Below are 57,671 nucleotides of genomic sequence, written 5' to 3'. Positions count from 1 at the left end.
TTCGTACGATACGCACGATCTCGCGCTGCCATGGTTCAAGTAATGGCGCGTGTTTTTCTATAAAGTACAAAACATTTTCTTGTGGTTCAGTGGGGAAGGTGGGCTGTAACTCTTCAGGCGCTGCTGTTTGACTTAATGGCACCGTGCGCCAAAGATCATTCACTTGGCTTTGTAGATACTCTTCTCGTTGTTTTTGGCGAACCTTTTCTTCTTTAAATGATATTTCGCTAGGGCGTTTATAACGGTCAACCCCGTAATTCATCAAGGCATGGCAAGAATCGATAATTAGCTCAACTTGCTCGGTACCATGGCGCTCTTCACAATCACTGATATAGTTTTTAGCAAATACGAGGTAGTCGATAATAGAACTGGCGTCGGTCCAGGTTTTAAATAGGTAGTTATTTTTAAAAAAGCTGTTGTGGCCAAAAGAGGCGTGGGCCATCACTAATGCCTGCATCGTGATGGTGTTTTCTTCCATTAAATAAGCGATGCAAGGGTCAGAGTTGATAACAATTTCATAGGCTAAGCCCATTTGCCCGCGCTTGTAACCTTGTTCTGTTTCAATAAACTTTTTGCCAAATGACCAATGGGTATAACCAATGGGCATCCCAATTCCAGCATAGGCATCCATCATCTGCTCAGCAGTGATCACTTCAATTTGATTCGGGTAAGCATCAAGCTTGTAGTGATTGGCTACTCGCTCAATTTCCCCTAAATATTGTTGTAATAGCTCGAATGTCCAATCTGGACCGTCACTTAATGGCTGTTTTTTAGGACTTTCCATAGCGCCTCCTACTAGACCGATTGCTTTTTAAATAGCTCCCTAAACACAGGGTAAATATCTTCGGCTTGTTTTATGTGTTGTACGGCAATATTGTCGTAGGCACTTTGTAAAGCTTCATACTCTCGCCACAAGGTTTGATGCGCCCGGTTGGTGATTTCGATATAGCTAAAGTAGCGAACTACTGGTAGTAACTGTTTTTGCAGTAATTGGCGACACGCAGGAGAATCATCGGCCCAGTTATCTCCATCGGAGGCCTGCGCAGCGTATATGTTCCATTCGCTCTCTGGATAACGTTTTTGTTGGATCTCATGCATTAATTTCAACGCACTTGAGACTATGGTGCCACCGGTTTCTTGAGAGTAGAAAAATTCGTGTTCATCGACTTCTTTAGCCTGAGTGTGATGACGAATGTAGACCACTTCTAAATTTTTGTACGTCCGGGTCAGGAAAAGGTACAGCAAAATGTAAAAACGTTTCGCCATATCTTTAGTCGCTTGATCCATCGAACCAGACACATCCATTAAACAAAACATCACTGCTTGACTAGAAGGGACCTCCTTTTTAGCAAAGTTGTTGTACCTAAGGTCAAAGGTATCAATAAATGGCACTTTGGCGATGCGCTCTTTAAGCTGCAATATCTCTGCTTTAGTCGCCAAAATCTCATCACTGCTGGAACCTGGGGTGTTTTCCAAGTCCGCTAGTGTCTCCTCAAGTGCAGCAAGTTGTTTGCGTTTATTACTGGTCATCGCCGTTCGTCTAGCTAATGAAGATCGTAGTGAACGTACAATATTGATGTTGGCCGGTACGCCGTCATTGGTAAATCCAGCGCGATAGGTTTGATACTCAACCAGTTTATTGAGGCGGTTGTTTTGCAGGTTTGGCAGCTCTAAGTCTTCAAATAACAGCTCCAAATATTCGTCTTTTGAAATTTGAAACACAAAATCATCTTGTCCTTCACCGGAATCTGATGCTTCGCCTTGCCCGGCGCCTTGCCCACCGCCTTGAGGTGGTCTTTCTATTTGATCTCCTTTGGTAAATTGGTCATTACCGGGGTGAACTCGTTCTCTGACACCACCTTGTCCTTGATGAAAAGTTGGCTCGCTAATATCGCGAGTTGGAATACTGATCTTCTCACCTTTATCAACGTCAGTAACACTACGACGAGTGACGGCGTCACTGACAGCTTTTTTGATTTGCTTCTTATAACGATTAATAAAGCGCTGTCGATTTACGGTGCTTTTTCCTTTGGCATTAAGCCTGCGGTCTATGAAATTGGCCATATACACCTCGCTAGTCAAGCGGGGAGTTGCCTCCCCATGACAAAGTTTAAGACGACTTTCTCACTCGTAAATACCACTCAGATAGCAATCTTACTTGCTTTTTGGTGTAGCCTTTTTCCATCATTCTGTTGACGAAATCATCGTGTTTTCGCTGATCATCCGTCGATGTTTTTGCGTTGAATGAAATAACCGGTAATAGGTCTTCCGTGTTGGAGAACATTTTCTTCTCTATCACCGTCCTGAGTTTTTCGTAGCTAGTCCATAATGGGTTAGTACCTTCGTTGTTGGCGCGGGCACGCAGTACAAAATTTACAATCTCATTGCGGAAATCTTTGGGATTGCTAATGCCTGCGGGCTTCTCTATTTTCTCCAGTTCGGCGTTCAATGCCGATCTATCGAATAATTGTCCGGTTTCAGGATCGCGGTATTCTTGATCTTGAATCCAAAAATCGGCATAGGTGACATACCTATCAAAGATGTTTTGCCCGTATTCAGAATAAGACTCTAAATACGCAGTTTGGATTTCTTTGCCGATGAACTCCACATATTTGGGGATTAAGTAGCCTTTTAAAAACTCCAAGTAACGCTCGGCCATCTCCGATGGGAACTGCTCTTGTTCTATTTGCCTTTCTAAAACATAAAACAGGTGAACGGGATTCGCTGCGATTTCACTGTGGTCGAAATTAAACACTTTTGACAAAATCTTAAACGCAAATCGGGTAGATAACCCCTCCATCCCTTCATCTACACCAGCGTAGTCACGGTATTCTTGATAGGACTTAGCTTTAGGGTCGGTGTCTTTGAGGCTTTCACCATCATACACACGCATTTTGGAGTAAACAGAGGAGTTTTCCGGTGTTTTTATGCGAGATAACACGCTAAATTGCGCTAATGTTTCCAGCGTTCCTGGCGCACAAGGAGCGGTACTGAGCTCAGAATGAGCCAGCAATTTGTCATATATTTGGATCTCTTCAGATACCCGGAGACAGTAGGGGACTTTAACAATGTAAACACGATCTAAGAAAGCCTCGTTGGTTTTGTTGTTTCTAAATGTCGTCCATTCCGATTCATTAGAATGTGCCAAGATGATGCCGCTATAGGGAATAGCAGATAATCCCTCAGTGCCATTAAAGTTACCCTCTTGAGTGGCTGTAAGCAGCGGATGTAACACCTTTATCGGCGCCTTAAACATCTCCACAAACTCCATTAAACCTTGGTTAGCGCGGCATAGTGCGCCTGAATAGGAGTAGGCATCAGCATCATGCTGGGCAAAATGTTCCAGCTGCCTAATATCCACCTTGCCGACCAATGAGGAGATGTCTTGGTTATTTTCGTCCCCTGGTTCTGTTTTTGCTATTGCCATCTGGTCGAGGATTGATGGATAGACTTTAACAACGCGGAACTTAGAAATATCGCCGCCATATTCATGCAAGCGTTTCACCGCCCACGGCGACATAATGCATTTGATATAGCGCTCTGGGATACCATATTCGCTTTTTAATAACTCGCCATCTTCTTCTGGGTCAAATAGGCTAAAAGGGTGATCGTTAACTGGACTTCTCACCCCGTCGGCGCTCAGCACATAAATAGGCACATGCTGCATAAGTGCTTTGAGCTTCTCTGCTAAAGAGGATTTACCGCCACCCACAGGACCCAACAAATAGAGGATCTGCTTGGACTCTTCCAGCCCTTGAGCAGAATGCTTCAAATAGGCGACAATTTGCTCGATGGCTTCTTCCATGCCATAGAAGTCTTTGAATGCGGGATAGCGTGAAATGAGTCTATTGGAAAAAATTCGGCTTAATATCGGATCTTTTGAGGTATCGACAACTTCAGGCTCACCGATTGCAATCAAAAGCCGCTCTGCTGCCGAGTCATAAGCGATGCGATCTTCCTTACAAATCTGCAGAAATTCTTGCAATGAATACTCTTCATCTAGCTTTTTTTCGTAGCGCTGTTGGTAATGCTCAAATATACCCATTTTCCACCCCCTGAGACGCTCAAATAAGATAAATTGGGGTGACTAAACCAAGCCACCTATATTTAAATATAGTTGGCTTTTAAAAACTTGCAGAGAAAAAGTCTAATAAAAACAATAAGAAAACGTTGCAATTGCAACAGTTGCAATTAGTGGCGTGTTAAAGGTTGAGTGAAAAAACCATAAAAAAAGGAGCCTTAAGGCTCCTTTTGAACTTGTGGCATAGTTTAGCCAGCGAAGTTTTGGTTAACGAATTCCCAGTTAACTAGTTCCCAGAAGTGAGCTAGATAGTCAGGGCGAACGTTACGGTAATCGATGTAGTATGCGTGCTCCCAAACATCAACAGTCATTAAAGGTGTAACACCTTCATCTGTTAACGGGGTTGCTGCATTGCTAGTGTTAACAATTGCTACGCTACCGTCAGCATTTTTAACTAGCCAAGTCCAAGCACTACCGAAGTTGTTTACAGCTGCATCGGTAAATTTAGCCTTAAACTCATCAAAAGAACCGAACGCTGCATCGATTGCTGCAGCGATATCACCGGTTGCTGCACCGCCACCATTTGGTGATAGGCAGTTCCAATAGAAAGTGTGGTTCCAAATTTGGGCTGCGTTATTAAAGATACCACCAGTAGAGGTCTTAATAATCTCTTCTAGGCTCTTTTCTGCAAGTTCAGTACCTTCAACTAAACCGTTAAGCTTTACTACGTAGGTGTTGTGATGCTTGCCGTAGTGAAACTCAATAGTTTCTTGAGAAATATGGGGCTCAAGTGCGTTCTTAGCATAAGGTAATGCGGGTAATTCAAAAGCCATTTGTATTCTCCATTGACATTCAATTGTCTTTATTAGTTTTGCTCACTGCGCCACATTCTACCTGATAATAACGTGATGTGAATCATTGTTTTTGGCATTTTATAGATTATTTTAATCGGTTTTTACCTTGTAGCTAAAGCCCCTAAAAAAAGTAGGTTTTAGTTATGCCCCTTCCTGACGTACAATAGCCTAAACCAACGATTACCTTATGATGTGAGTATTAGGAATTTATATGGAAACCAATGAAACAGTAGAAAAGATTAAGCAGCAAATCGCAGAAAACCCAATCATTCTTTACATGAAGGGTTCACCTAAATTACCAAGCTGTGGTTTCTCTTCTCAGGTAGGCCAAATTATGATCAACTGTGGCGCTCAGTTTGCTTATGTTGATATTCTGCAGCACCCTGATATTCGTTCTGAGTTACCAAAATACGCTAATTGGCCGACATTCCCACAATTATGGGTAGAGGGTGAATTGGTTGGTGGCTGTGATATTTTGGTTGAAATGTATCAAAAAGGTGAGCTACAGACGCTGATTGCTGAAACTGCGGCTAAATACCCAGCGCAAGAAAGCTAATTACAGCCTAAATATTACTTAAAAAAGCCCGCTTTCGCGGGCTTTTTTATTTACACTTGCGCTGGTTTTTCAGGCAAAGGAAGTAGCAAGTTCATTGTAATGGCGACAATGCCACACAAGCTAATTCCCGTTAGGCTGAAAGAGCCGATACCAAATGCCATGCCGCCTATGCCAAACACCAATGTCACGCCAACAATACATAAGTTTCTTGGCTCGCTTAAATCGACTTGATTCTTAATCAGTGCATTTAAACCAACTGCAGCAATAGAGCCAAATAACAAGCACATAATGCCGCCCATAACGGGCACTGGAATGGTTTGCATTAACGCACCGAGTTTACCGACAAAGGCCAACACGATGGCTGTGATGGCTGTCCAGGTCATGATGACTGGATTGAAATTCTTGGTTAAGGTTACCGCACCGGTGACTTCTGAGTAGGTGGTATTAGGTGGCCCACCAAATGCTGACGCTGCAATTGTCGCGACACCATCACCGGCTAAAGTACGATGTAAACCAGGTTTTTTCATATAGTCCTTACCGGTAACATTGGAGATCGCTAAAATATCTCCTATATGCTCTACAGCAGGGGCGATTGCGACAGGGATCATAAAGGCGATTGCATGCCAGTTAAACTCAGGTGCGACAAAGTTTGGCATTGCCAACCAGGCGGCTTGCTCGACAACAGAAAAATCTACAATTCCATAAAGCAGACTCAAACTGTAGCCGACAATAATACCCGCTAAAATGGGCATTAATTTTAATAAGCCTTTAGCAAATATCGCTACGGTAATTGTGGTGAGTAACGAAGCTAAAGAGATGATTATTGCCGTGTTATAGTCGACTAATACCGCGCTGCCATCTCCCGTTTTACCTAGCGCCATATTGACCGCAACAGGCGCAAGTCCGAGGCCAATAACGATAATAACGGGCCCAACAACAACGGGAGGCAATAGACGTTTAATAAAGCCATCTCCTCGTACTTTTACCAGCGACGCCAAACAGATATAAACTAAACCAGCTGCCATTAACCCGCCCATGGTTGAGGGGATCCCCCAAGTTTGAACCCCGTACATGATGGGGGCGATGAAAGCAAAAGAGGAGGCCAAAAAAATGGGTATTTGACGTTTAGTGATTAACTGAAAGAGTAGGGTACCGATACCAGCGGTGAACAAGGCAACGTTAGTGTCAAGGCCGGTTAACAATGGCATCAGTACGAGCGCACCAAAAGCCACAAATAACATCTGCGCACCTTGAAGTGGCAAAGCTAAATTTTTCATTGTTATTCTCATTTTTGGATAAACTTAACAATAGTAACCACCATTGGATACTTTTTCATTATCTTTGCTCACATATCCCTCTTTTTTATGAATAAAGAACCAGCAAAAGGCTGTTTCTATAGGACTGAATGTGCATCGCTAACAGATTAATGTGTTACACTCTTTTCATTATTCATCGAGATAGATTTTGATACGGATGTTTATACGCCTAATTACTGCATCACTAGTCATATTCAGCAGCTTATTCATTACATCACCCCTACTTGCTGCTGTGAGCAGTGCTTTAGATGAGAGCACTGTTGCTGTTGAAGACCGTTCTCGTACACTACGTAGCAAGGCACTTAAGACTGCATTGCAGGATGTGATTTTAAAGAACTCTGGCAGTGAAGCCGCTTTATCTCACCCCGTTATCCTCGAGAGCCTCAAGAACCCCAGTAGTCTGACGACACAGTTTGGTTACCAAGAAGCCGATGGCGAGTTGCTGCTTAATGTCAGTTTTGATCACAGCAAAATTATTGCGCTGTTACGTCAAGCACAACTACCCGTTTGGGGTAAACAGCGGCCAACAACGTTATTTTGGCTGGCGCAGTCAGATATGACTGACAGAATGATTATCAGTGACTCTTCTGATAGCGAGTTAAGACAAGTTTTTAATGACTTCACCCAAGCAAGGGCTATCCCGTCAGTTTTTCCTTTAATGGATCTTGATGATTCGATGAACATTTCGGTCAATGACGTCCGAGGATTGTTTGTCGAGCCAGTGGCCTTAGCCAGTGCTAGATACCAACCTGATTATTTTGTCTTGGCTTCTATCGATACGGTGAATGAGCAAACCCGTTATGCTTTTTCGCTTTACCAAACTCAGACTGATGATGCACTCTTAACGCCGTTAGTATCCAAACGTGCTGAGGTTACCAGTGCCGATGACGCTGCGGCACAAATTCTTTCTGCTGTTAGCGAATATTATGCGGGCCGCTATGCGATTGCAGATAGTGGTGAAGCGAACACCACTAATATACGCTTTGTCGATATCGCCAATCGCAAACAGTTGGTCGATATTGAAAAGTACTTGCTACAACTCAGTGCGGTGAGCGCCGTGAGGTTGGTCTCACTTAATGGCTTATCGGTAGAGTATCAGCTTAACTTATTTGGTACCGAAGAAGATTTACATCGGTTAATGAAATTAGAGTCAAGAATTGATGAATTGCCACAATTGGAACTCGAGCTTGATCAACAAAGTTTGAGCGTTCCTGAGTACATTTGGCAGGGCTAGTTTGCTCATCCATTTGTAAATATATAAATAGATAGAGATTTTATTGAGTGAATTTTAACTCACCAAGACAATTGTCGCTGCCGGTTCACTTACCGGATGATGAGACATTTAGTAGTTATTACCCCGCTGCAGGCAATGATCAATTGATCCAAAGCTTGCAGGCATGTGCCCTTGGCACTTCAGAAAGTTCGGTTTACCTATGGGGACCCATTAAATCGGGCCGCACCCATCTGATGCACGCAACCTGTGCACAAGCCAATGAAGCAGGAAAAAGTAGTTTTTATTTGCCGTTGGGCATCCATGCTAGTATTTCTACCGAGCTGTTAGAAGGCCTTGAGCAACTTGATCTAGTGTGCATCGACGATATCGATGCCATCGCAGGGCACCCGTTATGGGAAGAAGCTTTGTTTGATTTGTATAATCGAATGGCAGAGCAGCATGGCAACACCTTAGTGGTGAGTGCCAGCAGTGCCGCCACTGAAGCTGGTTTCACTTTGCCTGATTTAGTATCCAGAATGCAATGGGGGCTCACTTATCAGTTACAACCTATGGCTGATGAAGAAAAGCTTGCAGCACTGCAGCGCCGAGCAGCAATGCGAGGCTTACAACTCCCTGAAGATGTCGGGCGTTTTCTACTTAATCGACTGGCGAGGGATCTAAGGACATTGTTTGATGTGCTTGATCGTCTTGATAAAGATTCATTGGTCCATCAGCGTAAGCTAACAATCCCATTTGTAAAAGAGATGCTTAGGCTATAGCCTAAGCATCTTGGTTTCTCACATCATATTTAGTGGCGATTGCCACTTAACTGCAGCGGCGGCTCCATTTGAGCGCTCACAGCTGGTGTCCGCTGATAACTTTGTACTCCTGCTTGCTGCGGATTGATTAAAACTAAATTATCAGCCCAGCTTTTTCCTGCTTCCATAGCAATTGGCGCGGGCAGTGAGCTAACTAAGGCATTGCCATCTAATTCTGGCATCATTTGGTTTATGACCAATGCCGAGCGGTTTTCTAGTGCTGCTTCACCAATTCTGCCTCTTTGGCCCCAATCGACGATGATATTATATTTGTTTGGGTTTTCGGGGCTATCAGTGACACCCACATCACGCAAAATGCCATAGCGGTAGCTCATCATGGCTTCTTCAAACAACATTGCGGCATCTTCCCGCGGTGTTGAATAGGCATAGGAATCAGACGCTCTATCGGCGCTAAAGAAGCCAGTAATGTCGGCTGGGGTATAGCCTTTTTGGGTTTCCGTGGCACTTTTGCCTCTAAAGAGTACATCGGCTAAGTCAAACAGTTCTTGGCTGTTGAGTGGGTATTGTGATGTCAACATATCTGAAATGAGCGCTTTATCATTATTGCGCCTGACGTAATCGTCGTACAGCGTCGGCCCGGTAAGCTCGCCATGGATACTTCGAGGAAAGAAGTCATTAGCGTGGGCTAGCTCATGGTATAACAAAGAGGCAAGATCGCCAGACAATTGCTGCATATCGCGGCTATTTCGCTGCGTAATGTCATCAATATAAGAGACATATTTATTATCTTTCACATAGCGCCAGGGCATTAAAAAAGGCTAACTCATTGCTAAAACCAGAACGATAATCTGGCGCCTCGTTGATACTATCTCGTTGCTCTGGCGTTAGCCATAAATCATTGGGGTCAAGATAGATGGCACCGGTTACCACCCAGTAAAAAGAGGGGCGTACGTCATAACTGATCACTATCGCTGTGACCGATTGTAATAAGGTAGCAAAATCACTATGGGGATCGAGCTCTGTTAGGAAACGTTCAAAATTCTCTCCCATCCATTGATGAGAAACCAACAATCTATCCATGATTGCCTGTTTATCAATCCGGCTACTTTGTTGACCAATTAGTGGCAAGGTTGCGATATTACAGGGCTCATTAAGTTGATTGGAGTATACGCACGTATCAAGTACTGCTGCGTAGGGTGAGTTTGGTTTATAAGCAAAGGTTGTCGCGACGGGCTCATCGAAGTAAGGGGAGGTAATCGCTGGTTGTTGGGTGACCAACACATTGACATCGTCGCTGTAGTTTACTCCTGCAATAGTGCCGCTGGCTCTTAACGTGATAATAGTATCGTCATTGACTTGCGGGGCAGTGAATAGTGGTCTTTCAGGATTAGATAAATCCAAACCAACTGTCGGCCCTTGAGCAATACACCAAGACAAATCGTTAATGACTTGTCCTGCAATTCTTTGGGCTCTGATACTGACCCCATTACCTGATACGACTTGATGATCGGCGTTAACTTTAAGTGCCGAGCCTGACTGGCCAACATCGATAGTAACCAGCTCGGTTAGGCTGGTATTTTGACTATTAATTGTGACGCTAAATTGATAACTGCCATTTTGCGGAGCTTCAAAATTTAGTACCGGAGAGCGCACGCTGGTAAGGCTTAATGGTGCGCCGGTGATCTGTTGCCATTGATAGCTTAACTGGTAGCTTGGCGTATTGGCTAACTGTGCAATGATACTAGCCGGTTGGCCTTGATAGTAGTTTTGTTCGGTCAAAAAGCTGATATCTGAGTCGGTATCAAGCAGCAACAATTCAGTCGATGTGTCGCAGCGGCTAAGATCGGGTAGCGGCGGCGTGGTGGGTTCACCCGAATCGCCACTGTCACTGCCACCACCGCATGCGGTCATGGTGAGTGCCATAGTTAGCGTAAGTAGGCTAAGCTTGCGCATGTAAACCTCCATCAAATATCAGCTCAATCAGCATGATATTGGTGTTAAATTTGCTATTTATAGTTATACGTTTTTAAAGCGTTACACGATCGAAAAGTTAGATTTAGCGTGTATGAGTGTGCTTTGTTTGGTTGTGAACACATTACACGCTCGTTATAAAAATGTCATCACAATCAGGCACAAGGCTGGACTTTCAGGTGGCAGGACTTTCCGGTAGGGGCGACAGATAAAAAAAGCGCTATTAAGCGCTTTTGTTTTTGTTCTTTTTCAACCCTAAGCCCAATTCGCGGCCGCGTAACCGTGCATAAAAGGGGAATCCCAGCATTAATAAGCCTAGTAACAGTACTTCGGCAATGGCGAACAATAGGTGTGTTTCTGTTACCCAAAGTAAGGTTAGGCCATGCAACATGTACAAACATAATATGAAACTGGCCCAAGCGTAGGTATAGGGTTTACCCTGTAACACGCCTTTTAAAGGTGCTAACAAGGGTAGTACCCACAGTAAGCTAAATGCCATGGAGTATTGACCGCTTAAGCCCTTATTGATAAACCATCCGCTTAGCAGCAGCACCAAGATGATGTAGCCTGCGCGGCACCACTGAAATAAGGCTGATGTTGTCATGGTTAACTCTTTATATAATTGATAAAACGTTTTCTGGAGGACGACCAATTGCTGCTTTACCGTTAGCCAGTACTATCGGGCGTTCAATCAGCTTAGGTGTGCTGGCCATCGCGCTGATAAGTGCTTGCTCATCGGTGACATTGGCGAGACCTAACTCTTTGTATTCAGTTTCTTTGGTGCGCATTAGCTGGCGTGCATCAATGGCTAGCTTGGCTAATATGTCTTTGATTTCAGTGACGCTTAGCGGATTTTTTAAGTATTCTATTGTGGTGATCTCACAATTGTTTTCTTCAAGCAAGGCCAATGTTTGACGGCTTTTTGAACAGCGAGGGTTGTGAATAATACTAACTTGAGTCATTGAGTTATTCTCGATAGAAACGATGTGACTATAATACTTGAAAAGTTGAGCGGAGTCACAAAACTACCGCTCACTATTCACGCTATTGAAGCGCCTCAATAGCGCGCTTGGATTGTTTAAACTGCCTTATTCTGGCTTCAATCCTAGCAAGTTGTAATGGATTCTTCTCTGACAGGCGATAGGCAAAGTTTAATTGATCTATTGCACCGCTATAATCAGCCCCGAGTGCCATGGTCTCGGCCTTAACAAAGTGCTCCATGGCTTTATCACCAGTCTTTTTGTAGGCGTCGCTAAGTAGGTACAAGGGCAGCTGGTTTTGTCTATCCAGAAAAATCATCTCTTCTAATAAAGGAATCGCTTTGCTGGCTTTGCCGCTTTCGATATAGGCATGTGCAAGGTTTGTGTTGATCACAGCAGAAGTGGGTTTTAAGCGTCTATGGCGCTCGAGCAGCGCAAGTGCGCCTTCATAGTCCTCTTTCTCAATCAGCAGATCTGTTTTGGTATCAATGTAGAAAAGGTTATTTTTGTCGTTGGCCAATAGGTCATCAATAATTTTTTCTGCGTTGACAAAATCCTTGGTTCTAAACAATGCCAGTGCTTTACCATAAAGAGCTGCTTCTCTGAACTCATAAGTGCGGCGCTGCAATTGTCTATCGAACAACATGATAGCGGCTTCATCACTAAAACTACTGAAACGTACTTGAATACGAGCTTTAGCCAACTGGAAGTCTAAGTTATCGGGAATGTAGCGGTGCGGGTATTGTGCAGCGCGGTTGCGAGCCTCAGTAATACGCGATTCTGGCAATGGGTGAGTCAGCAACATTTGCGGCGGCTTGCTGGTAAAGCGATAGCGAGTGGCTAACTTTGCGAAAAAGTCTGCAGCGCCATTAGGGTCAAATCCGGCATCAACCAAGATTTGCATGCCAATACGGTCAGCTTCTTTTTCATGTAGACGTGTGTAGTTAATTTGTGCCTGGGTTGCCAATGCTTGGGTGGTGGCCAAAGCTGCCATGCCCGCTTGTGGCGCGGCAATGGTAAGTAAGATAGCACCTAGCATACCGGCGATAGTTGCCGTCGAGCTTTTTTGTTGTGCTTCGATTGAGCGTGCTAGATGGCGTTGGGTAACGTGGGTAATTTCGTGACCGAGTACCGAAGCTAACTGACTTTCGTTATCGGCATTGAGAAACAGCCCGGTATGAACCCCGACATGGCCACCAAAAAATGCGAATGCGTTGATTTCATCATTGCGCAGCAAGAAAAAATAAAACGGGGTCTTAACGCCGGTGGCATGGGCGACAAGTTTATTGCCTAACTCAGTTAGATATTGATTTAAAACCGGGTCATTGACCATAGGTGCAGAAGATCGAATAACGCGCATATAAGCGTCGCCATATTCGGTTTCTTTTTCTAAACTAAATGTGTTGACCGCTGCAGTACCAAGATCAGGTAAATCATTATTAGCCACTGCCAATGGTGCGGTTACGGTAAACATCAAAGAGACGATGCCAGCCAACACTTGCTTTTTGGTTTTGATATTAATCAAGCGAATCCTTACAGTTTTACTCGTTTTCGTCAGCAAAAAATTTCGTTGTTGATACAAAAACCTACAACTCAAATTAGCTATAATACCGTTTTAATCGTTATTATCGTTAAAAGCGGGCGATGGCATTAACTCACTGCTTGAGCTTTTATCGGAGACTAAGGATAATGGCCTTAGTTTGTCTTTAGCAAGTTGATTATGATTTTTCTTGATTTAACTCCGTACAAATGTCCATTAGCCTTGGTAAAGTTGAAGCTTGCGTTAAAACAGTTATCACATCAACAAGTCTTGTCTGTTACTTTGTCAGACTCTGGAACTAGGCAAGATGTTCCCCGGTTTTTACAAAAAGCGCAATATCGCTACCGTATAGTCAGCGATACGCCACAATGCTGTGTGGTAGAAGTTGAAAATAATGTGCAGTAAATTTATGTTTTCTTTAGTTGGCGCAAAAAATCATGTTTGTGGTTCTGCCACTTAATTTTTAGGAAGAGTGAATGTTAAGCCTTTTAAATAAATGGTATAAAGCCCGCTTCAGCGATCCCCAAGCCGTCACCTTAGTGATGATTATCATCGGCTTAGCGTTAATACTATATTTTGCAGGTGGATTGTTAGCGCCGTTACTTGTGGCATTGGTGCTAGCATTTTTGCTGGAGTGGCCGGTAGCCCAAATGCTGCGGTTGGGGATGAACCGTTCAACCGCCGCATCATTGGTGTTGGTGCTGTTTGTGGGGTTGATGTTGCTCATCGTCTTAGTATTGATGCCCAGTATTTGGCGACAAGGCTTAGCCTTGATATCTGATTTACCAAGTATGATAGACAAAGGCCTAATCACCGCGCAGGGTTATATCAATCAATACCCACAATTTATTGCTGCAGATCAGCTAGATAGCATGGTTAATCAGCTTAAAAAAATGCTAGACACTCAGCATCTACTGGATTTTGGTAAACAACTCATAGGCTATTCTGCCTCGCTTTTGGTGTTGATGGTATACGCGATTTTGGTGCCGTTATTGGTGTTTTTCTTCCTTAAGGATAAAGACAGCCTGATTAAAGGTAGTAAGCGTTTCATTCCGACCAATCGTGATCTCGCCCGTAAAGTTTGGTACGAAATGCATCAACAGATATTCAATTATATTCGCGGTAAAATTATTGAAATCGTGATCATTGGTGTAGTGAGCTATCTGTTTTTTGCAATCATGGATCTACGTTATGCCGCGCTACTGGGTGTATTGACGGGCCTATCTGTACTTATTCCGTATGTTGGCGCCACGTTAGTTACACTGCCGATTGCGTTAGTGGCCTTTTTCCAATGGGGGATCAGTCCTGAGTTTGGTTATTTGATGCTGGGTTACGGTATCATTCAGGCTTTAGATGGTAACTTGTTGGTTCCTATTCTGTTTTCAGATGCTGTCGATCTGCACCCAGTGTTTATTATTGCTGCCGTATTGGTATTTGGCGGCTTATGGGGGGTGTGGGGCGTATTCTTTGCCATTCCTTTGGCGTCATTGGTTAAGGCAGTCATTAATGCGTGGCCGCAACTACCTGAAGAGCAAAGCGCGCAAGATCAAGCTCAGGAGCAACAATCAGCCGAGCAACAAGTCAGTTCTTAACAATAGGGCGCTCCTCATGCTGTGTCTTGGCTGTGAGGAGCTACTTAAGTTGGTCTTTAGCTACTGAGGCTAGAGCGCGGTAGATGATACTGGTATGCTGCGCTTTAATATTCCAGTGTTGCCAATATAGCGCCACATCAATGTGAATATCGGGAGTCACTTCAACCAGACTGCCGCTGTCGAGCAATGTTTGAGCTTGCAGGTGACTCACTAACCCATAACCCATGCCTAGTTTAATGGCTTCTAGAAAACTCTCAGAAGAGGGGATTTGGTGCTCAGCCCATTGGCCGGCTTGCATTTGAAAATGTTCAGCCAAAAACTTCTGATGCAACAGATCTTTTGTATTAAAGACCACTGCCGGTGCTTTAGATAGGCTGTCTTGATTGATGCCGTTTGCAAAGTACTGCTGATAAAACTCTGGGGTTGCTAGGCAAAGATAGCGCATGTCACCAAGGTGATCGCTGCTGCATCCTGCCAATGCCTTTGCTGTGGTGGTCACACAGCCGACAGCTTCTCCGTTTTTTAATAGGTGATGAGTATAAGACTCGTCATCAATGATTAATTCAAGAATCCAACCATGGCGACTAAAGACACCAGCAAGTGCCGGTAAAAACCAAGTTGCTAGTGTATCGGCATTAACAGCAATACTGACCTTAACCGGTAGGTGGCTGTCTTGATAACCAATTTCATGGTTAAGTTCATCTTCCAACAGCTGCACATGATTAAAGTGACGCAATAGCCGCTTGCCAAGTTCCGTTACCGTCACAGGGCTAGAACGGATCAGTAGCGCTTGACCCACTCGCTCTTCTAATTGCTTGATACGTTGAGATACCGCTGACTGTGTCACACACAATATTTTGGCGGCTCGCTCAAAACTACCTTGGTTTGCTACTACGTAAAGCGCGTGTAATTGTCCATAGTCCAACATCTGTTATCTCCTTACTTTCGATGTATTAGTATAACTTATGGTGCATTAAAATAATTAGTTTTATTTAATTTTAGCTTAGAACTACACTGCACTCATTGAAATATCACCAGTAAATTTAGTCCTATGAATCGACTAAAATTTTTCATTTGAAAGGAGTATTAGCTGTGCACGCATTTGTTCAAGGTGTAGGGATTGGCGCGAGCCTCATTATGGCCGTTGGCGCGCAAAACGCCTTTGTACTAAAGCAAGGGTTAAAGCAGCAACATTCAATGCCAATAGCAGCGTTATGTTCATTCATTGATGCGGTCATGATTTTGGCCGGCGTCGCTGGATTTGGCCATTTGATTCAAGCGTTCCCGCTGCTAAAAGATATCGCTAGCATTGGTGGCGCGGTGTTTTTATTTGCCTATGGCACTGCTGCGCTGAAGTCATCGTTTGTGGCGCACACTATTGAACAAGCTAGCCAACTGCAAGGGCAAACGTTAAAGGCCGCGATACTCACCACGCTGGGAATTAGCTTATTAAACCCACACCTTTATTTAGATACGGTAGTGTTGCTTGGGAGTATCAGCACCCAATTTGTTGGGAGTGATCGCTCTATGTTTGGAGCCGGCGCGGTACTGGCATCATTTCTCTGGTTCTTTAGCCTGAGTTTTGGGGCGAGATTCCTAAGTCCGTTATTTCAAAATCCCAAAGCTTGGTGTTATTTGGACCGCTTTATTTGGCTGACGATGTGGGCGATAGGATTAGGGCTTATTTATCCCTACATGAGTTAAACGAAAGTAGTGAACATAAAGTAACTAATAAAAAGCCCTCAATTGAGGGCTTTTAATATTAAGCGGTTTTTAAATGTTCAAGCACCACAGTATGGTGCTCTTTGGTTTTAAATTTGTTGAATACATGGGCAACCTTACCATCTTGGCCGATAAGGAAACTGAGGCGATGAATGCCATCATAGATTTTACCCATAAACTTCTTTTCGCCCCAAACGCCAAAAGCATCAGCGATGGCATGGTCTTCATCACTAAGTAGCGAAAAGTTTAGTTCATGTTTTTCAGCAAAACGGGCTAACTTCTTAACTGGATCTGGACTAATGCCAAAAACGGTAACGTTGAGATCATTGAGCTCACTTGAACTGTCTCGCAGGCCGCATGCTTGCACAGTACAGCCAGGGGTAAGTGCTTTAGGGTAGAAATAAACTAACACGGGTCCATCTTTAAGCGCCGCTTGTAGCTCACAGCTTTTGTCGAACTGGTTTTGCAATGCAAATGCGGGGGCGGTGTCACCTACGGTTAATGTTTTCATCGTTGAATACTCACTTTTATTAGTTGTTATCTATGCCTTGCATTCTTTCAATATGGCAGCTTAATGACATATCGGTTGCCAACTCTGCTATTGAGACTTCTAACTTATCAATATCGACTTTTTCGGGAACATTAATGGTTAGAAAAACGTTTTGTGTTGGGTTGCCGTCGCTATCTTCTTCAGCGTGTGAGCGAACTGCGGCTAAATCAAGTGAGCGGTCTGCTAAGAACTGGGTGATTCGTTTCATGGTTCCGCGCTGATCTTTACCATTAAAGGTAACTTCTAGCCGGCTGACATAATTAAGAGGGGTATGTTTAGAAGTCCGCTTGGTTACGGTCATTAGTTCCAGCTCAACACTTAAGGCGGGCAAGCTGGTTTCCATTTTTGTAATTGAAGCCCAAGAACCCGACATCATCATGATGAGCGTAAATTCATTGCCAAATAGCGCCATGCGGCTATCAACAATATCGCAGTCACACTCACTGGCTAGCCTTGCAAACCTACTGACAATACCTGGACGATCGCCACCCAGAGCAGTAATGACTAGATGATTGGACATGAAACTTCCCTCAATTAGTACGGTAATTTGTTCATTAACTCATCAATTAAGAAGGGTTAATTTTTAGAGGGCGCAATGTTACCACAACTTGCCAGTTTTGAGACCCCCGTCTAAGTAATCTCTTCCATATATCAACAGTATATTGGCCACAACAACGATAAGTTTCAACATTATGTCGTAGTGCTTGTTTTTACTTAAGAGCATAAGTACCATAGCCAGTCCTGAATCCTTGGGGAAGTATCATGATAAACGGAAGCATCGTAGCCTTAATCACACCAATGAATAGTGATGGCGCAGTCGATTATGCAAGTCTTGAAAAGTTAGTAGAGTACCATATCTCCCAAGGTACCGATGCCATAGTCGCAGTTGGTACCACAGGCGAGTCTGCCACGTTACCTATGAAAGAACACATTGAAGTTGTGTCGCAGACGGTGAAATTTGCAGCGGGTCGTATTCCCGTTATTGGTGGTAATGGCGCCAATGCCACTGCCGAAGCCATTGAGTTAACAAAGGCGCAGTCTAAAGTGGGCGTTGCCGCCATGTTAGGCGTTACTCCTTATTACAATAAACCTTCTCCAGCGGGCTTAGTGGCTCATTATAAAGCCGTGGCTGCAGCAACTGATGTACCGCAGATCCTATACAATGTACCGGGAAGAACGGCCGTTGATATGTTGCCTGAAACAGTCGCTCAACTGGTTGATGTCAGCAACATCATTGGTGTGAAAGAAGCCACAGGTGATGTGAGTCGAGTTGCACGTTTAAGAGCGCTGTGCGGGGACGATTTCCTTTTGTACAGCGGTGATGATGCCACAGCACGAGAGTTTTTAGCTTTGGGCGGTAATGGCGTTATCTCTGTAGCGAATAATATCGTGCCGCGTGAATTTAAATTGATGTGCGATGCCGCTTTAACTGGCGACACTGCTACAGCAAAAGAGATTGAGAGCCAGATCGGCGGATTATTCAGCGCACTATTTTGTGAAGCAAACCCTATTCCTGTAAAGTGGGCAGCGAAACAGATGGGATTGATTGATAATGGCTTTATTCGTTTGCCATTAACGGAACTTTCTACCCCAAATCATGGTCTGTTGCTAGAAGCGATGAAAAATGCCCGAATAGAGGTTAAAAGATAAATGCTAAAGCAAGTCACCCCTGTATTACTATTACTTGCCGTCACGACAGCTTGTAGTACCCCCGTGGATCGACGCCAAGCGAATGGTTCTGATGAATACGCAAAAGTTGAGTCTGCGCCTTTGTTGGTTATTCCTGAAGGTTTAAACGAGCCGACTTACAGCAAAGAGTATGCTATCCCTGAGTTAGGCAATAATGCTGACGCAAGTTTAGTGGGTAAAACACTCGATATTCGTCCGCCGTTGCAGGTTCTGCCAATGGCTGAAGGTACGCATGTTGAAGAAGGCAGTGACAATATCAAGATTGTTGTCGAATCAATTGACAATGACGTCGATCTAAAAGAAGAGCTCTTTAATGTACTTAAAGAGTACTTAAACAGTAAATCGGTCGAAATCGTCAATGAAGATTACGAAGCTGGTATTATCGAGACTGGCTGGATTGAAGATAAGCAAGTAATTGATTCAAGTTTTTGGGGCAGTGACGAAGTCTATGTATTACGTCAGCGTTACCAGTTTGATGTCGATGTGCGTCCCCATGGGCGCAGTGGTAGCCTGCTGATTGATCTCATCGAACATGAAGAAAGTTTTGATGGTTCTCAGAAAGAGATTTTCCTAAGCGGCGAAGATAAACGTCGTTATACCATCGATATGCTTAACAACACCGTCGCTTATATTAGCGTTAAACGTGCGCAAGCGATTAAGGCTAAACGCCTCAAAGAAAGCTTGGGTATTGACGTTGACCTAGTTAAAGCTGAAGTGAATGACGATGCTGACTCCCAAGCAAGCCGAAGCTATTGGATTGCTGATGCGCCGTTTAAACGTACCTGGGATAGACTGCGTATCGTGTTACCAGAGCTTGGCTTTGAAATTATCGATATGGACAGCAATAAAGGCTTGTACTATATCAACGTCACTGATGATTCTGGTTTCTGGAGCTCACTGTGGAGTGAGAAGAAGCTGCCAATCGATGAAGGTTCATATCGCTTGTTATTACAAGATGGCGACTCTGAAAACCAAACTCGTATTGATTTGAATAACGTTGACGACGAACCATTAAGCAATGAAGTTGTAGAAGCTGTCTATGATGGTCTTGCTGAGCTAATGAGTGAAGATCGAAAAGTTCGCTAGTTATGCAGTGCAATAAATGATTCATACTTGAAGGAGGCCTATATGGCCTCCTTTTTATTAGGTGTTTATAGGGGATGATGACAAGGCCGCCATCGAGCGGTTATACCAATCAGTATAAGAATTTGATCTACTCAGCGCGCTTTTGGCTACCTAGTTCAAGGCGAATAATTGAAACAATGGTTGCTCCCTTGTAAGGTTATTCAACGCAGAAATAGGTAGCCAAAAACGCGCCACAATGGCGAGTTTTAGCGGTTCTGATGCTGTGTTAACGAGTTTAACCGTAGAACAACTATGCTCTTCACTCGTTGCAAGCCACATGGATGTGGTGAATGTCATTAATGCAGGAGCATTTAATGACCTTGCCTCAGTACCGCTAAACTCTCGCTGAGTGACTAAATATTTATACTGATTGGTATTAGATTTGCCAAATTGATGCTGTTAACAAAATGTTGCGGTTGGGCGGGCTGTACCATATAGTAAATATTGTCGTCTGTATTGGGTACGGAAGATATCTGAATCAATAATGATAATAAAAGTTGCGTTGTAGGAAGTAGGGAGCGACTCTATGAAGCGAACGCTTCAATTGCAAGAAATAGAAGCCACAAATCTCAAAATTGTCAGTGAATTTGCGGTCGACTTACTCACTGCAAAAAGTGTTGATGACATTCTTTGGCACGTTGCACAAAATGTTGTGTCGCAATTGGGCCTAGATGACATTGTTATTTATCTTTTAGATAGCGACCAACAGCACTTGGTACAAAAGGCGACTTTTGGTAATAAAAATCCCGTTGCCAAGCTCATTTTGTCTCCCATTGTGATCCCATTAAATACCGGTATTGTCGGCAAAGCCGCTCGAGAAAGAGTACCAATCCGTATTGGCGATACACGTTTACATCCCGAGTATATTGTTGATGATGAGGTGCGTTTATCAGAGCTTGCTGTGCCTATGTTAGCTGACGGTAAGGTTATTGGTGTCATTGATTCTGAGCATCCCCAGCAGGATTTCTACACCAAACAACACGAGCGCACCGTGTTCGCCTTAGCATCAATAGCCGCCGTTAAAATTCAAAAACTACTCACCCTGCAGCAACTACAGCGTACCGTAGAAGAATTAGAGTACAGCAGTAAGATCCAAGATTCGTTGTTTGAAATTGCTGAAATCATCTTTGAAACCGACAGCATGAGTGGCTTTTACAAAAAATTACATCGTTGTATTGGTAAACTGACTTTTGCTAAAAATTTCTATGTCGGTTTACTCGATAACGCCTCTCAAACTGTTTCGCTTCCCTATTATGCCGATGAGTTTGATACTGATGTACAGGGCAGGACCATCCCACTGCATGATGAGATAGTCAGCATTACAAGTTATGTGCTTAAGCGGCAAAAGCCACTGTTAGTGACCGAAGCACAAATTGGTCATTTGGTGGAAGCCGGTGAGCTAACCGTAGAAGGTACCGTGCCCAAAGCCTGGTTAGGTGTCCCTTTTGGCGATGACAGTTTTAGCGGTATTGTCGTGGTACAAAGCTACAGTGACACCTATCTGTTTACTGATAAAGATATGCAGTTACTTGTTTTTGTTGCTAAGCATATTCGTAACGCCATCGAACGTAAAAATGCCAAATCAAAAATGGAGTTTCTTGCGCTGCATGATCCGCTCACAAAGTTACCTAATCGGTTACTTTTTGCAGATAGAATAAGTCATGCAATAGATAATATCGAAGCGGAGAGCATTTTAGGTATTGCTGTTTGCTATTTGGATTTAGATAGGTTTAAACAGATCAATGACAATCATGGTCATCACATTGGTGATCAGCTATTGGTTGAGGTGAGCCGCAGGATAAATGCCTGTTTGCGCAAGCAAGATACTTTATGCCGGTTAGGCGGAGATGAGTTCGCCATACTGATTGAAGATATTTTTAGTGTCGATGAAGTTAAACGCACTGCAGAGCAAATATTAACGGTATTAAACAAGCCTATTAAGTTGGGCGACATTGAAATAGTGGTGTCGGTCAGTATTGGTATTGCTGAACATTTTTACGGTGGTGATAACACCGAGCAACTGTTGGTGTTTGCCGATGAAGCCATGTATCAAGCTAAGCTCAAAGGGCGTGGTCAGGTATATTGTTTTGATGACAGCAAGCGTAGCCAAACGTCGAGTTATAAGCTTGAAACTGAGTTTAATCAGGCGGTTAAGGATAAGCAGTTATTCCTGGTTTACCAGCCTTTGGTCGACTTAGATACGGGCACTATTTATGGCGCTGAAGCGCTAATTCGCTGGCAGCATCCGGAACTTGGCGAGATCCCGCCAGCGCGTTTTTTGCCAGAGTTTGAGCGAGCGCAGTTGATGGGCAAGCTAGATAATTATGTGGTAAAAGCGGCTTTGGCGTTTTTATCAGAGCAAGAGGCGCAGTTTGGCGCTGATTTCAAACTCAGTATCAATATATCTGGTGAAGGCTTTAATTCACGCAAACTCATTGCACGCTTAAATCAATATTTTGCTGAATCGCCCAAATTATTGAAACATCTCGCAATTGAAATTACCGAGCAGACGATTGTCAGTTCAGTAGAAGAAACCAAAGACACCATAGAGCGATTACGCCAAATGGGGATCAGTATTTCCTTGGATGATTTTGGCACAGGCTATTCATCGTTAAGTTATCTGCAACAATATACCTTTGACTCGCTTAAAATTGACCGCTCATTTATCAGTCACATGGAAGCGGGTGAGGGTAATCAAGCGATTTTAGATGCAATATTGAGCCTGGCTAAAACATTGGATATTGCCACCATAGCCGAAGGGGTTGAAACTCAACATCAGTACACGGCGTTGCGGAATATGGATTGTCAGTATGCACAAGGTTATTTTATGTCCAAACCTATTAATCAAAACAGCCTATTGGAATTATTACAACTCGCCCCAGATTACGGTGCGTTCAATTATCAAATTTAGCCACATATTTTGATCCAGTTGTGACTGACTAACGTAATACCCTTCTAACTTGCACATACAGCGAGTATTTCACTACAAAATCATCTGGTTTTTGCGTTTGCACTTATACATTGTGTAAGCGCTTTCGTGTTATCAAAATGTGAACTTTGTAAGCAAAGGTAAAACCCCTTGAAGCAACTGAGCGTAAAGGTAAACTAATTGCACTAAACCCTGTCAGTACTCGGAAAATTAATGAAAAAAATAATAATAATTTTAGTGTTCGCAGCATTGGCCGTCACGGTGTACATGCAGCTCGCACCGACCGACTCTACCCAACAAACCCGCGAAAGGCCGACTCCTAATGTTGTCGTTGCGAAAGCCATGCTGTCTCCTGTTCGAGATGAGGTTGAAGCGCTTGGTACAAGCAAAGCGTATGAGTCGATTACCGTGACGCCTAAAGTGAGCGATGTGATCACACTGATTAACTTTAAAGATGGTCAATTGGTCAATAAAGGCGATCTGATGGTGCAGCTACAGGACAGAGAGCAAGCTGCACGGGTCACCGTGGCAAAAGTACGGGTGAACGATCACCGTCGCGAACTTGACCGTATTCGCACCCTAGTGACCAGCCAAACAGTTGCTGAGCTTGAACGTGATAGGTTGCAAACGCTTATCGATACAGCAAGAGCAGAACTCGAGCAGGCTGAATCCGCTTTGAAAGATCGCCGCATCATTGCACCATTTAGCGGCCGTTTAGGGCTTAGACAAGTCAGTGCCGGTAGTCTAGTTACACCTGGCACGGTGATCACAACGTTAGATGATATCTCAATTATCAAACTGGATTTTTCAGTGCCAGAGCGTTTCTTGCAATCTTTAGAAGTGGGCAAAGATGTCGAGGCTAAAGCGGTTGCGTATCCCGATACTGTGTTCACTGGCAAAGTAGTATCGATTGACAGTCGTATCAACCCTACAACCCGTGCGGTGATCGTACGGGCAGAAATCGTTAATCCAGACTTACGCTTATTACCCGGTATGTTGATGAAGGTTAATTTAATCAAGCAAAATCGTGAAGCCTTGATTATCCCTGAGTCTGCAATCATTCCTATTCAAAGTAATCATTTTGTTTACCTAGTTAACAGTGACAATGTTGTTGAGCGTCGTCAGGTGCAATTAGGTTTACGCAAAAGAGGCTGGGTGGAGATTGTTGATGGCGTCGAGCTAAATGAACAAGTGATGATACGTGGCATATTGAAAGTTAAACCAGGTGATGAAGTGAAAGTGCAGTTTAGTGAGCGCTTTAGTTTTCTTGACAGAGCTAAGGTGGAACCGACAGTATGATCTTAACGGACTTATCGGTTAAACGCCCCGTATTTGCTTCGGTGATCAGCATACTATTAATTGCTTTTGGTTTAGTGGCTTTCGAGAAACTGCCATTACGAGAATACCCGAATATTGATCCCCCCGTGGTATCGATTCAAACCAATTATCGCGGCGCCAGCGCTGCAGTAGTTGAAAGCCGTATTACGCAATTGATTGAAGATAGAATTAGTGGCGTTGAAGGCATCCGCCACATTAACTCTTCGAGCCGTGATGGCCGCTCTTCGGTCACTTTAGAGTTTGATATTGAAAGAGATATTGAAGCGGCTGCTAATGATGTACGTGATCGCGTTTCGGGATTGCTGAATAACTTACCTGAAGAAGCGGATCCACCAGAAGTACAAAAATCTAACGGCGGTGACGAAGTGATCATGTGGTTGAACTTAGTTTCAGATCAAATGACCACGTTGCAGCTTACTGATTACGCTCGCCGTTATTTAGTCGACCGATTTTCGGTTTTAGACGGCGTAGCCAATATTCGTATTGGTGGTGGTAAAGTTTATGCCATGCGAGTTTGGATAGACCGCCAGGCGTTAGCTGCCCGAAATCTTACGGTGGCAGATATTGAGCGAGTATTACGTTCAGAAAACGTTGAACTACCGGCAGGTTCGGTTGAATCTGCTGAACGTCATTTTACTGTTCGATTAGAACGTAGCTTCAAAAACAAAGATGATTTTGCCAGCTTAGTATTATCTGAAGGGGAAGATGGCTACCTCGTTAGGTTAGGGGATGTGGCTCGGGTCGAAATTGGCTCAGAAGAGGAACGTATTACCTTTAGAGGTAACCGTGAGGCGATGATTGGTCTTGGTGTATCTAAGCAATCTACTGCTAATACCTTAGATGTTGCGCGTGCTGCGAATCAATTGGTCGATGTGATCAATCCCACTTTACCCGCGGGTATGGAAATCAAACGCTCTTACGACAGTTCGGTGTTTATTGAAGCATCGGTGAAAGAGGTATACCAAACCCTGTTTATTGCTATGGGGCTGGTGATCATTGTGATTTACTTGTTCCTTGGCAGTGTCAGGGCAATGTTAATACCTGCGTTAACGGTACCAGTTTCGCTTATGGCGACGTTTATCGTGTTATACGCCTTAGGTTACACCATCAACTTATTAACCTTGCTAGCAATGATTTTGGCCATTGGTATGGTGGTAGATGATGCCATCGTGGTGTTAGAGAACATCCATCGACGCATTGAGGAGGGCGATAGCCCCCTGAAAGCGGCCTATTTAGGTGCACGAGAAGTCGCCTTTGCAGTGGTAGCGACCACTTTAGTGCTTGTGGCGGTGTTTATGCCTATTACCTTCCTAGAAGGTGATTTGGGTAAACTGTTTAAAGAGTTCGCTGTGGCGATGAGCGCCGCGGTGATATTTTCAAGCATTGTTGCTCTCACCCTAAGCCCGATGATGTGTTCCAAGTTGCTCAAACCAGCTGGGCAAGATCCTTGGTTAGTGCGTCAAATTGATAAAGGCATGACATCGCTTGCCAATCTGTACCAACGCATTTTGACTCGAGCAATGAAGCACCCGATTATTGTCAGTTCAATCATTCTTGCGGCTTTAGGTACAAGTGGCTATCTGCTGAAGGAAGTACCACAAGAGTTTGCTCCTCGAGAAGATCGCGGTTCTATGTTCTTGATTGTTAATGGCCCACAGGGTGCCAGTTTTGACTATGTTCAACCTTATATGGATGAAATCGAAAATCGATTAATGCCATTGGTTGAGGCGGGTGAGATCAAGCGTTTGTTAATCCGTGCACCTCGTGGTTTCGGTCGCGGCGCAGATTTTTCAAATGGTATGGCGATTATCGTGTTAGAAGATTGGTCTGTGCGTCGTCCTGCCAATGAAATAATTGGCGATATTCGAGGCCGGTTGTCAGATTTAGCTGGAGTTAGAGCCTTTCCAGTCATGCGCCAAGCGTTTGGCCGCGGTGTCGGTAAACCCGTGCAATTTGTACTCGGCGGTCCAAGCTACGAAGCGCTTGCTCAGTGGCGCGATATTATGCTGGAAAAAGTCGAAGAAAACCCTAACTTGGTCGGGGTAGACCATGACTATAAAGAGACCAAACCGCAATTACGTGTGGTGATTGATAAAGACAGGGCAGCTGACTTAGGCGTGTCGATATCGCATATTGGTCGGACATTAGAATCAATGCTTGGCTCACGCTTAGTGACCACTTTTATGCGCGACGGTGAAGAGTATGATGTGATCATTGAAGGTAATCGTGATAACCAAAACACGGCCAATGATTTAAGTAACATCTATGTACGCTCCGACCGTAGTGGTGAACTGATCCCATTGGCAAACTTAGTGAGCGTGGAAGAGTTTGCCGATGCCAGTCAGTTAAACCGTTATAATCGTATGCGCTCGATTACGATTGAAGCCAACTTGGCTGACGGATACAGCTTAGGTGAAGCACTGGACTACCTTAATGATATCGCCTACACCTATTTGCCAGCAGAGGCGGTGATTAGCTACAAAGGCCAATCATTGGATTATCAAGACTCTGGTAATTCGATGCTGTTTGTCTTTGTGTTAGCACTCGGCATCGTATTCTTGGTATTGGCAGCGCAGTTTGAAAGCTATGTGCATCCTTTGGTCATCATGTTGACGGTGCCATTGGCGACATTAGGTGCGTTAGTTGGCCTGTACTTCACTGGTCAAAGTCTCAACATTTACTCGCAGATCGGGATTATTATGTTGGTCGGTCTAGCGGCTAAAAATGGTATTTTGATCGTTGAGTTTGCTAACCAACTACGTGATAAAGGCGTTGAGTTTGAGCAAGCGATAGTTCAAGCAGCGGCGCAGCGTTTACGTCCGATTTTGATGACAGGTATCACCACGGCCGCGGGGGCCATGCCACTAGTACTCGCTCAAGGGGCTGGTGCTGAAACTCGGTTCGTTATTGGTGTAGTTGTTCTGTCGGGCATCATTCTAGCCACATTCTTTACTCTGTTAGTTATACCGGTTGTTTATGGCCTGCTGGCGCGAAATACCGGCTCTCCGGAGGAGATTGCTCGTAAGCTAGAGCTCGAATTACAAAAAGACTAACGTTTTGGCAAAAAGTCAGTTCCTAGTTAAAGTGGGGACTGACCAGCCTTAGTCGCTGTTGTCATTACAGGTAACAAAACAAAAAGGCCAACTTGTTAAAGTTGGCCTTTTTTAATACTTTTAGGTCACTAATCAGGTTTGTTTGACTGCTGCTTGCTATCGCTATCGCTATCGCTATCGCTATCGCTATCGCTATCGCCATCGCTTGGTTTTACCTGTTTATCTTGGCTGGTTTTAATCTTGCCATGGTCTTTACCAAACTGGGTCATCTTAAATTTGGCGCTGTACTTAAGTACTGCCAGGTTGCTGGCGATAACACCGACGACCAATAAAATCAGCAGAGCGACTTCCAAATCTGACATAGTAACTCCCTATTTAAGCGTGGATTAATCGACTGCGAGTCTAGCTTCACAAATACGAATATCTTCTGGGGTATCAACTTCTGGAGAATCAAAGGCACTAATGGCCACTTTAATCTTGTACCCATGCTCTAGAGCGCGCAGTTGCTCAAGTTTCTCTAGGTCTTCAAGGCGCCCAAGCGGCAACTTGGAAAAGGTCGATACAAATTTGCGCGTGTATGCATAAACACCTAAGTGTTTGTACACAGGGTAATCATCTGTGTCACGACCAAAAGGGATACGAGCACGCGAAAAATACAAGGCATAAAAATCATTATCAAAAACCATTTTTACATGTTTAGGATCGTTGAGTTCATGCTCTTCAGTGATTTCGAAGCCTAGGGTTGCCATGCCAAATTCGCCTGGATGGCGTTCAAACAAACTAATAATTTGTTCTATTGAAATGGGATCGATTAATGGCTGATCACCTTGAAGGTTGATCACTAAGTCATCATCGGCTAAGCCTAACTGGGTTATGGCATCTTCAATGCGATCAGTACCCGATGCCGCGTTAGGATCGGTCATAACGACTTGGCCGCCAAATGATTCAACAGACTCTTTAATCCGTTCATCATCTGTTGCGACATAGATATTGGTTAAGCCTTTGGCTAACGAAGCGCGTTCAACAACATGTTGAATCATTGGCTTACCGTTAATCGGCGCGAGTGGTTTCCCTGGGAAGCGGCTAGAACCATAGCGAGCGGGGATTAACAGAGTAACATTCATTACATTTACCTATGTGATTACAATAAAAGGGCGGAGCACTTTCTCCACCCGATAGCCAGCTAGACTAGATACGACGGAACAGTTTAGTGAGCATTTCGTCGGTCACTTTCTCTTCCCAGCCTTCACCGTAAACATTGTCCCATAGTGGGCCCATGCTCTTAGTTACCGCGACCATTTTAGCGATCGTTTCATCAGGTAGGTCTTTACAGATGTTCTTTGGTAGCGTGATGTTGTGTTTCTTCATCATCTGACGGAATTCTGCTACGCCTTCAGGGTAGAACTCTTCTAACACATCAAAGGCTAAACAGTTACCGATACCATGGTGATAACCCAGAACGTAGCCTAAGCCGTAAGATACAGCGTGGCACGCGCCCACTTGGCTGTAGGCGATACTCATGCCGCCCATGTAAGATGCCATCATCAGCTTGTCATCTTTTTCTGGGTGATCGTCTAAATAGACTTCGCGGCACAGATCCATAGATTTTTCTGCAAAGGCCTTAGCAAATTCGTTAAGGTAAGTCCCTTCTAATGACTCAACACAGTGAATATAGCAATCCATACCAGTGTAGAACCATTGATCAGTTGGCACACCATCAATGAGCTCAGAATCCATAATGATTTGATCAAATACGGTGTAATCTGAGTTGAGGCCGAGTTTACGTACTGGGCCGCAAAGTACCGCAGTACGTGACGCTTCAGCACCGGTGCCTGACACCGTTGGAATACCGATATGATGCACAGCGGCATGCTTAATAAGATCCCAACCTTGGTACATGGCGCTGCCGCCTGGGTTGGTTAGCATTAATGATACGGCTTTAGCTAAATCTAGGGTTGAACCACCACCCAAACCAATCACACTGACTGGCAATTTAGCATTGTAAGCTTGAACTTGTTCAGTCAAATCATCGACTTGCTTAGTTGTAGGCTCATCATCAACGTTAACATAGATGACTAAATCTTGCGCTTTAGCAGGTACACGTGCACCTAATGGCTTGTCTTGGTGAACATCATCAACTAAAAAAACCACGAAATCATCGTCTGATTGACGTTCTTCACTAAGGACTTGGTCTAGCTGAGCGAAACTACCGCGACCGAAAATCATTTTTGGTACGCATTTGAAATTTTTGAAACTCATTACAACCTTCTCCATTGAGACGTTAACTGTAAAAAGTACCGCTACACCGCGTGGTGTAGCGGAAAGGAATGGGTTTTATGCGAAAGCGCGTTTGATATTTTCAATACGCTGCTTAATTTCGTCTTCTGTCCAAGACAGCTTGATGAGCATAGAAATAGTGCGGCTCATGATAGCGTCTGACTTAGGCACAGAAACCTGAGTATAGTCTGGCTTATCTTCGATTAATGTGATCGGCAAAGCAGCTGGCGATTGTAGCTCTTGAATGTGCTTCCAGTTAGACAGGTAATGCCAGTTGTTGATATACCAGTAGAAACAGCCATCAACGCCATTTTCAGCTAACTTCTTGTTGATCTCGATGGTACGCGCTTCAGTTGGCATAAAGAAAGTTAAGAAACCGGCTGAATCACCCTCTGGATCTGGGATTTCACGGAACGTGACCTCTGGAATTTCAGCCATGGCATCTTTAATCAGCTTTTTGTTAGTACGCTGAATATCGATGATTTTGTCCAGCTTACGTAGTTGCGCTAATCCCATAGCTGAGTTCATTTCTGAAATACGGAAATTTAGCCCCATAATTGGGTGGCCTTCGGCACCGCGATCATTACCAACATGATCATGGCCATGATCAGAGAACATATGGGCATGGTTATAGATAGTCTCATTATTGGTCATAATGGCACCACCTTCACCGCAAGTGATGGTTTTTACTGAGTCAAAAGAGTAGCAACCTACATCGCCGATAGTACCCAGCGCTTGGCCTTTATAGCTGCCACCAATTGCTTGGCAAGCATCTTCTAGGATAAGAATATTGTGTTTATCACAAATGGCTTTGATTTCGTCCATCTTAGCCATAGAACCACACATGTGAACCAAATTGATGGCTTTAGTACGTGGAGTGATAGCCGCTTCAATACCTTCTGGAGATAAACATAAGGTTTCATCAATCTCGGCAAAGACAGGAATTGCACCCGCCATAAATACGGCTTCGACTGAGGCTACGAAAGTAAATGGCGGCACAATCACTTCATCACCCGCGCCGATACCTGCTGCGGCCATCGCGGTTTGCAATGCTGCGGTACCACTCGATACAAGGTGTGCGTGCTTTGCGTTCATTTTTTCACAAAGCAGTTGCTCCATCTCACGCGTTTTCCAACGGTCATTACGCATGTGATCAAAGTTATAACGGAAGGTAAAACCATTTTCCATTACATCTGCAACTTCCTGTTTTTCTTCAGGACCAAATAATTCAAAACCAGGCATGGAGATTTCCTTAGAATTCGCTGCGCAACGTGCGCTAGAAATAAAACATAACTAAAAGATTATAACTGGGAAGGGGGCAAGACTGCGATGTTTATTAAGCAATATTTAAACAAAAATACCAATATTGGGTCTGTTAGCTTAAAGCCTAATCAATAAAGTGGCTGAAAACGCGTTGTTTTCAGCCATGCAGGCTTAAGTTGGCTTTTTCAATGTGTCGTTATCGACGGTCACATCAAGGTCGGATAATAGTCCGTTTTCAACGCTATAGATCCAACCATGAATGGCGACATTGTGGCCGTTTTGCCATGCATCTTGGACGATGTTTGTACTGGCAACATTGCCGACCTGTTCAATGACATTGAGCTCACACAAACGGTCAAAACGGGTTTTCTCGTCGAGTTCAGCCAATTCAACTTCATGCAGCCGTGAGATATCACGAATATGGCCTAACCAGTTGTCGATTAATCCAAGGCGCTCAGTGCCCATGGACGCTTTAACTCCGCCGCAGCCATAATGGCCGACAACCATAATGTGCTTAACTTTAAGCACCTCAACGGCATACTGTAAAACGGATAAACAGTTTAAGTCAGTATGAATAACCATATTGGCAATGTTGCGGTGGACGAACACTTCGCCAGGCATCAAATCGATGATCTGGTTTGACGGTACTCTACTGTCTGAGCAACCAATCCAGAGGTATTCGGGACTTTGTTGTTCGGCAAGTTGTTTGAAGAAGGTCGGATCTTCTTCAAGAATTCGTCCGGCCCAACGGCGATTATTATCAAATAAGGGTTTGAGTAATTTCATATTTTAGCAAATACCTTTAATAAGATTGCTGGGCTGAGTGTTGTCGAGCCTGGCTTGGTAGGGCAGACTTGATTCGCTAATTGCATAGTTAAATAGTCGGCATATTTAGGCAAGGTATTTTCCTAAAAAGCTGAGTAATTGCTGGTTGATAAACTGACTTTGCTCCAGGGTTGAGATGTGTCCGGCATTGGGGATATGGACAAACTCACTGCCATCAATGGCATCATGCATCAAATAACCTTCAATGATGGGTCTGGGTTTATCTTCGGTGCCGTTCATGATTAACACTGGCAAGGTTAACTTATCGCTCTCTTCCATTAAATCGCGGCGACCAAAAATCATTTTGCCCATTTTATCTATGCTATCTAAGCTGTCGCCAGCGTAGCCTAACAAATGTGCTTCAAAAGCTGCATACAGCTCTGGGTTGTCGGTCTGGCAGCTTGACGCAAAAAACAAAGGGGCAATTTGATTAACCATTTCAGCAGGGATCTGCTGTAGCATGGTCATGGTGTCAAGCATCTGATTGTATTTAGCGCGACTGACTTCGGGTTCAAAACCGATAAAACAGCCAAGCATCGCCAAGGTCTTGACGCGTTTAGGTGCTAACAGGGCGAGCTCTGCGCCCCACATGCCACCTACAGATAGACCGACTACTGAGAATTTATCAATGCCAATGCTATCCATCAATTGCAAATACTGCTCAGCAATATTTTTCAAATTGGTGGTATTTTCTGGGACAGGACTGGATAAACCATGGCCCCATAAATCTGGCACAATACAACGGTAGTGTTCACTTAATGCTGCTATTTGCGGCCACCACATGCTGCTATCCCATAAAAAACTATGGCCTAACAAAATGGTAGGGCCTTCGCCAATGTCGATATAGCTGATACTGCTATCGTGTAGCGTAAAGGTCTTACGGTGCGAATCGAGATCCAGTGTTAGGTTTGGGAGTTTCATATAACTTGTTCCTGTACGAATGCTTTGGGCGCTGGTGCCACTGTGAACACGTACTCCTTAACGAGTTCTGGCAATCTTGCAACTAGCTGCTGTTTTAACTGAACATTATTGGCGTTCAAAATGACAGCTAAGTCTTCTGCTTGATAAAGTTGAGTTAAAGGCTGGCTAACTGGGTAAAAACTATAATGCCAAGGCTCTGGACTGACGCCGCTGAGTCCTTGCTGGAATGGCCGGTAGAACCCAAAGCGATGGCTGTTTTTTTCTAACCACTGGTATAGTGCATTACATGGGCCGCCAGGCTGATATTCTGCGCTGATAAGTTGTAAATCTTGCTTTGAAATTGCACTAACATCAAATAAATCGACATCTGTACCCCAGTGGTGACGCGACGCCCCAGGCAGCGCTGACCATATAAGAATGGTGTCGATCAATTTATTTGCAGTCAAATCTTGCCACGCGACAGGCTGATTGTGCTGGTCGAGTAACTGGCGCTTGCCGCTAGCTTTGTTATTCCATATCTGCATCTGCTTTTCAAAGCTACGGTAACCGCTACATAGGCTAATCGTGACGCCATCATCAAAGGCTGCTTGCTGCATCTTAGCTAATGCAATGGCGGTTTTTTGCTCCAGCAACTGGCCTTCAAAGGCAACTAAATGTTGCTCTTCGAGGCCATAAAGTGACTTATTTTTTATCTGGCTTATTGAGAGCACAACAGTTTTTCCAGTATGCGCTCATAGCATAAAGCCAGTAAGTCTAAATCGGCGACTTTAACGCACTCATTCACTTTGTGGATAGTCGCGTTAACGGGGCCAAGTTCGATAACATCCGCGCCTGTTGGGGCGATAAATCGGCCGTCTGAGGTCCCACCTGATGTTTGCGGATCCGTTTCAGTACCAGTGATTTCTTGAATTGCTTGCTTAGTTGCTTCTAATAGCGGCCCTTCACCTGTGAGGAAAGGTAAGCCGTTAAATATCCAACTAATGTCATAATCGAGACCGTGGGCATCGAGAATATTCAGAACTCTTTGAATAAGAATTTCAGCAGTGACTTCAGTTGAGTAACGGAAGTTAAACATCACTTCTAGGTTACCGGGGATCACATTTGATGCGCCCGTTCCCCCATTGATATTAGCTATCTGAAAACTGGTTGGCGGGAAAAATTCATTGCCATTATCCCATTTCATGCGGGCTAATTCATCTAAGGCAGGTGCTGCTTTATGAATGGGGTTATCGGCTAAGTGCGGGTAAGCCACATGGCCTTGAATGCCTTTAACCGTTAGGTTACCTGTAAGGCTACCACGGCGGCCGTTCTTAACAATGTCGCCGAGTTTATGGGTAGATGAAGGCTCGCCAACTAGTGACCAAGTGATCTTTTCATTACGCGCTTCTAGGGTATCGATGACGCGGGTTGTGCCATTAATGAAAGGTCCTTCTTCATCACTGGTGATAAGAAACGCAATTGAGCCATGATGGTCGGGGTTTTTAGCCACAAATCGTTCGGTGGCGACTAACATAGCAGCAAGTGAGCCTTTCATGTCGGCAGCGCCTCGACCGTGCAGATAGCCGTCTATGACCACCGGATCAAAAGGTGGGGTATGCCAACGGTTGAGATCGCCGACGGGAACAACATCGGTGTGGCCTGCAAAACAAAACAATGGGCCGTCGTTGCCTCTTCGGGCCCACATATTGGTTGTATCTTCAAAAACCATCGACTCAATGTTAAAACCTGCTTGCGCTAAGCGTTGTGCCATTAATTCTTGGCAACCTTCATCGAGAGGCGTCACTGAAGGGCGAGAGATGAGATCCTGAGCGAGCTTTAAGACATCATCTTTCATTAGCTAAGTGCTCCTTGATAGAGTTCGGCCTTAAAGCCAACGAGTACTTGGTCGTTGAGCACCAATACTGGGCGCTTAATTAGCGTTGGGTGGCTCACCATTAAACTGATTGCTTTTTGTTGATCTATATCGGCTTTGTCGGTATCGCTTAATGCGCGAAAACTGGTGCTACGTTTATTAAAGAGGGTTTCCCAGTCAACTTGAGTCAACCATTGTTCGATGATGTCAGCACTAATACCGTCTGCACGAAAGTCATGAAACTTAACCTCAATATTGTTAGTTTCTAGCCATTTTTTTGCTTTGCGAACTGTGTCGCAATTTTTTATGCCGTATAAGGTCAAACGTCAACTCCTTGAGCCTTGGTTTATGAGGGTTTGTTATTGTGGCATTGGCTTGCAAGCGACTCAATACCGCTGAGAATTAAAATTAATCGCTTTACTTTGCCAAGTGGTTATTTTTTGTGATTAACGCCAGGCCAATTAAACGGCCTGACGTAAAATTGGGGACTACAATTGCACGGAGAAAATAACGTCCTTGCCGGCTTCAATGGTACCTTGGTGTTTTTCGAGTTCTTTGATGTCTTCCATGTTGGCTAAAACAACGGGTGTGAGCAGGCTTTCAACTTGGTCTTTTAGGTAGTTTAAATCGAATTCTAAAATGGGATCGCCAACTTTAACCGTTTGTCCCTCTTCGGCTAAGCGTGTGAAGCCATTCCCTCGCAGTTCCACGGTACCAACACCAAAATGGACAAACAATTCTAAACCGTGGGGTGACTCGATACTAAATGCATGATTAGTTTCAAATATTTTACCTATGGTTCCATCAACAGGAGCCAATATTTGATGGCCTTTGGGGGCAATGGCGATACCATCACCGACTATCTTTTCTGCAAATACAACATCTGGGACCTTTTCTATGGCAACAATCTCTCCTGAGACTGGTGCATAAACCTCTATTCCCCCGGCAATTTTGGTCTGTCCGGATACCAATCTACGAATGCGGCTTAAAAATCCCATTTGTATGGCCTCTTTATCCTAGCTATTGCTGTAGTTGTTGTTTTAATGACTAGCATGCAGCAATAAATAGCTTTAGTAACAGTTTGTAAGGAGCTTATTGAGCTCTGTTATTCTAGTGGCTTTCATAGCTAACTGCGCCAGCTTTTGACACTGATTTAATGAAAGTTTATTTAAGTTTTGTTTTGTTTCGAGTAGGGCGCTTGGATTGACACTGAGTTCATCAACCCCTAAACCTACCAAGCAAGCCAATGCGGGCGGGTAACTGGCAATTTCACCACACACAGAGGTATGTACATCGGCGGCCTTGGCTTGGTTTATGGCCATTGCAATCAGTTTAATTACCGCGGGCGATAAACTTGGGTAGTCAGCCATAAAGCTAGGGTTTCCGCGATCGGCTGCCATTGTGTATTGCGTCAAGTCATTACTGCCGATGCTGATGAAGTCAATGTAAGGCAACATTGATTCTAGATTGAGAACACAAGCCGGCGTTTCAACCACGATACCCAGCTGTAATTGCCCAAAGCCTTTTTCTTGTTGAATAAGCTGTTGGCGGCAAGACTCAATGATCGCAATGGTTTGTTCAAGTTCTTCAACTTGGTTGATCATGGGGAACATCAATCGAATTGAACCGTGATTTGCTGCCCGCAGGATTGCCCTTAGTTGCTGGCAAAAAAGTGTTGGGTGGGCGAGGGTGTACCTTATTCCACGTAGGCCAAGCGCTGGGTTGTCTTCGCTAGCTATTTTTAGGCATGGGACATCTTTATCGGCCCCTACATCAATGGTTCGGATCGTTAATGGTTGACCATCAAGTAACGACAAAGCATCGCAGTACATCTGAAACTGTTGCTGCTCTGTAGGCGCGCTTTGGGCGTGCATAAATAAAAATTCGGTTCGAAATAGACCGACACCTTGATAAGCAATATGGCTAAGATGCGCAATCTCAGTCACTGAGCCCACATTCGCAAGTAGTCCTACTCGCTGACCATCTTGAGTCTGCAATGGCAAGTCTTGATATTTAACCAACTGCTGTTGCAATTGCGCTAACGCTGCTTGCTCAGCTTTAAGGGCAGCAATCGTCTCTGCGGTAGGCGCAATGTGTAACTCACCAGCAAAGCAATCTATGGCCACCATCGGGCAATCATCAAGTAGGGAAAAATCCACCTTACAATTGACGATAGTCGGTAGGTTGCAGCTTTTTGCCAAGATAGTTGTGTGACTAGAAAGGCCGCCTGTCACCAAAACTAACCCTTTAACTTTCTCTATAGGTAGTAAGGCAAACTCTGCCGGGGTCAGGTCATTGGCGATAACAATCGAATCGTCTTGTAGCGTATCGATATTTTGGCATTGGCCACAAATCAAGGTACTAATAATGCGTTGGCTAAGGCAGCGAATATCGTCAGCGCGTGCTGATAAATAAGGGTCGTCTAAATTCTCTAGCGCTTGAATTTGCTTAGCAAAAGTGCGCTCTACTGCCACTGCTGCACTGAACTGCTGGCTATTAATCGCCGCGCTTATTTCTGCAAGCAGCTCATCATCTTCAAGTAGTAAAAGGTCTGACTCAACTAACGCATATGAGTCGCTTTGTTGTTGGCAATGACTTAATGCACGCTGGGAAACAGCGATCATTTTCGCAAATGCTGATGCCAGTTTGTTTTGTTCTTTGCCGATGGCTGATTTTGCAATCAGTTGATAATTGAGCTGCTGTGCTTGTGGCTTAAAAGTCACTGCACGACCAATGGCAATGCCTTTAGATACTGATATCCCTTTTAATGCCATGTCAGACCTTCATATAATTCAATTAACTTAACGTTATCAGTAGCTCGGATACATGTTCAACCGCCACTTTCGCTTGCTCTCCTTGCGCACTGACATTGACGCTAACCCCTTTATATAGCCCCAAAGTCTGCAGTTTAAATAGACTCTTTGCACTAGCTTGTTTGCCGTTACATTCAACTATGACATCACAGGGGTAGCTTTTTGCGGCTTTTACCAACAATGCAGCAGGTCGGGTATGAATACCATGCTCAGCAATAATGGTCACATTTTTATGGAAATGTTCGGTTTGTGTCATCAATACACCTTAAATGACGTAGTTAACTATCTGAGCCGTATTCTACAATCTTATAGCTCTTACGAGAAAGGGCATTGATAGCGTCTTGCAGTTTTTCTTTCTTCACCAAAATGTAGTCAGTATCAAAGGTTGATATTGCGAAGATGCTGATGTTGGCATCGGACAACGCACCTGACACTCTTGAAAGTATCCCTGTCATAGAAAAGCCTAGGGGTCCCATGACTTCAAAGCATCGCCAGTCATCTTCTTGCTCTAAGCTGTCTAATTGTATTTCGCTAGGAGTGACTATCGATAATTCGTCTTGGGTTTTTCCAATGAAATACATGGGTTGGCTGAACACTATGGGGTCAATCGGCGTATCTGGCGCAAAGCTGTGGATGCTGTATAGCTGCTCATGTAGCGCGAGTGTCATTCTGGCCATCAATGTTCCTTAACGTATTTGAGTGAAGGTCCACACGTATCGTAGGCTAGCTTAACACATATTTTTGAAGGTGAAAGAGGCACTTGATAGTGCCTCTATTGTAGGTGGAGGCTAGGTTACTTTAAATTGACCTAGTAGGCGGGCGCTGTCTTTACTGATCTTTTGCAAAGACTCAGCTGCGCGCTGGTTACTCTCATTGGTTTGCACCGAGACTTCTGATAGCTCAGTAATACTGCAGATATTGCGGTTAATCTCCTCTGTCACCAAAGACTGTTCTTCAGTGGCACTGGCTAATTGGGTATTCATGTCACTGATGTGACCTATCAGCCCTAATATCTCACCTAAAGCATCGCCCACTTCTTTGGCTTGAACCTGCAACTGTTCACTTTGTTGTTGCGTTTCGCTATTGCTGGTCATGACCGAAGCAACGCCACCTTGAATATCAGCGATAATTTTTTGAATTTCGTTGGTAGAATCCTGGGTGCGATTAGCTAGCGCTCTCACTTCATCTGCCACTACTGCAAATCCACGTCCATGGGTGCCAGCTCGAGCTGCTTCGATAGCGGCATTTAAAGCCAAGAGGTTAGTTTGGTCGGCAATGCCACGAATGACGTCAAGAATGCTACCAATTTGGTCAGAAGATTGCCCCAAGTTATGCGTGATCGCTTCAGAGCTGCGGAGCTCTTCGACCAACTTTTCGGTATGCAGTACGGTGTTATCCATTTGCGCTTTACTATTTTGCGCTTGGTCTTTCACACTGTTGGCAGCATCAGCGGCTTGTTGGGTGTTGCTCGCCATTTCATGAGTGGTAGACAGCATTTCATTGATCGCTGTGGCAACGCTGCTGGTTTCTTGATGCAAGTGGTCCACACTGGCATTAGACTCGCCAACGGCATTGAGCAGGCGTTGGGCGTCTTGATTAATCTCTTCACCGGCTGGCTTGAGCTCTGCAACTAGTAAGTTGATTTTGTTAACAAACAGATTAAACGCAATCGCTAGGTCGACGACTTCGTCTTTACCTTTAGTGGGCAGTCTCTTTGTTAAGTCACCTTCGCCTTCTGCGATATCACGCATGGCGGCGATGGCTTCTTTAAGTGGCGAGCTAATAGAGTGGTTAAGCACCAAGAAAAAGCCAAAAATCGGTGCAGATATCAATACCATGATAATGAGATAATTCATTACCACACCCCATGTTGCATCGTTTATATCGCTCATGTATGAACCCGTCACTAAGGTCCATTGCCAAGGGGCATAGGCTCTTGCTTCTACCAGTTTAGTTTCTACAATGCCAGTCGATGGGTTAGCAATGGCAAATTCCGCTTTACCTATCTGGTTACTGCGTGCATCACTGATCAACTTTGTCATGGGGGAGCGGCCATCTTGAGAGCGGATGGCGCTGGCAGGCTGGCCAATTAACTGAGAATTGGCGCCGTGAGCAATGATAGTTTGATTGTCATCAATTAAGACAAAGTAGCCATCTTGGCTAGAGTGTATTTGATTAACAAGCTCAGCGACTTCACTTTTGGCTTGATCAAGGCTAATGGCTTGCTGGTTGACTTGCTGACGATGGGCTTCAATCACACTGAGTACAGTGTTCAGCTGCGCATCATTTTGTACCCACTTCTGTGTAATAAGATTGTTTCGCTGTTCATTGATAGAAAAGCTAGCAAATACAAAGGTGCCGATCGCGGCTAGCACTAACATTAAAATTAGTCGCTGTAAGATGGTCAACTGGCGCAAAAGTCCCATGATGTCCCCTTTAATGAAATTCAAGGCAAATATTTTTGTTATGCAAGTGAATATACCTATGCATCGGAATGAATAATATTAACTTAATCATGTTTACAATTTGTTTTTGAATTTGTTGATCTTGCTCACCTTTTAGTGGCTGAAAAATCGGCCTTTTGGCCAAAAATACCTAACAGATAACACTTAATAGACAAAAGTATTAAAGCGCTTTAACTGCATAGATACCGAGCTTGCCGTCTTAAAACTGAACGATATTTGCCCAGTTATAGTTAATGTTATGTAATGGTTTTGATTTTTTTGTATTTTCAGCGCAGAATTAATCATTACTCAATAAAGGCTACGTTCCATGACTACTTCTCCACAAGTAATTAGTTCAGACGATATCTTGCTTAAACTTTGCCATTCAGTCTCCCATGTATTATCCAGTACCACTGCTAGCCAGGTTTCCCACGCGGCCATGGTGCAAAGTATTACTCGTACCTGCTTAAAGCCTGATTTAGGTTGCTTTTCTATTTTTGATGGTGGTTTTTCAGGATTGGTTGTCATCAACTTCTCAGCACCTGCCGCTATAGAGATATACCGGGCTTATATGCAGCAAATGGGCATGCCTGAGAGTGAACTGGCCTTCTCACATACTTCAGACGAAGTGGGTGATGTGATGGGGGAGTTAATGAATCAAATCCTTGGCGATTTCATCAATAAAGTGAACAAGCAGTTACAGACCTCTATTAACCAGTCTCAACCTAAAATGCTGACCATTAATAAAGAGCTGACTATCTCTATTGATACCAATTTAGATGATGCGGTTGCGCGAAGAGTGTCGTTTAAAACTGCCAACAATCATATCTTCTATTTAGAATTTGCCATGGATAAAACGGAATTTATTAAACTGGATGAGTTTGCCGAAGAAGAGCATGATCCTGATGAGTTGTTAGCTCAACATGGCCAGACAAAAACCAACGACAACAATGAAAAGTCACCTTGGTCAAAAGCGGCGGATGATACAAAAAGTAAAGATATTGCCGATGATCTTTTCGATGAATTAGGCATTTAATCCTAATAGCTTGCATGATAATCTCAGACTAATCGATCGCCAACAAATACAATAATAGGCCGTTCAACGATGAGTATTAAAGCCACCTCTATTGACATCGCATACCGTGCTGGGGTTTCTCAGTCTACGGTATCGCGTGCGTTGCGCAATAGCCCTCTGGTTAATGAAGAAACTAAACAAAAAATCCACGCTATAGCCAAAGAGCTCAATTATAAAGTGGATAAAAATGCCAGTAATTTGAGAACTCAAAGTTCATTAACTTTGGCACTTTTGTTGTGCGAAGATCCCACCAATGACGACTCGCATATTAACCCTTTCTTTTTAACGATGTTGGGTTCTATTACCCGTGCAACTGCACGTCAAGGGTATGACCTATTAGTTTCTTTTCAACAGCTTAGCTCTGACTGGCATGCTGATTATGAAGACAGTAATAAAGCCGATGGCATCATATTACTCGGTTATGGTGACTTTAAAGATTACCAAGAGAAACTGGCTAAACTGATTGAGCAGCATACTCACTTTGTTATTTGGGGGCCGGAGCAACATAGTGATGGTCGTTTGAGTGTGGGTTGTGATAATCAGCAAGGAGGTTTCATTGCGACACAACATTTACTGCAACTTGGTGCAAAGGATATCGCATTTTTAGGCGATGCCAGTGAGCATAGCCCAGAGTTTAAGTCTCGTTATTTAGGATACAGCCAGGCACTAAGTGCCAAAAAGCTACCCGTTAATCGCGCTCTACAGTACAGCGCCATTAGCACGGAATCTTCAGGCTATGACGCTGCCATGGCATTAATCAACGCCAAACAGCAGTTTGATTCAATCTTTTGCGCTAGCGACCTCATTGCCATTGGTGCAATACGCGCCCTTAAAGAGCAGGGGATTAACGTTCCAGAGCAAGTTAAAGTGGTCGGTTATGATGATTTACCGGTGGCAAGTTTTGCGAATCCCCCTTTAACCACGGTCAAGCAAGACACTAAATTGGCTGGTGAGATTTTGGTTGAGTGTTTACTTAAGCAAATTCGCGGTGAGCCAGTAGATAGCCAATTAATTAAAACTAGCCTAGTGGTCCGCGGATCTGCCTAGTCGGTGAGCTTATATCTATCGGTTACTGAACAATTGCTTAAGTTTAGCCTTTGGCGTTTATGCTATCTGCTGCATTAGCTTAAAGTCAGGTTGAGTGACTTGATAGTGTTGTTGTAATTTTTGCACTAACTTTAGCCATAGTCTGGCGGTCATCTCTGCATCATCTAACGCGCGGTGAAACACGCCATCGCTTTCAATATCCAAATACTCGACAAGTTCACCTAAACTATGTTTTGGCGCCGTTTGCACCAATCGTCTTGCAATAAGCATAGAGCGGGTGATCTGATTGTGCGGCGTTCGATCAATTGCAGCCAGCTCATGTTGTAAAAACCGCCAATCAAAACTGGCATTGTGCGCAACCAAATTATAGTTTTGTATGAAGTCTGCAAATTGTTGCATTACTTCGCTGCATGGTGGCGCAGACGCTAACATGTGGTTGTCGATACCTGTGTAGTCAGCAATAAACCGACTAACAGCGAAACCTGGGTTCATCAGCGCTTGGAATCGGTCAACAACTACACCGCTTTGCAATAAAACCGCACCAATTTCTATCGCACGATCACCTTGCGCTGGTGAAAGCCCGGTGGTTTCAAAATCAAACACCACGACCGAGTCTGCTGGAGCGTACAGTGACAAAATATGTTCCTTAAGGTTTTATACCAATCAGTATAAGAATTTGATCAACTCAGCGCGCTTTTGGCAAACTAGTTCAAGGCGAATAACTGAAACAATGGTTGCTCCCTTGTGAGATTATTCAACGCAGAAGTAGGCAGCCTAAAACGCGCCAGAATGGCGATTTTTAGCGGTTCTGATGCTGTGTTAACGAGTTTAACCGTAGAACAACTATGCTCTTCACTCGTTGCCTTGCCTCAGAAGCGCTAAACTCTCGCTGAGTGACTAAATGTTTATACTGATTGGTATTATGCTTTGGCAGATACAAAAAAGCCGCGATAAAAATCGCGGCTTTTATCAAAGATTAAGCAGCTAAATTACTTCTTAGCTTCTCTTTCTTTAACTTCAGCGATAACTTTTTCAGCAACACTGTTTGGACATGGGCTGTAGTGTGAGAACTCCATAGAGAACTGACCACGACCAGATGTCATAGTACGTAGAGAACCGATGTAACCGAACATTTCTGAAAGAGGTACATCACCCTTAATACGTACGCCAGTTACGCCAGCTTGTTGGTCTTTGATCATACCACGACGACGGTTAAGGTCACCAATTACGTCACCAACGTTGTCTTCTGGGCTGAATACGTCAACTTTCATCACAGGCTCAAGAAGTTGAGCACCTGCTTTTGGCATAGATTGACGGAACGCACCTTTAGCTGCGATTTCGAACGCGATAGCTGACGAGTCAACTGCGTGGAAAGCACCATCGGTAAGTTCTAGTTCAACGTCAAGTACTGGGAAGCCAGCAACAGTACCAGTTTCCATCATAGATGCGAAACCTTTCTCAACAGCAGGCCAGAATTCCTTAGGTACGTTACCACCAACAACTGAAGAGCTGAAAGTGAAACCAGAGTTTTGCTCACCTGGACGGATAACATAGTCGATCTTACCGAACTGACCAGAACCACCAGATTGTTTCTTATGCGTGTAGCTATCTTCAATAACTTGAGTGATAGTTTCACGGTAAGCAACTTGAGGCTCACCAACAACCAGGTCAACACCGTATGTACGCTTAAGGATATCAACCTTAATGTCTAAGTGAAGCTCACCCATACCTTTAAGGATGGTTTCACCTGAATCTTCATCAGTTTCAACGCGGAAAGATGGATCTTCAGCAATCATCTTACCGATAGCGATACCCATTTTCTCGCTTCCGCCTTTATCTTTTGGCGCTACAGCGATAGAGATTACTGGCTCTGGGAATACCATTGCTTCAAGAGTACAAGGGTGCTTAACATCACATAGAGTGTGACCAGTTTGCACGTTCTTCATACCAACAATCGCGATGATGTCACCAGCTTGAGCAGAATCTAGTTCGTTACGCTCATCAGCTTGCATCTCAACCATACGACCAACACGCTCAGTTTTACCTGTAGCAGAGTTAAGGATGGTGTCACCTTTCTTGATCTTACCTGAGTAGATACGTACGAAAGTTAGGGCACCAAAACGGTCATCCATGATCTTGAACGCTAACGCTTTGAATGGCTCTTCAGTATCAACAAGAGCGTGTTCGCCAGTTTCGTTACCTTCTTCATCAGTTAGAGGTTGTGGATCAACTTCAACTGGGTTTGGTAGGTAATCAACAACAGCGTCAAGAAGCAACTGCATACCTTTGTTCTTGAAAGCAGAACCACAGTATGTAGGGAAGAAGTGCATAGTACGAGTACCAGCACGGATACAACGCTTAACGTCTTCCATAGATGGCTCTTCGCCTTCCATGTAAGCTTCCATTAGATCGTCGTCCATCTCAACAGCAGACTCGATAAGTTGCTCACGGTATTCTTCAACCATGTCAACCATGTCAGCTGGAACGTCTTCAATCTTGTAGTTTTCAGCTTGTCCAGTTTCGTCCCATACCCATGCTTTACGAGTTAGTAGGTCAACAACACCTTTGAACTCGTCTTCGATACCGATAGGTAGAACCATAACTAGAGGGTTAGCAGCTAGTACATCTTTAGTTTGCTTAACTACGCGTAAGAAGTCAGCACCCATACGGTCTAACTTGTTTACGAAGATGATACGAGCAACTTCTGATTCGTTAGCATAACGCCAGTTGGTTTCTGATTGTGGCTCAACACCACCAGAACCACAGAATACACCAACACCGCCGTCTAGTACTTTAAGAGAACGATAAACTTCAACGGTGAAGTCAACGTGACCAGGGGTGTCAATTACGTTAAAGCGGTGGTCGTTCCAAAAACAACTAACAGCAGCAGACTGAATGGTAATACCACGCTCAGCTTCCTGTTCCATGAAGTCAGTTGTTGATTCGCCATCATGAACTTCACCGATCTTATGGATCTTACCGGTAAGCTTAAGGATACGCTCAGTTGTAGTAGTCTTACCCGCGTCAACGTGAGCAAAGATACCAATGTTTCTGTACTTTGATAAATCAGTCATTTTTCTACTCTGTTTGAGTTACGTTCTAAAATTCGGGGGGGAAGTATATCAATACTTTCACGATATTTTTATAGATTTTTGTGAATTTTGCTTAAATAACCTTAAAACCACATAAATTCGTGGCGAATACTCACATTGATATTGCAGAAAAACCTAATGTTTATCAGCGTTTTCAGCCGATTAACCTTAAAGCGTAACCAAAGATTAATTGCTTATATCATTTTGCTAATTGTGAGCCAGTTAACGGCACAATTTACTTATTTACAACCAAAGCATGAAGAAAAGCGGATGTTTAGTCCGCTAAAGAGGGGTTGAGGCGCCACTCCCTTAGCGAGAGTCAAACTGCACTGATTTTAAAATCCGTTATAAATATGTACGAATACGTAGGTAGAAAACAGTAGATTTTCAGGCTGTTAGTGTTACCTTGGTGGTTACATTGTTGTGATTAAAGTAACGTGAATAAGTGGTATTTATGCTAGGACGCTGTCAATTATTTGTGAGGCCTACATTGATTTGCCTTGGGCTAAATGCTTGTCTGTCTCCCCAGCTTGTAGCCCAAGAATTGGAGCCTCGAAGCTATACAAATCTGCCAACGGGCCAGCACTTTCTGGCAGCGGGTTATGCCAACTCATCAGGAGAGGTGTCGCCGTCGCCAAGCTCACCTGTGGAAGATGCCAAACTCGACATAGATGCTTATATATTGGGTTATGCCACTACTTTTGGGTTGTTAGGCAGTAGTGCCAAGTTTGATACCGCAATCAGTCGAACCTGTTTTAGCGGCAGTGCAAGGCTTAACGGCGACCAAGTCAGTGTTGATCGCTGTGGTTATACTGACCCAACAGTGCGACTTACTTGGAACTTCTACGGGGCGCCAGCAATGGATATTGCATCCTACGCTAAGTGGCAGCAGGGGGTTGTGGTTGGTACCAGTCTGCAAGTTACGGCACCGACTGGGAGTTATCAAGCAGATAAACTGCTCAATAGTGGTGCCAATAGGTGGGTATATCGACCCGGCATTGGCATGTCGCATCAATTGGGTAGCTGGTACTATGACTTGATTGCTTCAGTGCGTTTTTATAGCGATAACAATGAGTATTTAGGCAGCGGTCAACTGTCGCAGCAGCCCCAGGTTAATTTACAAGGCCACCTGATATATTATTTTAATCGCGGCCATTGGCTGTCACTAAACGGTAATTTTTTCTTTGGTGGTGAAACAGAGAAAAACGGTGTTGCTTCTAATGATGATCAAGAAAACTCACGGTTTGGCTTGACCTATTCATTCGCTTTATCGAGGCAACAAAGTATCAAGCTGAGTTTCAGCACCGGCGTGCTGACACGCTATGGTAATGACTTTGATACCTTCGGCTTAATGTGGCAATACCGTTTATAATCAAAAACGCCACGATCACATGTGGTCGTGGCGTTAACTTACCGAATTAAGGATTCAGGGGGTTAGCGTTTTACGGGTTGAGTTTCTCAGTGACATTAGGATAGTAGTCCCACACTTTCTCGTCACTGATAGAGCGCAGTAGTTTGACGTATTCGGCATGGGTCCACGCAAGTGGCGTAGCGGAGTTGGTTCCTTGGCCCTTGTGATATTTATATCGAGTTGGATTTCCCACACCATCCCAAACTTGCTCAGGCAACATTAATCCTTCGTTGGCAAATATTTCCATGCCTTTAACATAGGTGTTAATTAAGTCCTGCTTAGTTTCTGAGGTAAGTTGCTTAGTTTGAGTGAGCTTTGCTAATTCATAGTGACCACGCTCACCAGTGAAAAACGGCCAGACTCTACCGCGTTGTCCTGGCGTATTCGCGCCACTTTCAGCGTAGCTGCCGCCTGTTTGCTCATCTTCACCGTAACCATCATTGCCATAGCGACGATAACCTGGAGTTTGTTGACCATCACCGGCATCAAAGAGGTATTTTACCCTTAGGTTCTCTGCTAAAGCGGTATTGTCTACCAGCTTAATGCTGTCAACGATGGTTTTATCATTGGCTGGCTTAACCCCGTAACGGACTAACTCCAAAAATCCAGCATCTAAGATCAGTCGCTGATCAAGGCCTTTACGGCCATTATTATCACCGAGTTTATCGGTGTTATTTGGATTGCCGTTAGGAGACAGCCTGACGTAGTAAGGCTGGGTTTGATCATTTTGCAGTGACAGTAATCCGTTTTCAGTGACTACTAAAGCAGTCAGTTTATGCTCCATTGCAATCGCGGTATCAAGATAACGTTTAGCGCTTTGCTCATCGCCACTGTGCTTGGCGATATCACTGGCACTGATTAACCCTGCTATAACGGCTGCTGCTGTTGAAGGTGAGTAACCTGCTTGCTCTTCCCAGCGCTCTTGTTGTGTTTTTAGCGGCGTAATGTGGGTGTTGTTCCAATCCAATTTCACCTTACCACCGGTAACGAGAAAGTCAGCCGCACTTTTTAGCATCACACTGTACCAGTGGTTTATTTCACTGTCCGATAGCACGCCAGCTTGCCACAACTGCCAGCCTAGCATCAGGGGCATAGCCGTTTGATCTAACTGAACGCCAACCCATTCGATTTGACCGTCAACATGAGTTTTCTGTAAAAACCAACCCGGTACACCTTCGTAGCCCGGTGTTTGGGCTGTCACTTGTACTTTTTGTAGGTATTCAAACGCGACCTTAGGCGTTTGGTGGTCTCCCATGGCCAAAAATGCCATTGCACATTGATAAAAATCCCGCGGCCAGACAGCTTTGTAGCCAGTACTGCCAACTTTAGCTGACACGGTGTCACCCCATGGGTTAGATAGCGAAGCGATAAGTGCACCAGGATGGGTTTTATCCTCCTGTGCCTTGAGTACTAATGCACTGGCATACAAGAGCTGGCCATCATCTGTGGTACTTTTTATCATCGCGGGCAGGGCATCTAGGCTATAAAGATAGTCTTGCCAACCCACAGCCTCGTCGATGCCATTGTAATTGGCGAGCACCTGCTGATAGCCCTGGGTTAATGTGCGCTGCGCATGCTGCAGGCTCTGTTGTTTATCGTCGCCAAAGCCAACAACAATAGTGGCTTCTAGGGTGTTTGATTGCCCCGGATTCACATTAATGGTAGGCAGTTGCGCCGTCATGGCTACATTTCCACCAAGCTGGTCTGTTACCTGCGCAGTGGTGGTATACTGCCAATTAAACTCACCGTTATTTTGTAAATCAGTGAGGCCATCGGATTGGCCGACAAAGCCGACACTGGCCTGCGCAAATGCTTGGTCACTGATAACAGAGACTACGCTACTAGAAGATTGATCTGTGTAGGCGATTAAACTTTGACCGTCTTCACTTACCCGTGCGATATCGTTACTGCCACTATTGTCCACATGGGGGTTCACGTAAAGGTAGGGGGTAATGCCGGCTTCATGTGCGGTAAAAAATACCTTCATCATTAATGATTGACTATTGGGGTCAGTAAAGATGTGTTTTTCTATTTCGTACTTACCTTGTTTATCTTTGTTGACCACCTTGTAGGCCAGCGATAACGGGCGGCCACTGTCGTCTTTATGCAAGTAATCAATGCTAGAGATGGTGTCCGCTTGCTCGGTGTCGGTAAAGCCATCGCCGCAAATGATGAACTGCATCTCTTTTAACTGAGCATTGTGGATAAGACCGTACATGGTTTCAGTGACAATGCCTTGAGCAAGTGAGAACCAGACTTTGCTAACCTGCTCCGACTCACCATTTTGGTAGGGAGTGTAGGATGTGCCTATGCCTGTTTTGCCAGAAAATGCCCACACAGGCTCTATTCCTGGTGCACCGGGGGCAACCATTTGACTATGTACATCATTGGGCTGTTGCTCGTTAGGAGCACATGCACTTAATGCCAATGTGCAGCTTAATGCCACTGCGATCCTACTTGCTGAAAATAGAGGTCTGCGAGCCATATGGTTATCCCTTACATTTATTCATTTGTTTTGATTTAAGGTGTGAGTTATTTTTCTGCTTGAGGCGGAGAAACAAACAATACGCTAATACCCGCAAGCATCATGAGCGAGCCACCCAGGACTAAAGCAAAAATCGGCTGCCCATCAAAAACATGATTGACAATTAGCCCTAGCACGCTGGCCGCCAATAGTTGCGGAATGACAATGAAAAAGTTAAAGATGCCCATATAGATCCCCATTTGCTTCGCGGGTAAGGCATTGGCAAGTAGCGCATAGGGGATAGATAAAATAGATGCCCAGGCAATACCCACGCCAATCATAGGTAGCCAAAGTAAACTAGGATCCTTTATAAAATAGAAACTCATCAGACCTATCCCGCCACAAAATAGGTTAATTAAATGCGACCACTTAAGCCCTACCGACATAGCTAACAACGGAATGATCACGGCGGCGAGGGCTGCAAAACCATTATATGACGCGAACAATATGCCCACCCAGTCTGCGCCATCATTGTAGGCTTGTGACAGCACATCATCAGTGCCGTAGTGATATGAAGTGACCGCAGAGGTGGTATATATCCACATTGAAAATAAAGCGAACCAGGAGAAAAATTGTACCCAGGCCAATTGCTTCATCGCTTTAGGCATGGCAAATAGGGCATCGGTGATCGCAAAAGCCATACTGGGTGTGGTTTTACCCTGCTTAAGATAATGGCTGCAAAACCATTGTAGCGGCCCAAAGGCGAAGATACCTGCGGATAGTAGGTATAACTGCTTATCTAAATCAGCAGCATAAATGATCAGGGTGAATATTAACCCAACACCGCTCCACAGCATTGCGCCTTGATGGTATTGCGTGGCAGTGCGCTGGCTTCTCACTGCAGTGCTATTGTGCTGGTTGTCATGTTCCTCGAACGCAGCTAACTGCTCTGGGCTGTATTCTCGTGAACTAATAATGGCCCAAAACACCGCGGCAAATAATACTACACCGCCAAAATAGAATGCATAACGAACGGCATCGGATATCTCACCAGCAGGGGCAGTATTACTGACTTGGAAGTAGTTGGTTAAGATGTACGGCAGTGCAGAGGCGATAACTGCGCCGATACCAATAAAGAAACTTTGCATCGCATAACCCAGTGGTCGTTGCCGCTTGGGTAGGTTATCTCCGACAAATGCGCGAAACGGCTCCATGGCGATATTAATTGATGCATCCATTATCCATAACATACCTGCGGCTACCCATAAAACGGGGGAGTGCGGCATGATGAACAAGGCTAATGTGGTGCAGACAGCGCCAATTAGAAAATAAGGGCGACGACGGCCTAAACGAGTCCAGGTTTTGTCACTCATATAACCGATAATAGGTTGCACGAGCAGGCCTGTTAGTGGCGCGGCAATCCACAGGATGGGGATCTCGTCTATCGATGCACCTAAGGTCTGAAAAATGCGGCTAACATTGGCATTTTGAAGGGCAAAACCAAACTGAATACCCAAAAAGCCAAAGCACATATTAAATATTTGCCAAAAACTCAGTAATGGTTTGCTGTTAGATGTTGGTTTCGACATAGCCTGTTCTCTTATTGTTATTATGACACTATGCCATAGACGCTGATGTGCGGATGTTGTGCCGATAATTGCCCTAAAAAAACAGCGAATACACGTGTCCCTCACACGGTATTCGCCCAAATGTACTGTCTAGCTCAAGTAATAGACAAGATGTACATCAATAAGACCTCAATCGACAGCTAGCTTACTTATAAGTGTTCACTCAATGTTCACTTGCTGAAGAACTTGCGACAATCTCATTCGCTACAGTCAGTTCCTATGACTTAACGCGATAAAGCACAGGTTCATGTTAACCTTGAGCGGTTTTTTTTAACAACTCCATGCATACGTATTCATATTACTTTGGTAACCTTTACGTATCTTAATGTTAACTTTGGCCACTATAGAAAAATGATGAATAGCTTAAAAAAGTCGTTACTGGTAATTAGCCTTATGTCGCTGTGTGGCTGCAATATTGCCAGCCATGGATCGTTTATTGCGAGCTCTAATATGGATAGTAGTCACGAAACGTCACTGACAACATTCGGTGAAGTCACGGGTGAGAGTTGTCAAACGTCGATACTGTATCTATTGCCTAGCGGTGAGCAAGTCGCTACAAAAGAAGCGATATCAAACGCATTTGCACAAATTCCTAATACCATTCAATTGGCAAATATTAGCATTGATGATCAACTCAAGATTGGCGTGGGATATTCGGTACAATGCATCGTGGTTTCGGCTACTGCATTAGGCTACCCCCAAACTGCAGGGGAGTAGCCTTAAGGTTTAGCACTAAGATTAACAGTCGGTTTAGAATGCGCCGGCTGGCCCTGGAAACACCACTGGGCTGGTATTACTGTTGCTGCCCACTGCCGCGACACCAAAGATGTAATTATCGATCACTAGATTGTGAAGTGCAAAACTGTCTACTTTGCCGACATAACGACTGTGGGTCCATTGTGGCTCAGTTGTTTTACGCCAATACACTCGATAACCCGCTACTTGGGCATTCTCTTCAAGCTGCCATGTTAACGTTGTACTGGGTGAAACTTTACCGGCAATCGTTACCTGTTTAGGTGGTGCAGGGGCCCAAGCCATTGACGCTAGGCTAATGGCATTGAGTGCAGTCAGTTTAGCGGTAAACGGTCCGTCAACACCTGCAATGACATCGCCATATACAATGCCATTTTCAACCCTAAGATCTTGGTGTTGTCGATGGTAATGCTCGTTGGTTTCCATGATACGCACTGCGGGCAGGCCAGCTTGGTTAAATGGCAGGTGGTGTCCACCACGACCGAAGCGATCGAGTCGATAAACCATCTCTACATCAAGATTGACCATATATTGATCTGCTAAGCCTTTAATATGGCGCGCCAAATTACGTGATGCAGAATCATTTTCACCGCCTTCAAAATAGCGCTTTTTAGCTTCTTCTTCTGTTTCGGTATAGCGGACTCCCTCGGAAAACACTCTTACCGTATGGTTACTGACTACGCCGTTAATGCCGGCAATATTGCCTATCATGTCGTTATTAAGAACGGCTTGTACGTGCCAGTTTTGCGATTTGGCATAGTCTGCAAGTATCTTTCCGCCATAAAGGCCTTGCTCTTCGCCACTTAGCGCTGCATAAACAATTGAACCAGAGAATTGATATTGAGAAAGCACACGTGCAGCTTCTAGTGCCCCTGCAACGCCAGTGGCATTATCATTGGCACCAGGCGATATGCTAGTTGCGTCCATGACATCGGTAACCCGAGAGTCGATATCACCACTCATGATCACCATACGATTGGGGTTGGCACTGCCACGCTGGATCGCAATGATATTAACAACATTGGTATCTTGGGGAATACGTTTACCAGACACGGTTTGCCCCACTTCTATTACCTCCAAGCACTGGCCACATTGCGAAGAGATACGCTCAAATTCCGCTTTAATCCAGTTTCTTGCTGCGCCTATGCCTTGAGTAGGATGATCTTGGCTAGACAAAGTGTGTCGGGTACCGAAGTCCACTAACGTTTGCACGTCACCCATAATCCGCTCAGCTTGTGTTGCTTGAGCGATATCATATAAACGTAGATCTTCAGCTGAAGGGGCTTGATAAGCGCTAGTGTTGGCGAACGATAAGCTGCTAATGCAGCATAAACTGACGCTAAGTAGAGATTTTTTAACGGCCTGATTCATAATGCCTCTTTGTTGTAATTATTTGTTGTTAATGAGCAATCGCCATTAACGTTACCAAAAAGTATTCAAAATGCACCAGATTTTGCTAATCAAAAACGTTAAGAAATGTTGCACAGTGTATAGCGATGCAAAAGTAATTTTTGGCGCTAACGTTATTGGGAAAAGGGGGGATTTAGGTAAGTGAAGTCAGTGGCTAAGCGGGAGAGTAGGCTAAGCGCATTAATGGCGCGAGTCATCAGAAACTCGCGTCGAATGCTTTAAAAGAATAAGTCTAAAACTGTCCGACTTAAATTGAACGGTAATTATAACGCTTTAAAACGAATGGCCGCGCCACCGCTGGTAGCAAGGGGCAGTTCAATCTTGTCTGCGTTAGTGACATTCTTAGTTTTGATAATATAGTCATAAGGATTGCTCTGCCAATTGGCATCAGGTCCATCACGGTAGATTTGCGCTTGATAATGGGTATTTTTATCAAGAAAGTCTAAGGCAATGGTTAGCGTACGTTTTGAGTCATCGGTAATCGCACCAACATACCAATCCTTTCCATGACTGGCGCCGCCACGCTCTTGTCTGGCAAATACCACATATTCGCCCACTTCACCTTGCAGCGCGATACTGGTTGTCCAATCGGTAGGGACATCTTTAATAAACTGAAATGCATCTGGGTACTTAGCATAGTTTTTAGGCAGATCAGCGGCCATTTGGATTGGGCTATATAACACCACATATAACGCCAATTGCTTCATTAAGGTGGTTTGTACTCTGTTAACTGCATCTAATCCTTCAGGTGCTAAATCAAAAATACCCGGAGTAAAATCCATCGGGCCAGCTAACATGCGTGTATAAGCAAGGGTTGGCGTATGGCTCGGATTGTTTGGCGGCGTGCCCCAAGCATTAAACTCTTGGCCCCGTGCACCTTCACGGCTTATCCAATTGGGGTAGGTACGTCTTAGCCCGGTGTCTTTGATGGGCTCATGAGTATTAATACTGATTTTACGTTTGGCAGCTTGCTCGATGCTATGCAGGTACTCATTGACCATAAATTGGCCATCATGCCATTCATGTCGAACGATACCGCTTTTATCAACCCGCTTAATATCACCGCCATCGGCCACATATCCGGTTTTAATTTGGGTGACGCCATGTTTTTCATAAAGATCGTAGGCATCATCCATTTGTTTGCGGTAATTAGTGACCGAGCCAGAGGTTTCATGGTGACCGATCAGCCTAACACCGAGCTGCTTGCCATAATCGGCAACCGCTTTAATATCGAAATCAGCATAAGATTGGCTGAAACTAAACACATCACCGTTATGGAACCAACTGCCATCCCAGCCGAGGTTCCACCCTTCGACTAACACGCCAATAAAACCACTGGCAGCGGCAAAGTCCATGTAGCGTTTCGTTTCGCTGGTTGTGGCGCCATGCTTGTTACCCGAACCCCAAGTATTCTCGCCAATATGCATTCCCCACCAAATGCCTGCATATTTGCCCGGCTCTACCCAAGAAACATCACCTAGTTTGTTGGGCTCGTTAAGATTAAGGATTAATGACGAGTTAAGTAAGCCTTTTGCATCTGGCGCTATTTGTATCGTACGCCACGGACTAGAAAAGCCAGCGTGAGTTTTTACTTTTATTCCATCCGACCAAGGGGTGAGGTCAGCACGTAGCACACCGCTGCGGCGTTGATCTAATGTCATAGCGGCATAATCGGTAAGTGCAGCTTCATGTATGCTCAAATGTATGCCGTTGTTTAATTTAAGCGTAAACGGCGTATGCACTCTATCTATGTCACTTACTTGTGTTTTTTTATAGAGGTATTCATAGCGATTCCAACCACGAGCAGGTATCCACCAAGCTTGAGCAGCTTCTGGTTGAGGAATAGTAAATGTTGTTAGCTCTTGGGTAATATTGAGCTCGCTAAGCTGTGCTTGCTTAGGGAAGTGATACCGAAAGCCTATGCCATCGTTAAATGCACGAAATTCAATATTGTATTGATATGTACCATTAGAGAAGGTGGTGGTTAAACTGTGGTGATGGTCTAACATCCATTGTTTTTCTCCCCAAGGTTGCTCCCAAGTAGATTTGTGAGTACTTGTCTTACTATCAACAAGTTTAAATCCAGCTTGCAGTTCCCCTAATGTTTGAAAAGCTAATCCCAAAGCAGACGCATCTATAACAGACTTTCCTTGATAATAAACTTGATATTCAGGCTTTAGATTGTCGTCACGTACCGTAATGCTAATGTGTTTGTCAGGCGAGGTTATTTCTATGTTAGCCGCTATGGATGATAGTGGGCATAGCGCTAGCAAAAGAGCACAGGGTATGGGGGCTAGCTGTCGAGTAACTTTGTGAGTGGTACAAGCCAGATCCTTGAGTAGATGAGACATTACTTATCCTTTTTATTTATCTCGTTATCTGGCTATATTAGTGACACCTATAGACTCGCCGCAACGCGTTACATACGTATTCAATGTTGTTTATTAGTGCAAGGCCTGAGTTTATTGATGGCTGGTCTATCACCACGTGATTTCGCTTAAAATTCTAAGTAAGTAGGTTTGGTCAATCTCTACTGCTGTTAAGGTCATTAGCCTGTTATAATCAGCAATATTAAAATTTCTCGCTGATGTTAAGTAATTAACTCACATTGGCGGGATTTATTGTCATCACACAGTCTGAGAATTTGCATGTCCTTTAAAAGCCTATCGCTTAACCCCGCTATTGAGACCGCCCTAGAAGAGTTAGGCTATACCGAGCCGACCCCGATTCAGCTTAAAGCTATCCCTGTAGCGACGTCTGGTAAGAATATTATTGCCGCCGCGCAAACGGGTACCGGCAAAACGGCCAGCTTCGTGCTGCCAATGTTAGACAAGTTAGCTAAAGGTGAGGCTGGGCGCAAAAAGCGGGTTAGGGGATTGATTATTACCCCAACAAGAGAGCTTGCAATACAAGTTAATGATAGCGTCAGCGCCTATGGTAAGCATTTATCAATACGCACCAGCGCTATGTATGGCGGTGTCGATCTTGCGCCGCAAAAGCAAGCGTTAATAGATGGCTTGGATATTCTGGTTGCTACGCCAGGTAGACTGCGCGATCTATACACTCAGCGTGCTATTCATTTCGATGAGATTGAGATGTTTGTGCTTGATGAAGCCGACCGTATGTTGGATATGGGCTTTATTGATGACATCACCGATATCATCGACAAACTACCAGAGCAGCGTCAAAACCTGCTGTTTTCAGCCACCTTGTCACGTAAAGTGCGCGACTTAGCAAAGTACACCGTTAGTGACGCGGTGCAGTTGTCAGTAAAACAGCAAGAAAGTGCGCCGGCTATTGAGCAATGGATGGTGACGGTTGATAAAGATAAAAAGTCAGCATTGCTCAGTCACCTGATTAAAGAGAAAACTTGGCAGAAAGCGTTAATTTTTATCGAAACTAAACATGGCGCCGCCAAGCTAGTAAGCCAACTAGAAAAGCGTGGTATTGAAGCTGAGTGTCTACACAGTGGTAAGACTCAAGCCAATAGGGAACAGATCTTAGCAGATTTTAAATCAGGCAAGATTGCCTATTTGATTTCCACCGGTGTTTCTGCGCGAGGCATCGATATTGATGAGTTACCGCTGGTGATCAACTACGATCTGCCATTTCCAGCCGATGAGTACGTACACCGCATAGGCCGTACAGGCCGAGCCGGGGCAAGTGGCGAAGCGGTGAGTTTAGTGTCAAAAGATGATTTTAAAAATCTTTGCATGATAGAAAGCCGAATTGATCATTTACTTGAAAGGCGCGTTGTCGAAGGTTTTGAACCTAAAAAAGTGGTGCCCATTTCTGTGTTGAACTTTGTGCCCAAAGCCAAGCGTGATGCCGATCGTGCGCCAATCAAAGCTAAGCGCGACCTTAAAAAACCGGCTAAATCTGCTAATTCAGCAAACAGCAAAAAACCGAATAAACGCAGAGACAGTGCTAATGCGGGTAATGCAGGTAATATCAGCCAAAGCAAAGACTCAAAAGCAGCCAATAAATCTAAACCGGCTGCAGCAGTTAATCCTTGGGCGCATCACGAAAAATCGAAAAAGTAATAGGGCTGGTATTATCCAAAAGCTAGAGCTGGTAGAAAAGCTCTAGCTTCTTTGCTATAAGCTAGCTGTTAGCTTTTTACCATTGTCTTCAAACAACCGTCTTCAAACAACCGCCTTCAAATAAAAGCTTTCAAATATCAGCCTTTAAATATCAGCTTCTAAATATTGCTTTTAAATGAGACTGATTATATTAGTGGTTACTACTCAAGTTCGGATTTAGAAGTACTTAAAATTATCTTCTTCAACTTTCTTTAAACGGCACCGACATTCGATTGTTGCTTCATTTCGCCCTTTGGTTACCTAACTCGTTTTTGCTTTTTAACTGCCTTTTCATATTAGCCGCAGGTATGGGATATTACACAAGAATTATTATTGGCTAATATTGGTTGTTTTATACAGTAGTATCGGCTTTGTAAGGTTGATCGGTAAGTTTAATGATATGAATTCACGATTTGCTATTGAGTAGTAGAATAAAGGAAAGTAAATTCAGTAAGATGAAATCTTGCAACGTCTCCTGTTTATAAGATTTATTGAGATAGTTGAGATAACAGGCAAGTAAAGCGAGCATGCACGTTTCTACCTAAAGTGTATTGATAACAGTTTTACACATTTTCTGTTGTTGATTTGTTTTTAATAGATTTTAGTGGAAAATTGAGTGTACGCTTTCTCAATGGGGCTTGGCAAAACGCGCAAGCCGTAAATTACAAATGTTATGTTTTCATCATCCAATGAGCAAGGAAGTCATATGCAAAGATATGCAGATATAGATAGAGATTCTGGAGTAATGGGATTTGATATTAATGACACGTCAATTACCGTTTTGGTAAGCCCCTAGAACAGTAGACACTTCATAGAGTTATAATGAACCAAAAATATGAGGTGTTACATGCGCGGAAAACGATATCCCGACGAATTTAAAATCGAAGCCGTTAAACAAGTTACAGAACGTGGTCACCAGATCGCCGATGTGGCAGAGAGATTAGGCGTTACTCCCAAAAGTTTGCACAACTGGATTAACAAGTTTGATAAGCCAGAAAAGCAACACGTCACCATTGATAATCAACAAGACGAAATACGTAAGCTCAAGGCGGAGTTACGTCGAGTAACCGAAGAGAGAAATATCCT

At 44.2% G+C, this 57,671-nt stretch carries 49 protein-coding genes and 2 pseudogenes (1 of these 51 running past the window's edge); 19 read left to right on the top strand and 32 right to left on the bottom strand.

What is annotated here, in order from left to right:
* From L865_RS23900 to sodB, 4 genes and pseudogenes are all read right to left on the bottom strand, one after another.
* A pseudogene (locus L865_RS23900) lies at positions 1-784 on the bottom strand (SpoVR family protein) (it extends 731 nt beyond the left edge of the window).
* An 11-nt stretch (positions 785-795) separates the two neighbouring features.
* Positions 796-2,064: a YeaH/YhbH family protein gene (locus L865_RS0114490; protein WP_028773894.1), complete on the bottom strand. Its 1,269-nt coding sequence runs from the start codon at positions 2,062-2,064 to the stop codon at positions 796-798.
* 46 nt (positions 2,065-2,110) lie between these two features.
* Positions 2,111-4,045 carry a PrkA family serine protein kinase gene (locus L865_RS0114485; RefSeq protein ID WP_028773893.1) on the bottom strand — a complete coding sequence of 645 codons (1,935 nt, stop codon included), beginning with the start codon at positions 4,043-4,045 and terminating at the stop codon, positions 2,111-2,113.
* A 224-nt stretch (positions 4,046-4,269) separates the two neighbouring features.
* Positions 4,270-4,854, bottom strand: a complete 585-nt coding sequence (gene sodB, locus L865_RS0114480; RefSeq protein WP_028773892.1) for a superoxide dismutase [Fe] — start codon at positions 4,852-4,854, stop codon at positions 4,270-4,272.
* 232 nt (positions 4,855-5,086) lie between these two features.
* Here sodB and L865_RS0114475 point away from each other — a divergent pair, with 232 nt between their 5' ends.
* On the top strand, positions 5,087-5,431 hold the full coding sequence (locus L865_RS0114475) for a Grx4 family monothiol glutaredoxin (RefSeq protein ID WP_028773891.1): 345 nt from the start codon (positions 5,087-5,089) through the stop codon (positions 5,429-5,431).
* Between the two features lie 50 nt (positions 5,432-5,481).
* Here L865_RS0114475 and L865_RS0114470 read toward each other — a convergent pair whose 3' ends face one another.
* Complete coding sequence (locus L865_RS0114470) at positions 5,482-6,708, bottom strand: uracil-xanthine permease family protein (protein ID WP_028773890.1); 1,227 nt, start codon at positions 6,706-6,708, stop codon at positions 5,482-5,484.
* A 196-nt stretch (positions 6,709-6,904) separates the two neighbouring features.
* Here L865_RS0114470 and L865_RS23895 point away from each other — a divergent pair, with 196 nt between their 5' ends.
* Together L865_RS23895 and hda are read left to right on the top strand one after the other, a co-directional pair.
* The gene (locus tag L865_RS23895) at positions 6,905-7,981 is read left to right on the top strand and encodes a DUF2066 domain-containing protein (protein ID WP_051484625.1); all 1,077 of its coding nucleotides are present in this window, start codon (positions 6,905-6,907) and stop codon (positions 7,979-7,981) included.
* Positions 7,982-8,028: 47 nt separating this feature from the next.
* Positions 8,029-8,739 carry a DnaA inactivator Hda gene (hda, locus tag L865_RS0114460; protein ID WP_028773889.1) on the top strand — a complete coding sequence of 237 codons (711 nt, stop codon included), beginning with the start codon at positions 8,029-8,031 and terminating at the stop codon, positions 8,737-8,739.
* Positions 8,740-8,768: 29 nt separating this feature from the next.
* Here the strand turns inward: hda and L865_RS26130 are convergent.
* From L865_RS26130 to bepA, 4 genes and pseudogenes are all read right to left on the bottom strand, one after another.
* Positions 8,769-10,704: pseudogene (locus L865_RS26130) on the bottom strand (hypothetical protein).
* 229 nt (positions 10,705-10,933) lie between these two features.
* On the bottom strand, positions 10,934-11,314 hold the full coding sequence (locus tag L865_RS0114450) for a DUF2069 domain-containing protein (RefSeq protein WP_028773888.1): 381 nt from the start codon (positions 11,312-11,314) through the stop codon (positions 10,934-10,936).
* A gap of 10 nt (positions 11,315-11,324) precedes the next feature.
* Positions 11,325-11,672, bottom strand: coding sequence for an arsenate reductase (glutaredoxin) (gene arsC / locus L865_RS0114445; protein ID WP_028773887.1), 348 nt, complete (start codon positions 11,670-11,672; stop codon positions 11,325-11,327).
* Between the two features lie 82 nt (positions 11,673-11,754).
* Complete coding sequence (gene bepA, locus L865_RS0114440) at positions 11,755-13,221, bottom strand: beta-barrel assembly-enhancing protease (RefSeq protein WP_028773886.1); 1,467 nt, start codon at positions 13,219-13,221, stop codon at positions 11,755-11,757.
* Positions 13,222-13,410: 189 nt separating this feature from the next.
* Between bepA and L865_RS0114435 the strand changes: the two genes are divergently transcribed.
* Positions 13,411-13,635: a sulfurtransferase TusA family protein gene (locus L865_RS0114435; RefSeq protein ID WP_028773885.1), complete on the top strand. Its 225-nt coding sequence runs from the start codon at positions 13,411-13,413 to the stop codon at positions 13,633-13,635.
* 71 nt (positions 13,636-13,706) lie between these two features.
* Positions 13,707-14,822, top strand: coding sequence for an AI-2E family transporter (locus tag L865_RS0114430; protein WP_028773884.1), 1,116 nt, complete (start codon positions 13,707-13,709; stop codon positions 14,820-14,822).
* 40 nt (positions 14,823-14,862) lie between these two features.
* On the opposite strand, the gene L865_RS0114425 is transcribed toward L865_RS0114430, so the two are convergent.
* The gene (locus L865_RS0114425; protein WP_028773883.1) at positions 14,863-15,750 is read right to left on the bottom strand and encodes a LysR family transcriptional regulator ArgP; all 888 of its coding nucleotides are present in this window, start codon (positions 15,748-15,750) and stop codon (positions 14,863-14,865) included.
* Positions 15,751-15,959: 209 nt separating this feature from the next.
* Here L865_RS0114425 and L865_RS0114420 point away from each other — a divergent pair, with 209 nt between their 5' ends.
* A complete protein-coding gene (locus L865_RS0114420; RefSeq protein ID WP_211237701.1) occupies positions 15,960-16,526 on the top strand; it encodes a LysE/ArgO family amino acid transporter in 567 nt (188 codons plus the stop codon).
* A 58-nt stretch (positions 16,527-16,584) separates the two neighbouring features.
* On the opposite strand, the gene bcp is transcribed toward L865_RS0114420, so the two are convergent.
* A complete protein-coding gene (gene bcp / locus L865_RS0114415; protein WP_028773881.1) occupies positions 16,585-17,055 on the bottom strand; it encodes a thioredoxin-dependent thiol peroxidase in 471 nt (156 codons plus the stop codon).
* A 19-nt stretch (positions 17,056-17,074) separates the two neighbouring features.
* The gene (locus L865_RS0114410) at positions 17,075-17,614 is read right to left on the bottom strand and encodes a glycine cleavage system transcriptional repressor (RefSeq protein ID WP_028773880.1); all 540 of its coding nucleotides are present in this window, start codon (positions 17,612-17,614) and stop codon (positions 17,075-17,077) included.
* A 242-nt stretch (positions 17,615-17,856) separates the two neighbouring features.
* On the opposite strand from L865_RS0114410, the gene dapA reads away from it, so the two are divergent.
* From dapA to L865_RS0114375, 6 genes are all read left to right on the top strand, one after another.
* Positions 17,857-18,744 carry a 4-hydroxy-tetrahydrodipicolinate synthase gene (gene dapA, locus L865_RS0114400; protein WP_028773879.1) on the top strand — a complete coding sequence of 296 codons (888 nt, stop codon included), beginning with the start codon at positions 17,857-17,859 and terminating at the stop codon, positions 18,742-18,744.
* Positions 18,745-19,869: an outer membrane protein assembly factor BamC gene (gene bamC / locus L865_RS0114395; protein ID WP_028773878.1), complete on the top strand. Its 1,125-nt coding sequence runs from the start codon at positions 18,745-18,747 to the stop codon at positions 19,867-19,869.
* A 235-nt stretch (positions 19,870-20,104) separates the two neighbouring features.
* Complete coding sequence (locus tag L865_RS25565) at positions 20,105-20,257, top strand: hypothetical protein (protein ID WP_157577587.1); 153 nt, start codon at positions 20,105-20,107, stop codon at positions 20,255-20,257.
* A gap of 177 nt (positions 20,258-20,434) precedes the next feature.
* Complete coding sequence (locus L865_RS0114385; protein WP_028773877.1) at positions 20,435-22,819, top strand: EAL domain-containing protein; 2,385 nt, start codon at positions 20,435-20,437, stop codon at positions 22,817-22,819.
* 285 nt (positions 22,820-23,104) lie between these two features.
* Complete coding sequence (locus tag L865_RS0114380) at positions 23,105-24,136, top strand: efflux RND transporter periplasmic adaptor subunit (RefSeq protein WP_425423637.1); 1,032 nt, start codon at positions 23,105-23,107, stop codon at positions 24,134-24,136.
* Positions 24,133-27,228: an efflux RND transporter permease subunit gene (locus L865_RS0114375; protein WP_028773875.1), complete on the top strand. Its 3,096-nt coding sequence runs from the start codon at positions 24,133-24,135 to the stop codon at positions 27,226-27,228. Before L865_RS0114380 ends, L865_RS0114375 begins: the two co-directional genes overlap by 4 nt.
* Positions 27,229-27,356: 128 nt before the next feature.
* On the opposite strand, the gene L865_RS0114370 is transcribed toward L865_RS0114375, so the two are convergent.
* The 14 genes from L865_RS0114370 to L865_RS0114300 form a co-directional block, all read right to left on the bottom strand.
* The gene (locus tag L865_RS0114370) at positions 27,357-27,590 is read right to left on the bottom strand and encodes a DUF2897 family protein (RefSeq protein WP_028773874.1); all 234 of its coding nucleotides are present in this window, start codon (positions 27,588-27,590) and stop codon (positions 27,357-27,359) included.
* 24 nt (positions 27,591-27,614) lie between these two features.
* The gene (gene kdsB / locus L865_RS0114365; RefSeq protein ID WP_028773873.1) at positions 27,615-28,352 is read right to left on the bottom strand and encodes an 8-amino-3,8-dideoxy-manno-octulosonate cytidylyltransferase KdsB; all 738 of its coding nucleotides are present in this window, start codon (positions 28,350-28,352) and stop codon (positions 27,615-27,617) included.
* 64 nt (positions 28,353-28,416) lie between these two features.
* Positions 28,417-29,487, bottom strand: a complete 1,071-nt coding sequence (kdnB, locus tag L865_RS0114360; protein WP_028773872.1) for a 3-deoxy-alpha-D-manno-octulosonate 8-oxidase KdnB — start codon at positions 29,485-29,487, stop codon at positions 28,417-28,419.
* A 75-nt stretch (positions 29,488-29,562) separates the two neighbouring features.
* Complete coding sequence (kdnA, locus tag L865_RS0114355; protein WP_028773871.1) at positions 29,563-30,747, bottom strand: 8-amino-3,8-dideoxy-alpha-D-manno-octulosonate transaminase KdnA; 1,185 nt, start codon at positions 30,745-30,747, stop codon at positions 29,563-29,565.
* Between the two features lie 192 nt (positions 30,748-30,939).
* The gene (gene can / locus L865_RS0114350; RefSeq protein ID WP_028773870.1) at positions 30,940-31,554 is read right to left on the bottom strand and encodes a carbonate dehydratase; all 615 of its coding nucleotides are present in this window, start codon (positions 31,552-31,554) and stop codon (positions 30,940-30,942) included.
* A gap of 105 nt (positions 31,555-31,659) precedes the next feature.
* Complete coding sequence (locus tag L865_RS0114340; RefSeq protein ID WP_028773869.1) at positions 31,660-32,493, bottom strand: alpha/beta fold hydrolase; 834 nt, start codon at positions 32,491-32,493, stop codon at positions 31,660-31,662.
* Positions 32,494-32,510: 17 nt separating this feature from the next.
* Positions 32,511-33,224, bottom strand: a complete 714-nt coding sequence (locus L865_RS0114335; RefSeq protein ID WP_028773868.1) for a M15 family metallopeptidase — start codon at positions 33,222-33,224, stop codon at positions 32,511-32,513.
* A complete protein-coding gene (dapE, locus tag L865_RS0114330) occupies positions 33,212-34,348 on the bottom strand; it encodes a succinyl-diaminopimelate desuccinylase (RefSeq protein ID WP_028773867.1) in 1,137 nt (378 codons plus the stop codon). The genes L865_RS0114335 and dapE overlap by 13 nt, the downstream gene beginning before the upstream one ends.
* Complete coding sequence (locus L865_RS0114325) at positions 34,348-34,689, bottom strand: ArsC family reductase (protein WP_028773866.1); 342 nt, start codon at positions 34,687-34,689, stop codon at positions 34,348-34,350. The genes dapE and L865_RS0114325 overlap by 1 nt, the downstream gene beginning before the upstream one ends.
* Before the next feature lie 165 nt (positions 34,690-34,854).
* Positions 34,855-35,364, bottom strand: a complete 510-nt coding sequence (gene crr / locus L865_RS0114320; protein ID WP_028773865.1) for a PTS glucose transporter subunit IIA — start codon at positions 35,362-35,364, stop codon at positions 34,855-34,857.
* A 72-nt stretch (positions 35,365-35,436) separates the two neighbouring features.
* On the bottom strand, positions 35,437-37,140 hold the full coding sequence (ptsP, locus tag L865_RS0114315) for a phosphoenolpyruvate--protein phosphotransferase (RefSeq protein WP_028773864.1): 1,704 nt from the start codon (positions 37,138-37,140) through the stop codon (positions 35,437-35,439).
* Between the two features lie 22 nt (positions 37,141-37,162).
* Positions 37,163-37,435 (bottom strand): HPr family phosphocarrier protein, encoded by a 273-nt coding sequence (locus L865_RS0114310; RefSeq protein WP_028773863.1) that lies wholly within the window; start codon positions 37,433-37,435, stop codon positions 37,163-37,165.
* A 22-nt stretch (positions 37,436-37,457) separates the two neighbouring features.
* Complete coding sequence (locus L865_RS0114305) at positions 37,458-37,856, bottom strand: ACT domain-containing protein (protein ID WP_028773862.1); 399 nt, start codon at positions 37,854-37,856, stop codon at positions 37,458-37,460.
* A 111-nt stretch (positions 37,857-37,967) separates the two neighbouring features.
* Positions 37,968-39,608, bottom strand: a complete 1,641-nt coding sequence (locus L865_RS0114300; RefSeq protein WP_028773861.1) for a methyl-accepting chemotaxis protein — start codon at positions 39,606-39,608, stop codon at positions 37,968-37,970.
* A 343-nt stretch (positions 39,609-39,951) separates the two neighbouring features.
* On the opposite strand from L865_RS0114300, the gene L865_RS0114295 reads away from it, so the two are divergent.
* Positions 39,952-40,659 (top strand): DUF3334 family protein, encoded by a 708-nt coding sequence (locus L865_RS0114295; protein WP_028773860.1) that lies wholly within the window; start codon positions 39,952-39,954, stop codon positions 40,657-40,659.
* 69 nt (positions 40,660-40,728) lie between these two features.
* On the top strand, positions 40,729-41,745 hold the full coding sequence (locus L865_RS0114290) for a LacI family DNA-binding transcriptional regulator (protein WP_028773859.1): 1,017 nt from the start codon (positions 40,729-40,731) through the stop codon (positions 41,743-41,745).
* Positions 41,746-41,802: 57 nt separating this feature from the next.
* On the opposite strand, the gene L865_RS23885 is transcribed toward L865_RS0114290, so the two are convergent.
* On the bottom strand, positions 41,803-42,381 hold the full coding sequence (locus tag L865_RS23885) for a 3'-5' exonuclease (RefSeq protein WP_037471246.1): 579 nt from the start codon (positions 42,379-42,381) through the stop codon (positions 41,803-41,805).
* A 108-nt stretch (positions 42,382-42,489) separates the two neighbouring features.
* Here L865_RS23885 and L865_RS25560 point away from each other — a divergent pair, with 108 nt between their 5' ends.
* Positions 42,490-42,627, top strand: a complete 138-nt coding sequence (locus L865_RS25560) for a hypothetical protein (protein WP_157577585.1) — start codon at positions 42,490-42,492, stop codon at positions 42,625-42,627.
* 107 nt (positions 42,628-42,734) lie between these two features.
* Here the strand turns inward: L865_RS25560 and fusA are convergent, their stop codons facing one another.
* Entirely contained in the window at positions 42,735-44,819 is a 2,085-nt protein-coding gene (fusA, locus tag L865_RS0114280; protein ID WP_028773858.1) for an elongation factor G, read from the bottom strand.
* Positions 44,820-45,381: 562 nt separating this feature from the next.
* Here fusA and L865_RS0114270 point away from each other — a divergent pair.
* The gene (locus tag L865_RS0114270; RefSeq protein ID WP_245608444.1) at positions 45,382-46,209 is read left to right on the top strand and encodes a transporter; all 828 of its coding nucleotides are present in this window, start codon (positions 45,382-45,384) and stop codon (positions 46,207-46,209) included.
* Between the two features lie 70 nt (positions 46,210-46,279).
* Here L865_RS0114270 and L865_RS0114265 read toward each other — a convergent pair whose 3' ends face one another.
* On the bottom strand, positions 46,280-48,733 hold the full coding sequence (locus tag L865_RS0114265) for a glucan 1,4-alpha-glucosidase (protein ID WP_051484624.1): 2,454 nt from the start codon (positions 48,731-48,733) through the stop codon (positions 46,280-46,282).
* A 47-nt stretch (positions 48,734-48,780) separates the two neighbouring features.
* Complete coding sequence (locus L865_RS0114260) at positions 48,781-50,301, bottom strand: MFS transporter (RefSeq protein ID WP_037471240.1); 1,521 nt, start codon at positions 50,299-50,301, stop codon at positions 48,781-48,783.
* Between the two features lie 393 nt (positions 50,302-50,694).
* On the opposite strand from L865_RS0114260, the gene L865_RS0114255 reads away from it, so the two are divergent.
* The gene (locus tag L865_RS0114255) at positions 50,695-51,057 is read left to right on the top strand and encodes a hypothetical protein (protein ID WP_051484623.1); all 363 of its coding nucleotides are present in this window, start codon (positions 50,695-50,697) and stop codon (positions 51,055-51,057) included.
* Positions 51,058-51,090: 33 nt separating this feature from the next.
* On the opposite strand, the gene L865_RS0114250 is transcribed toward L865_RS0114255, so the two are convergent.
* Both L865_RS0114250 and L865_RS0114245 read right to left on the bottom strand, forming a co-directional pair.
* Positions 51,091-52,464 carry a M28 family peptidase gene (locus L865_RS0114250; protein WP_028773853.1) on the bottom strand — a complete coding sequence of 458 codons (1,374 nt, stop codon included), beginning with the start codon at positions 52,462-52,464 and terminating at the stop codon, positions 51,091-51,093.
* A 302-nt stretch (positions 52,465-52,766) separates the two neighbouring features.
* Entirely contained in the window at positions 52,767-54,854 is a 2,088-nt protein-coding gene (locus L865_RS0114245; RefSeq protein WP_028773852.1) for a glycoside hydrolase family 97 protein, read from the bottom strand.
* Between the two features lie 297 nt (positions 54,855-55,151).
* Between L865_RS0114245 and L865_RS0114240 the strand changes: the two genes are divergently transcribed.
* Positions 55,152-56,546 carry a DEAD/DEAH box helicase gene (locus L865_RS0114240; RefSeq protein WP_028773851.1) on the top strand — a complete coding sequence of 465 codons (1,395 nt, stop codon included), beginning with the start codon at positions 55,152-55,154 and terminating at the stop codon, positions 56,544-56,546.
* A gap of 886 nt (positions 56,547-57,432) precedes the next feature.
* Positions 57,433-57,671 (top strand): transposase (locus L865_RS0114235; protein WP_028773850.1); only part of this gene is annotated, 239 nt, incomplete at its 3' end.

This window comes from Shewanella waksmanii ATCC BAA-643 (assembly GCF_000518805.1).
GTDB classification, from domain to species: Bacteria; Pseudomonadota; Gammaproteobacteria; order Enterobacterales; family Shewanellaceae; genus Shewanella; species Shewanella waksmanii.
This window is presented reverse-complemented; position numbering and strand designations above follow the sequence as displayed.

Coding starts and splice junctions, on each gene's coding strand:
- L865_RS0114260 (WP_037471240.1), bottom strand. CDS start 50,301: ATGTCGAAACCAACATCTAACAGCAAACCATTACTGAGTTTTTGGCAA.
- arsC (WP_028773887.1), bottom strand. CDS start 11,672: ATGACTCAAGTTAGTATTATTCACAACCCTCGCTGTTCAAAAAGCCGT.
- L865_RS0114245 (WP_028773852.1), bottom strand. CDS start 54,854: ATGTCTCATCTACTCAAGGATCTGGCTTGTACCACTCACAAAGTTACT.
- L865_RS0114490 (WP_028773894.1), bottom strand. CDS start 2,064: ATGGCCAATTTCATAGACCGCAGGCTTAATGCCAAAGGAAAAAGCACC.
- dapE (WP_028773867.1), bottom strand. CDS start 34,348: ATGAAAGATGATGTCTTAAAGCTCGCTCAGGATCTCATCTCTCGCCCT.
- L865_RS0114475 (WP_028773891.1), top strand. CDS start 5,087: ATGGAAACCAATGAAACAGTAGAAAAGATTAAGCAGCAAATCGCAGAA.
- L865_RS0114485 (WP_028773893.1), bottom strand. CDS start 4,045: ATGGGTATATTTGAGCATTACCAACAGCGCTACGAAAAAAAGCTAGAT.
- L865_RS0114470 (WP_028773890.1), bottom strand. CDS start 6,708: ATGAAAAATTTAGCTTTGCCACTTCAAGGTGCGCAGATGTTATTTGTG.
- L865_RS0114435 (WP_028773885.1), top strand. CDS start 13,411: ATGATTTTTCTTGATTTAACTCCGTACAAATGTCCATTAGCCTTGGTA.
- L865_RS0114265 (WP_051484624.1), bottom strand. CDS start 48,733: ATGGCTCGCAGACCTCTATTTTCAGCAAGTAGGATCGCAGTGGCATTA.
- L865_RS0114375 (WP_028773875.1), top strand. CDS start 24,133: ATGATCTTAACGGACTTATCGGTTAAACGCCCCGTATTTGCTTCGGTG.
- crr (WP_028773865.1), bottom strand. CDS start 35,364: ATGGGATTTTTAAGCCGCATTCGTAGATTGGTATCCGGACAGACCAAA.
- dapA (WP_028773879.1), top strand. CDS start 17,857: ATGATAAACGGAAGCATCGTAGCCTTAATCACACCAATGAATAGTGAT.
- kdsB (WP_028773873.1), bottom strand. CDS start 28,352: ATGAATGTTACTCTGTTAATCCCCGCTCGCTATGGTTCTAGCCGCTTC.
- L865_RS0114310 (WP_028773863.1), bottom strand. CDS start 37,435: ATGACACAAACCGAACATTTCCATAAAAATGTGACCATTATTGCTGAG.
- L865_RS25565 (WP_157577587.1), top strand. CDS start 20,105: ATGGCGAGTTTTAGCGGTTCTGATGCTGTGTTAACGAGTTTAACCGTA.
- L865_RS0114240 (WP_028773851.1), top strand. CDS start 55,152: ATGTCCTTTAAAAGCCTATCGCTTAACCCCGCTATTGAGACCGCCCTA.
- L865_RS0114250 (WP_028773853.1), bottom strand. CDS start 52,464: ATGAATCAGGCCGTTAAAAAATCTCTACTTAGCGTCAGTTTATGCTGC.
- fusA (WP_028773858.1), bottom strand. CDS start 44,819: ATGACTGATTTATCAAAGTACAGAAACATTGGTATCTTTGCTCACGTT.
- L865_RS23895 (WP_051484625.1), top strand. CDS start 6,905: ATGTTTATACGCCTAATTACTGCATCACTAGTCATATTCAGCAGCTTA.
- L865_RS0114255 (WP_051484623.1), top strand. CDS start 50,695: ATGAATAGCTTAAAAAAGTCGTTACTGGTAATTAGCCTTATGTCGCTG.
- ptsP (WP_028773864.1), bottom strand. CDS start 37,140: ATGGCATTAAAAGGGATATCAGTATCTAAAGGCATTGCCATTGGTCGT.
- kdnA (WP_028773871.1), bottom strand. CDS start 30,747: ATGCCTGGTTTTGAATTATTTGGTCCTGAAGAAAAACAGGAAGTTGCA.
- bcp (WP_028773881.1), bottom strand. CDS start 17,055: ATGAAAACATTAACCGTAGGTGACACCGCCCCCGCATTTGCATTGCAA.
- L865_RS0114385 (WP_028773877.1), top strand. CDS start 20,435: ATGAAGCGAACGCTTCAATTGCAAGAAATAGAAGCCACAAATCTCAAA.
- L865_RS0114425 (WP_028773883.1), bottom strand. CDS start 15,750: ATGTTGGACTATGGACAATTACACGCGCTTTACGTAGTAGCAAACCAA.
- L865_RS0114380 (WP_425423637.1), top strand. CDS start 23,105: ATGCAGCTCGCACCGACCGACTCTACCCAACAAACCCGCGAAAGGCCG.
- L865_RS0114420 (WP_211237701.1), top strand. CDS start 15,960: ATGGCCGTTGGCGCGCAAAACGCCTTTGTACTAAAGCAAGGGTTAAAG.
- L865_RS0114370 (WP_028773874.1), bottom strand. CDS start 27,590: ATGTCAGATTTGGAAGTCGCTCTGCTGATTTTATTGGTCGTCGGTGTT.
- L865_RS0114290 (WP_028773859.1), top strand. CDS start 40,729: ATGAGTATTAAAGCCACCTCTATTGACATCGCATACCGTGCTGGGGTT.
- L865_RS0114410 (WP_028773880.1), bottom strand. CDS start 17,614: ATGTCCAATCATCTAGTCATTACTGCTCTGGGTGGCGATCGTCCAGGT.
- L865_RS0114305 (WP_028773862.1), bottom strand. CDS start 37,856: ATGGCCAGAATGACACTCGCGCTACATGAGCAGCTATACAGCATCCAC.
- L865_RS0114430 (WP_028773884.1), top strand. CDS start 13,707: ATGTTAAGCCTTTTAAATAAATGGTATAAAGCCCGCTTCAGCGATCCC.
- bamC (WP_028773878.1), top strand. CDS start 18,745: ATGCTAAAGCAAGTCACCCCTGTATTACTATTACTTGCCGTCACGACA.
- L865_RS0114295 (WP_028773860.1), top strand. CDS start 39,952: ATGACTACTTCTCCACAAGTAATTAGTTCAGACGATATCTTGCTTAAA.
- sodB (WP_028773892.1), bottom strand. CDS start 4,854: ATGGCTTTTGAATTACCCGCATTACCTTATGCTAAGAACGCACTTGAG.
- can (WP_028773870.1), bottom strand. CDS start 31,554: ATGAAATTACTCAAACCCTTATTTGATAATAATCGCCGTTGGGCCGGA.
- L865_RS0114450 (WP_028773888.1), bottom strand. CDS start 11,314: ATGACAACATCAGCCTTATTTCAGTGGTGCCGCGCAGGCTACATCATC.
- kdnB (WP_028773872.1), bottom strand. CDS start 29,487: ATGAGTTTCAAAAATTTCAAATGCGTACCAAAAATGATTTTCGGTCGC.